The organism is Cupriavidus sp. 94F1 (assembly GCF_057798875.1).
This window is the reverse complement of record NZ_JBYOJT010000003.1, coordinates 526,529-584,199: the sequence shown is the minus strand read 5'-3', so window position 1 is coordinate 584,199 and position 57,671 is coordinate 526,529. Positions and strand designations below refer to the sequence as shown.

Genomic DNA, 57,671 nt, shown 5'->3' with positions numbered 1-57,671 from the left:
ATAGCGGTGGGCGTTTTCCACCAGATTCACCACGGCGCGCCGCAGTTCGGCCGGATAGGCCAGCAGCGGCGCCGCTTCGCCAGACAGGCGCACGTCCTGCCCGATTTCCTGGGCGTCGTCGACCACCGCCTGCAGCAGCGCCACCATGTCCACCCGCTGGCGCGGGCCGGTGCCGTCGTCGCGTTCGCGCAGGTAATACAGTGTGGCGTCAATCAGGCCATTCATCTCGGCCAGGTCCTGACGCAGGCGATAGCGCACGTCGTTGTCCTCGATGCGCTCGATACGCAGGCTCATGCGCGTCAGCGGCGTGCGCAGGTCATGCGACACCGCCGCCAGGAAGCGCGACTGCTGCGCCAGCTGGGTGCGGATGCGCTGCTGCATCAGGTTCAGCGCGTGCGTGGCGTCGCGCGCTTCGGCGGGGCCGGTGTCTTCGTCCAGCGGCGGTGCATGGACGTCCTGCGCCAGACGGTTGGCGCCGCTGGCCAGTTGCTGCACCGGCCGCGCCAGCAGGCGGGCGCCCACCCACGAAGCGATCAGGATGGCCGCAAGCTGGAAGATCAGGCCCAGGTGCGGCGGCCAGATGCCACGGATATGAAATCCCTTCGGCGGCCCGGGGGGACGGTCGAATGGCCGGCGTTCGCCGAACGCTTCGGGGCGCAGCGGCGGGCCATCGAAATCGAACGGTTCATTGCCGCGCATGCCGGCCGGCGCGCCAGGCGGCCGGTCGGGCATGAAAACCCCTTCGAGCGGATGCGCGGGCGTGCCGCTGGGCACCAGTTGGCCCGCCGCCTCGGCGTCGGACGCGGCGCGGCGCATGCGCTCCATGTAGCGTTCGGAACCCGGGCGCGGAAACACGCTCTCGATCACGGTCACGCCCAGCACATGCACGGCCAGCATGATCGCGGTCATCACGAAGAACAACCGCATGAACATGGAATTGAACCGGCGGCGTCTGGCCGGCCCGGCGGCGCGCGGTTCGGCGCGTATCGCCGAAGCACCGCCGCTGGTCGGCGGAATCGCAGCAGCCATGCCTTCAGTGCTCCACGTTGCCGGTGAACACGTATCCTTCGCCACGCACGGTGCGGATCAGCGACGAGTCGCGCGGGTCGTCGCGCAGTTTCTGGCGCAGCCGCGATACCAGCAGGTCGATGCTGCGGTCGAAGACGTCCAGGTCACGGCCGCGCGCATTGTTGATCAGCATCTCGCGGTCGAGCACGCGGTTCGGATTCTCGATGAACGTCAGCAGCAGGCGGAATTCGGCGTTGGACAGCGGCACCACGGTGTCTTCCACATCGACCAGCTGGCGCAGCGTGGCATTCAGGCGCCAGCAGCCGAAGCGCATCTCGTGCCCGCCCGGGGCAGGCGTCGGGCGGCGTACGTCGCCACGGCTGCGGCGCAGCACCGTGTGGATCCGCGCCACCAGCTCGCGCATCTCGAACGGCTTGGTCACGTAGTCGTCGGCCCCGACTTCCAGCCCCACCACGCGGTCGGCCAGTTCGGCACGCGCGGTCAGCATGATCACGGGCAGGTTGCTCTGCTCGCGGATCTCGCGGCACAGCGTCAGGCCGTTTTCACCCGGCAGCGACAGGTCCAGGATCACCAGGTCGTAGTCCTGCCGGCCCATCGCCGTGCGCATCGCCGCGCCGCCTTGCGCGCCCTCGGCCTCCATGCCGAACGTGGCCAGATATTCGGCCAGCATGGCGCGGATCTGGGGGTCGTCATCGACGATCAGCAGACGAATGGGCAGGTTGGGCGACAGGTCCATGGGGAAAAGTGAGGAATACGCGGGACATCCGATCGGCCAATGTACCAGCCGGGAGATCACAGGCGATGCCCGCTTTGTATCAATTTTGATACGTGCCGCGCACGACACTTAGGGCCGCGATGCGGGGGCCGGGCGGTGGTGGCGCAGCGCGTACGGGCCGGGGGAAAAATACGCCCCCGGTGCTGCCGCATCCGGGAGCGTTCAACAGGGAAGAAGCCGGGCTCGCATGCGCCCAGCCACACCGCAGCCGAAGGGCGGGCGCGGTGCGTCGCAGGAACGTCCGAGAGACGTTTCCACGCGCCGCCAATCGTAGTGAGCCCGACCCCGGCAGTCTTGTCGGCCTTGTATCAAGTCAGGCCGCGACGGGCTTGTTGAGCAGCGCCTTCAGGCCGGCGAGCCGGTCCTTCGGACTCATCGCCGGCGTGGTGTCCTGCGGTGCGGGGGCTTCCTCCAGCTTCATCTCGGCGATAAAGCGCGACGGCTCGACCGAATAGGTTTCGCGCGCCCGCTTGCGCTTCTTGCACCAGCTGATCTGCAGGGTGCGCTGCGCGCGCGTGATGCCCACATACATCAGCCGCCGCTCTTCCTCGATCTTCTCGTCGTCCAGGTCTTCGTCCTCGCGTGTGTGGGGCAGGATGCCCTCCTCCACGCCCACCAGGAACACGTGCGGATATTCCAGGCCTTTCGACGCGTGCAGGGTCGACAGCCGCACCGCGTCGGGATCTTCTTCGCGGCCTTCGAGCATGCTCATCAGCGCCACGGTCTGGGTCAGTTCGAGCAGGTTCTTGCCTTCGTCGCCGAAGCCGTCGGCCGTGTCGGCGCCCGTGGCCTCGGCCCCGGCTTCGCCTTCGGCCTCCGGACGCGTGCCCTTGCGCTTGAGCCAGTCCAGGAATTCCAGCGTATTGGTCCAGCGCGACTGCGCCTGCCGTTCGTCGAAGGTATCGTACAGATAGGCCTCGTAGTGGATACCTTCCATCAGGTCGTCCAGCACCACGGTGGCCGGGTCGCGGGCCGCGCGGTCGGCCAGGCGCACCATGGATTCGCAGAACGTGCGCAGCGGCTCCAGCTGGCGCGGCTGCAGCCTGGCCTCGATGCCGCCCATCATCGCCGCCTCGAACAGCGACACCTTGGCCTGGCCCGCAAACGTGCCCAGCACCTCGAGCGTGGTGTTGCCCACCCCACGGCGCGGCGTGGTAATGGCGCGAATGAACGCGGGGTCATCGTCCGGATTGGCAATCAGCCGCAGGTAGGCGCAGATGTCCTTGATCTCGGCTTTGTCGAAGAAGCTCTGGCCGCCCGACAGCACGTACGGAATGCGCTCGCGCCGCAGGATCTGCTCGAACAGGCGCGCCTGGTGGTTGCCGCGATACAGGATGGCGTAATCGCGAAACTGCGCGCGGCGCTCGAACTTGTGCGCGGACAGGCGGAACACCACCGACTCGGCCTCGTGCTCCTCGTCGTTCATCGGGTGGACGGCGATCGGATCGCCCATGCCGTGTTCCGACCACAGTTTCTTGTCGAACAGCTTCGGGTTGTTGGCGATGACCGCGTTGGCCGCTTCCAGGATGCGCACGGTCGAGCGGTAGTTCTGCTCCAGCTTGACCACCTTCAGGTCCGGAAAATCGGTCTGCAGCAGCCGCAGGTTGTCCAGCGTGGCGCCACGCCAGCCATAGATGGCCTGGTCGTCGTCGCCCACCGCCGTGAACGCCGGCGCGCGCAGGTGCGAGCCGCCGGCCAGCAGCTTCAGCAGCTGGTACTGGCACGCGTTGGTGTCCTGGTATTCGTCGACCAGGAAATAGCGCAGCCGGTTCTGCCACTTCAAACGCACGGCCTCGTCGCGCGCGAACAGTTCGGCGGGCAGGCGGATCAGGTCGTCGAAGTCCACCGCCTGGTACGCGTTCAGAGTGGCCACGTAGTTGCGATAGACCATCGCGGCCTGGTGCTCGTCGGCATTGGCCGCCTGCGCAAGCGCGGTCTCGGGGTCGACCATGCCGTTCTTCCACAGCGAGATGGTGCTCTGCACGCTGCGGATCAGCTTCTTGTCGGTGGTGCTCAGCTGCTCCTGGACCAGCCCGAAGCAGTCGTCCGAATCCATGATCGAAAATTGCGGCTTCAACCCGACATGCTCGGCTTCCATGCGCAAGATTTGCACGCCAAGCGAGTGAAACGTACAAACCGTCAGCTGCTTGAGTGGAATGCGCTTCCCTTCGCGCGTGGTCTTGCCTTCCATCAGCTTGCCGATGCGTTCCTGCATCTCTTTCGCCGCCTTGTTGGTGAACGTGACGGCGGCAATGTGACGCGGCTCGAACCCCTTGTCCTCGATCAGGTGGGCGATTTTCTGCGTGATCACGCGGGTCTTGCCCGATCCTGCGCCCGCCAGCACAAGGCAGGGGCCGTCCAGGTAGCGCACCGCTTCGGATTGCGCGGCATTGAGTCCGTGAGTCATGAGGCTGGGGAACGTGGCAGGCGGAATGGCTCATGGCGCACCTGGAGGGATGGCGCGCCGAAGGCGTCGATGTTAACACGCGCCGCAGGCGCGCACTGGCGTGTCGGGCGGCGTCCGACAAGAGGCGTTTCAGGCTGGTAACAATCGTAAAGCGGCGGATCCCGGGGCATGGAGCTTGCCTCTTATCTCACAGGACCGCACGGGTCTTGCGCGTGGCGCGACCGGTCCGGGACATATCAACAAATCGGAAACGATGATCTCGATGACAACAAAGGAGCCAATCATGAAGACGCTTCGCACCCTTTCGAAAGTTGCCCTGATCGGCGTGACGCTGGTGGGCTTTGCGGGCTGCGCGGACATGACCCCGAAGCAGCGTAATACCGCCATTGGCGCGGGCGCCGGTGCGCTCGGCGGTGCGGTCCTGACCGACGGCAGCGCGTTGGGTACGCTGGGCGGCGCGGCCGTGGGCGGCGTGGTCGGTAATGTGGTGACGAAGGACCGTCGCTAACCGGCCCGCCGTCGTTTCCAATCCCGGGGGCGGGGCCGCCGGCCGGCGTCAGGCACGCGTTTGACAAAGGCTGACCGGTCCCGTACATTCTCGCGCATCCGGCCGGGAGAGCGCGCATCGATTGCGCCGCCGAAGGGGAACCACCCGCAAACTCTCAGGCACCATGGACCGACCGGATCGGCATGCAACATGCACACGATGCATGCCGCACTCTGGAGAGCGACATCCGCCACTGCCCTGACGCCGTGGTGAGCATGTCCACCGAAGGGGCGCACGAAGTTCCGGCTTCGTAATCTCTCAGGTATCGAGGACAGAGGGGTCATCCGCCGCAGCGGATTGGATGCACATTGGTGCGCCCGATCGTTGCGGCGGATGACCCTTTTTTCGTTTTCGAACCGCCCCCGAGGATATCCATGACGCTCCAGGCCACGCCCCTCAACGCTATCCACCGCGCCCTCGGCGCCCGCATGGTCGACTTTGGCGGCTGGGACATGCCGGTCAACTACGGTTCGCAGATCGAGGAACACAATGCCGTGCGTGCCGATGCCGGCATGTTCGACGTGTCGCACATGTGCGTGGTCGACCTGCACGGGGCGGGCACACGCGCCTTCCTGCGCGGCCTGCTGGCCAACAACGTCGACAAGCTGCAGACGCCGGGCAAGGCGCTGTATTCGTGCATGCTCGACGAAAAAGGCGGCGTCATCGACGACCTGATCGTCTACTTCTTTGCCGAGGACCACTTCCGCCTGGTGGTGAACGCCAGCACGGCCCTTGGCGATATCGAATGGATCCAGTCGCGCAATGCGGCCACTGGCAGCGGCGTGACGATCACACCGCGCCGCGGCGATGTGGCACCGGCGGCCACCGGCAAGCTGGCCATCGTGGCCGTGCAGGGCCCCAACGCCCGCGCCAAGGTCTACCAGGCCTTTCCCTCCACCCAGCCGGCCGACGCGCTCAAGCCGTTCAACGCGCTGGTCGTGCAAGACCCGGAAATGGGCGAACTGATGGTCGCCCGCACCGGATACACGGGCGAAGACGGCTTCGAGCTGGTGGTACCGGCCGAGAACGTCGCCGGCATCTGGGAAAAGCTGATCGCCGCGGGCGTACGTCCGGCCGGCCTGGGCGCGCGCGACACGCTGCGCCTGGAAGCCGGCATGAACCTGTACGGCCAGGACATGGATATCAATACGTCGCCACTGGACGCCGGCCTGGCCTGGACGGTCGACCTGCAGAGCGAGCGCGACTTCATCGGCAAGCAGGCCCTGGTGGCAGGCGGCCAGAAACAGACGTTCGCGGGCCTGATCCTGCGCGACAAGGGCGGCGTGCTGCGTGCGCACCAGAAGGTCATCACGGCGGCAGGCGCCGGCGAAATCACCAGCGGCACGTTCAGCCCCAGCCTGCAGCAGTCGATCGCGTTCGCCCGCCTGCCGAAGGGCGTGGCGCCTGGCACCGACGTCCAGGTCGAGATTCGTGACCGCAAACTGACCGCGACTGTGGTTAAACTGCCGTTTGTGCGTAATGGCAAGGCACTCGTGAGCTGAGGCATCGCCCGGCTTCACATCAAACGGTCGCCCTTCCGCCCGTCCGATCGAGCCCAACCTGCTGCGGACCGGGTGAATGAAACAAGAAACAAACTGTATCCCGGAGAACCTCATGAACTTCCCCGCTGACCTGAAGTACACCGAGTCGCACGAATGGGTGCGCGTCGAAGCCGACGGCACGCTGACGATCGGCATTACCGACCACGCCCAGGACGCCTTGGGCGACATCGTCTTCCTGGAACTGCCCGAAGTGGGCAAGTCGGTGGGTGCCGGCGACGCCCTGGCCGTGGTGGAGTCCGTGAAGGCAGCTTCCGACATCTACGCCCCGGTGGCTGGCGAAGTGATCGCCGTCAACGACGCCGCTTCGGCAGCGCCCGAGTCGGTCAACGCCAACGCCTTTGACGCCTGGCTGTTCAAGCTGAAGCCGGCCAACGCCGACGACGTGAACGGCCTGATGAACGTCGACGCCTACAAGGCCAGCGTCGGCGCCTGATCGCGCTGACTGTTTGATGCCGCGCGCGGCGGACAGGCCGACCACCTGCCCGCCGCCCGCTCCCCGAGATTCCTTGCCATGAACGCCCCGCTTCCCATGAATGCCGCCGCCCAAGGTACACGGCCCACGCTGGCCGAACTGGAGGCGCGAGACGCCTTCGCCGCCCGCCACATCGGCCCCGACAGCGCCGAACAGCAACACATGCTCAAGGTGCTTGGCTTCGACAGCCGCGCCGCGCTGATCGACGCCGTGGTGCCCGCCGCCATCCGCCGCCGCGACGGCATGTCGCTGGGCGAGTTCACCGCCCCGCTGACCGAGGAAGCCGCGCTGGCCCGCCTGCGCGGCCTGGCCGGCAAGAACCGCGTACTGAAGAGCTTCATCGGACAGGGCTACTACAACACGCTCACACCGGGCGTGGTGCTGCGCAACATCTTCGAAAACCCGGCCTGGTACACCGCCTACACGCCGTACCAGCCGGAAATCTCGCAGGGCCGCCTGGAGGCGATGCTGAACTTCCAGCAGATGATCACGGACCTGACCGGCCTGGACATCGCCAATGCGTCGATGCTCGACGAAGGCACGGCCGCTGCCGAGGCCATGACCCTGCTGCAGCGCGTCCACAAGCATGTGTCGAACACGTTCTACGTGGCCGACGATGTGCTGCCGCAAACGCTGGAAGTGATCCGCACGCGCGCGCTGCCGCTGGGCATCGAGGTGAAGGTCGGCCCGGCTGCGGACGCCGCGCAGTCCCACGCCTTCGGCGTGCTGCTGCAGTATCCGGGCGTGAATGGCGATGTAGCCGACTACCGCGCCATTGCCGACGCCGTGCATGCGGCCGGCGGCCGGGTGGTGGCCGCCGCCGACCTGCTGGCGCTGACGCTGATCGCCGCGCCGGGCGACTGGGGCGCCGACGTGGCGGTGGGCAACTCGCAGCGATTTGGCGTGCCGCTCGGCTTTGGCGGTCCGCACGCGGGCTACATGGCCGTCAAGGATGAATTCAAGCGATCGATGCCGGGCCGCCTGGTCGGCGTCACGATCGACGCGCAGGGCAACAAGGCTTACCGCCTGGCGCTGCAGACGCGCGAGCAGCATATCCGCCGCGAGAAGGCCACCTCGAACATCTGCACCGCGCAGGTGCTGCTGGCCGTGATGGCGTCGATGTATGCGGTCTACCATGGCCCGCAGGGCCTGAAGCGCATCGCGCAACGTGTGCATCGCCTGACCGCCACGCTGGCCGCCGGTCTGAAGGCGCTGGGCCTGCCCCCGGTCAATGAGACGTTCTTCGACACGCTGACGCTGGAAACCGGCTTCAACACCGAGGCGTTCCACGCCACGGCCACGCAGCGGGGCATCAACCTGCGCCACGCCGGCGCGTCGCGCATCGGCATCTCGCTGGACGAAACCGCGTCGCGCGACGACGTGGTCACGCTGTGGGAGATCTTCGCGCACGGCAAGCCGGTGCCCGACTTCGACAAGATCGAGGCATCGGTCGGCGACGGCTTCCCGGGCAACGTGGCGCGCCAGAGCGCCTACCTGACGCATCCGGTGTTCAACACGCACCATGCCGAACACGAGATGCTGCGCTACCTGCGCTCGCTGGCCGACAAGGACCTGGCGCTGGACCGCACGATGATTCCGCTGGGCTCCTGCACGATGAAGCTCAACGCCACCAGCGAGATGATTCCGGTGACGTGGCCCGAGTTCAGCAACATCCACCCATTTGCCCCACTGGACCAGACGGTTGGCTATCGCGAGATGATCGACCAGCTGGAGGCCATGCTCTGCGCCGCCACCGGCTACGCCGCGGTCAGCCTGCAGCCGAACGCCGGCTCGCAGGGCGAATACGCCGGCCTGCTGATCATCCACGCGTACCACGCCAGCCGTGGCGAGAGCCATCGCGACATCTGCCTGATCCCGTCATCGGCCCACGGCACCAACCCCGCGTCGGCACAGATGGCCGGCATGAAGGTCGTGGTGGTGGCCTGCGACGACAACGGCAACGTCGACCTCGACGATCTGGCGAAGAAGGCCGAGCAGCACAGCAGGAACCTGGCCGCGATCATGATCACGTACCCGTCCACGCACGGCGTGTTCGAGCAGGGCGTGCAGCAGATCTGCGACATCGTGCACAAGCACGGCGGCCAGGTCTATGTCGATGGCGCCAACATGAACGCGATGGTGGGCGTGGCCGCGCCGGGCCAGTTCGGCGGCGACGTGTCGCACCTGAACCTGCACAAGACGTTCTGCATTCCGCACGGCGGCGGCGGCCCGGGCGTCGGTCCGGTAGCCGTGGGTGCGCATCTGGCCGACTTCCTGCCCAACCAGGACAGCGTCGGCTATCGTCGCGACGATAACGGCATCGGCGGCATCTCGGCCGCGCCGTTCGGCTCGGCCAGCATCCTGCCGATCTCGTGGATGTATATCGCGATGATGGGCTCGGCCGGCCTGACCGCCGCCACCGAGAACGCGATCCTGACCGCCAACTACGTGGCGCGCCGCCTGTCGCCGCACTTCCCGGTGCTGTACACGGGCCAGCATGGCCTGGTGGCGCACGAGTGCATCCTTGACCTGCGCCCGCTGCAGAAGACCACCGGCATCACCAACGAGGACGTGGCCAAGCGCCTGATGGACTACGGCTTCCACGCCCCGACCATGAGCTTCCCGGTGCCGGGCACGCTGATGATCGAGCCGACCGAGAGCGAATCGCTGCACGAACTCGACCGCTTCATCGACGCGATGATCGCCATCCGCGGCGAGATCGCGCGGGTGGAAGACGGCAGCTTCGACCGCGAGGACAACCCGCTCAAACACGCGCCGCACACCGCGGCCGTGGTGGTCGGCAACGAGTGGACGCACAAGTACACGCGCGAGGAAGCGGCCTACCCGCTGGCATCGCTGCGCACGCAGAAGTACTGGCCGCCGGTTGGCCGTGCCGACAACGTGTATGGCGATCGCAACCTGTTCTGCTCGTGCGTGCCGATGAGCGAGTACGCCGAAGAATGAGTGCCGGCCCGTCAGGCGGCGTCCGATACACGCGGATGCCGCCGACGGACTATGCTCAGGGAGCGGGCGCCGGTATCCGGCGCCGTCCTTGAGCGGAGGCCTCATTCATGTGGAATCTCAGCGCGCCCTGGTGGGAATTCGTCCTGCGCGGTCTGATCGTCTATGGCGCCATTCTGTTGCTGATGCGCATTTCGGGCCGGCGGCAGATCGGCCAGCTCACGCCGTTCGATCTTGTCCTGCTGCTGATCATCTCGAACGCGGTTCAGAACGCGATGAATGCCGGCGACAACTCGGTGCTGGCCGGGCTGATCCTGGCGGGCACGTTGTTTGGGACCGATGCGCTGCTCGGGTATGTCACGTGGCGTAGCCGGCCGCTGGAAATGCTGGTCGACGGCCGTCCGCAGATCGTGATCCACCAGGGCGAGGTCTACGAGGAAGTCATGCGCCGCGAACGCATCAGCACGCACGAGTTGCACAAGGTGTTGCGCCGCAATGGCTGCGCCCGCGTGGAAGACGTGCATTTCGCGATTCTGGAAACCGATGGCTCCATCAGCGTGAAGATGAAGGACCCGCCGCCTGCTTCCGGTCCCGCCGAACCCGGCGCACTATGGCGTCATCCGGCCCATACCGATCAGGACAAGCCGGCCTAGCGGCCTTACGGCCAACGGTTCCACGAACCGCGCCGGCAACCAATCTGGAGTTCAGCCGTGGCAGTCAGCGTCTTCGATCTGTTCAAGGTGGGCATCGGCCCGTCGAGCTCCCACACCGTGGGCCCGATGCGGGCGGCCCTGATGTTTGCGCATGGCCTGGAACGCGACGGCCTGCTGGCGCGGGTGGCCAGCGTGCGCGCGGAGCTTTACGGATCGCTCGGCGCCACGGGCAAGGGACACGGCACCGACAAGGGCGTGATCCTGGGGTTGATGGGCGAATCGCCCGACACGGTCGATCCGGAGACGATCGACGGCAAGCTGGCAGCGCTGCGCACCAGCAAGCAGCTGTCGCTGCTGGGCCGGCACACCGTGCCGTTCGTGGAACGCGAGCACATCGTGTTCTATCGGCGCGAAGCCATGGCCGAGCATCCCAATGGCATGAAGTTCCACGCCTATGATGCCGATGGCGCGTCGCTGCGCGAGGCCCGCTACCTGTCGGTGGGCGGCGGCTTCGTCGTCACCGCCGGCGCGCCCAATACGCAGGTGCTGGCCGCCGGCAAGCAGTTGCCGCACCCGTTCCGCACGGGACGCGCGATGCTCGACATGGCCCATGCCAGCGGCAAGTCGATTGCCCGGCTCATGCTCGAGAACGAACTGACATGGCGGCCGGAGAACGAGGTGACCGACGGTCTGCTGCATATCTGGGATGTGATGCAGCAATGCGTGGCGCGCGGGTGCCGCACGGACGGCGAACTGCCCGGCCCGTTCAAGGTCAAGCGCCGGGCGCCGGAGCTCTATCGGCACCTGACGTTGCGCGCCGAGCGCACGCTGTCTGACCCGCTGTCGGTCATGGACTGGGTCAACCTCTACGCCATCGCCGTCAACGAGGAGAACGCCGCCGGGGGTCGCGTGGTCACGGCGCCGACGAACGGCGCGGCCGGCATCATTCCCGCCGTACTGCATTACTACGACCGTTTCGTGCCTGGCGCCAACACGCAGGGTGTGGTCGACTTCCTGCTGACAGCCGGGGCCATCGGTCTGCTCTACAAGCTCAACGCGTCGATCTCGGGCGCCGAGGTGGGCTGCCAGGGCGAAGTCGGCGTGGCCTGTTCGATGGCGGCCGGGGCGCTGGCCGCCGTGCTCGGTGGCACGCCGGAGCAGGTGGAGAACGCGGCCGAGATCGGCATGGAGCACAACCTGGGCCTGACCTGCGATCCGGTGGGCGGGCTGGTGCAGATTCCGTGCATCGAGCGCAACGCCATGGCATCGGTCAAGGCCGTCAACGCGGCACGCATGGCCCTGCGCGGCGACGGCACGCATTATGTGTCACTGGACTCGGTCATCAAGACCATGCGCGAAACCGGGGCCGACATGAAGACCAAATACAAGGAAACCGCGCGCGGCGGCCTGGCGGTGAATATCGTCGAGTGCTGACGCATGTGGCATCCGTTGGCCGGCGCTGACCGGCGACGTATCATGGAAGCACTTCCGGTTTGCCACAACAATACCGCCATGCAGACCTTTCACCAGTTGTTCGACGAGGCTTCGTCCACGTTCACTTACCTGCTGATCGACGCCGACACGCGCGAGGCCGTGCTGATCGACCCCGTCGATCGCCAGTCCACGCGCGATCTTGCGCTGCTGGAGCAGACCGGCGCCAAACTGGCCTGGGTCGTGGAGACCCACGCGCACGCCGATCACATCACGTCAGCCGGCCATCTTGCCCAGTTGACGGGCGCCAGCACCGCCGCGCCGTCGGGCTGCGACATCAAGCCCGCGCTGAAGCAACTGATCGATGGGGATACGATTCCGTTCGGCCGCCAGGTGCTGCGCGCGATCCACACGCCCGGCCACACCGCCGGCAGCATGAGCTATCTCTGGGAGGAGCCGTCGCCCGAAGGCATGACGCGGCGCATCTTCACCGGCGACGCGTTGCTGATCGACGGCTGCGGTCGTACCGACTTCCAGTCGGGCGACGCCGGCACGCTGTTCGACAGCCTGACGCAGAAACTTTTCCGTCTGCCTGACGACACCCGCGTCTACCCCGCGCACGACTACAAGGGCCGGACCGAATCAACGATTGGCCACGAGCGCGCCACCAACAGCCGGGTAGCCGGCCGCACGCGCGAAGAGTTCATCGTGATGATGCGCAACCTGAACCTGCCGCGGCCCAAGCTGATCGACGTCGCCGTCCCGGCCAACAAGCAGCTGGGGCTGGCCAGCGGCCGCGACGGGGACAGCGTGCCGCACGGCATCTAGCGCGCCAGGGGGGCTTGCTGCGGGCTGGTCCAGGATCGGCCCAGCCCCGGCCTCGGCCTCGGCCTCAGCCCAGGCAATGCGTCAGGATTCCCACAATTCGCAGGTCCGGCGCACCGTGTCACGCAGGCTGTGCGCCTCGTCGTTCACCGTGCGCACCAGGCGTGCGTCGTTGTCGCGCGCCGCCGCCTGGGCGCGGATATTGGCCAGCGCCTGGAGCGACCCCAGCGCCTCGGCGTGAGGCTCCAGCGCGTCGCAGATCGACAGGATATGGTCCGCGATCGGCATCCGGGTGAGTTCGTTCGGATGCACGTATTCGCCTTCCAGTCCGAAGCGGCACGCCTGGAAGCGATTGAAGGTGTACACCAGGTAGTCGTCTTCCTGCGGCATGAATGGGCGCGACAACAGCAGGTAGCGCGCCAGCGCCTGGATATAGGCCGCGATGTCGCAGGCGCGCTGAACGGTCAGCGGGGTGTCCATCACGCGCACCTCGATCGTGCCGAACTCCGGCTTGGGACGGATATCCCAATAGAAGTCCTTCATGCTTTCGATCACCCCGGTGGCGCGCATCTTGTTGAAGTACGCCTCGAAGCCGTCCCACGTCAGCACATGCGGGGCACGGCCGCTCATCGGGAACGCCGCTACCGAATTCAGGCGCGCCGATGCAAAGCCCGTATCCACCCCCTGCACGTAAGGCGACGAAGCGGCCAGCGCGATAAAGTGCGGCACGTATCGCCCGATGGCATGGAGCAGGAACAGCGACTCATCGGGGGTCGGGCACCCGATGTGCACGTGCTGGCCAAACACCGTGAACTGCTTGGCCAGATAGCCATAAAGTTCGGAAATGTACTGGTAACGCGGCGAATTCGAGATCGTGCGTTCCGACCAGACCTGAAACGGATGCGTGCCGCCGCCACAGATGCCGAGGTTCAGGCCGCGCGACGCATTGACCATCAGGTCGCGCATCACGGTCAGTTCCTCCAGCGCCTGCGCATAGTCGTGGCAGATGCCGGTGCTGATCTCGATCATCGACGGGCTGATTTCCGGCTTGATGTCGCCGGCGTGCTGCGCGCCTTTCAGTGCGCGCAGCAGATCCGGGGCGAACGGCGCCAGGTCATAGTCGTGCCGGTTGACGAGCTGCAGTTCCAGCTCGACGCCGAAGGTCAACGCCTCGGAATGCTTGAACGGTTCGAGCGACATCAGCGCCCTCCTCCATGGTCACGCGTCTCGCCGGCGAAGCGCAGCGCCCATGCCGCGATGATCGGGGCAAGCAGCTGCTCGATCGCGAGCGCGCACAGGATGATCGATGCGAGCGGCGCCCCGGTGCCAGGGTACAGGCGGGCAACGTCGCTCATCAAAAGATAAGCCAGGCCGGACATCGGCGCCAGCGCAAGCCCCAGCGCTGCGCACTGGCGCAGGCTCAGGCCCGAGAACGAACCCAGGGACACGACGCCGGCCAGCTTGGCGACGTGACGGAAGAACACCAGCGCCACGGCCAGCGATCCGCCCACGACCCAGTCCCGGGCGGTCAGCGGCAGGCCCAGCGACACCACCATCACGATGATCAGCAGGCTGCCCGCGCTGCCAAAGTGCGTGGGCCAGACATGTGGCTGGCGGTCCTGGTGCTTGAATACCACCCCGGCTAGCATCAGCGTCAGCGGCATCGACAGCTTCAGCACCCGCGTCAGCGCCAGCGTGAACAACACCAGTCCCACCAGGACCAGGAAGCTGTAGTGATCGTCGGCCGACATGCGCGCGTAGATCGCATGCCCGAGCTTGCCCACCACCCACGCCAGCAGGCACGAGCCGACCAGCAGGTACAGCGGATGCAGCAGGGCCGCGCCCAGGTTGCCGTATTCGGAATGGAGCCAGCCCGTGGCGACTTGCACGATGGCCGCGGCGTAGATGGAATTGAGCGCCGACATCGCCATCAGGCGTTCAGTGACCTGCCCATCGGCACGCAGCTCGTTCTTGAGCTGCAGCACGATGGTGGGCGACGTGCTGACCGCGATACCGCCGGCCAGGATGGCCACGCCGGGCGAAGCCCCCATCCACTGCAGCACCGTGGACACCAGCCCCCAGGTCAGCAGGCTTTCCGCCGCGCTGGTGATCAGCAGCCACGGATTGGCGCGCAGCCAGGACAGCGACAGCCGGTGGCCGAGTTCGAACAGCGCCAGGGCCAGCGCCATGTCGATCAGCACCCGGGTCTGCGCGATCATGTTGTCATCGACAATGCTGCGGCCGAGCATGCCGGCGAACAGCCCGATCACCGCGTAACCGACGATACGCGGACAGCCCAGCCAGCGGCGGCAGACTTCCCCGGCCAGGCCCGCGCCAACCAGCGCAAGGCCCACCCAGAACAGTCCGCCTGGCGCCAGTGGCAGCGAGGGGAAAAGTTGGCTCAATCCGTTCATGCGCGACATGGTAACGGAAGGACACGTCAGTAAATGTAAGTGCTTGTCCGACACTTTCCCGAACATGCCGGCAACTTACGCCTTCTCCAAAGAAAAAACGCCATCATCTTCGATAGCGCTTTTGTAGCTCTTGCAAAATCAGAATCGTCTCTGGTGCGATGGGTCACATTTTTCGACCGGACATCAAACGCCCCAGAGTTTCCACTTCGGCCGTGTGGCCTTCAGTGCCGTTTCCACCTTGGCGAACAAACCACGGGTGGGGCCCTTTTCGGCATCGAGACCGCGTGCGCGCTCGAACCATCCCAACGCCGTTTCGCGCTGTCCCATGCCCAGCGCGGCCTGCACTGCGGCCAGCCAGGTCTGTGCGTCCCAGTCGTCGCGCGCGGCAAAGGCGATCTGGAAGTCGGTCAGCGCCTCCGGGTGGCGCTCCAGGTCCACCAGCAGCCGGGCGCGCTGCACGCGCGCCAGCGCTTGCTGCCGTGCGTCGCCCTCGCCCAGTTGCACCGCCTGTTCGAGCAACGGCATGGCGCGCTCGTTGTCGCCGAGGTCGCGCCAGATCTGGCCGAAGCGGCCCGATACCCAGGCATCTTCGATCAGCAGCGAGCGCCGTTGCAGGGCTTCGAGTTCGGCGATGGCATCCGCCTTGTCGTGCTCGTCCATCGACGCCATGCCGGTCTGCAGCAGCGCGCCGTAATGGGCACGCGCGTGGGCCATCGCGTGGGCGCCCTCGGTGCGGGCTTCCACGGGCAAGGCATCGAGCCGGGCATCCATATGCGCCAGCGCGGCACTGGCCGATTCGGTGGCTTCGCGCCCGCCGATCGCCGCCCAGGCCGCCACCAGACGACTAAAGGCCCAGCTCACGCCGGCCGGGTTGCGCTCCACCGGATAGCGGTTCAGCACCTCGCCGGCCATGTCCACGACCTGCTGGTGCTGGCCCGCCGCCGCGTAGGCGTCGAGCAGGTCGATCCAGTGGTCGATGAAATCGCTGGCCGCCACGCCCTTGCGGTGCAACGCCACCTTCTCGTCCAAATGCGCCGCATCGGCGGGCAGCGTACGGCCCAGCAGGCGGCACAGCAGCGAATAGAGATGGGGGTCGGCATTGCCGCCGTGCCCCTGGGCATCGCCCTCGCCGCTCTCGAAATACGACTCGAAGCACGACAGGCCCTTGCGGCACATGGCCTCCAGCGTCGGCTTGAGCGCCGCCTGCGAGGCGGGGACTTCATCGAGGAAACTGCCCAGTGCGGTCGCCGCATGGAAATACAGCGCGCCATCATCGGCATCCGCCGTCACGGCGAAACCGGTCCACGCAGGCTGCGCCGGGGCGTTGGCGCCGGCGGTCACATTGGCCTGGTGACGCCACGTCAGCGCACGGACCTGCGCGAGCGGGTCGGGCCGCTGGCGCAGATAGGTCTCCAGATCGTCGAGCGCCGCGGCGGGTTCAGAACCCAGCCGCAGCGGCGCCCGCAGGCGCCGGGCCTCGGGATGATCGGGCTGTTCGGCCAGCACGCGCTCGGCCTGGGCCGCAGCCAGCGCATCGCCTTGTGCAGGCGTCAGGTCGAGCAGTTCCGGGGAATCGAGCGCGATGCGCCCCAGGCAGATACGCAGCAGCGGCTCGCCCAGCAGTTCGGCGGCATCGCTGCGTGCCACGTAATCCTGGACCAGCGGCAGGATGTCGCTGGCGCCCAGATCGGGGGCCCGGTACAGCAGGTCGTGCCAGTACCGCCCGGCCAGCGCGAAGTCGTTCAGCCGGAACGCGACAAAGCCCGCATAGAAGTGCGCGGCCCATTCGCCGGTGGCCAGCCCATTGCGGCGCGCCGCCTCGTGCAGCCATGGCTGCGCCTCGGTGTCGCGCCCATCGCGCATCAGCAAGGTGCCATACATATGGACCAGCGCCCCGCGCGACGCCCAGCGGTGCATCGGCGCCAGCGGCAGTTCGGGCAGGCGCGCCATGGCTTCGTCCAGCGCAGCCAGCGCGGCTGCCACGTCGCCACGGTCGGACTGGATCTGCGCCCGCAACGCGGCATAATCCACCACCTCGGGGTGCGCCGCCCACAGCTGGTCGGCAACCTGCAACGCCTCGTCATGGCGCCCGGCATTGGCCAGCGCGATCGCGTGCTCGTAACGGACATCCTGCACGGTCCGCTCCTTCATCAGAATTCGGCAAAGGCGGAATTATGCGCCATTGCCGTGGCACGCTTGGGAGAGAACAGGGGCGGAAAGGGGTCTGATTTGGGTTGACGGGGGTGGGTCGACGACAAAACAGGCCTTCGAATCGCCATTTGAATGGCGGCTTGGCTTCATTTCAGGAAAGCCGTGCGCCGTTGATTCTTCCACTTGCGTCCACTAGGCCTGGCATGGCCGAGCCCCAAGCGTGGCATCAAAAGCAGACGCCTTTCAGGCGGCTGTCACCAGCATCCGTCGGCAACTCCAGCATGGCCTCGGGCTTGTTCATGATCAGGATTTTCTTGCCGAGCCACCATGGTCCGCCCACCTTGCTGAGCGGACCATCGTAGCGGTGGTAAAGACGCCCATGCTTGTCATAGACGAAAATCAGCCCTCTTCCCTGTCCCTGGAAAAAAAGACCTTCGATAACCAGCTCTCCCGCATTTCCATGAAATACTCGTGATTCGGGCTCCAGCATTTTTGGCCGTGGGGAATACCCAGACGACCAACGCCGAAAACCAGAAGGGGCCCCGTCACCAGAAGCAGCACGGGCCAGCTGCGCCTAATCCAGCGGTACATGCTTGATTGTCGAATCGATCCAGTGCACGTCGGAGAAGACGAAAAAGTCTCCTCCCTCGTCCCGCGCTTTTTGCCATCGTCGGAAATCGGCATTTCGCACCGGCACGAATTTTCCGTAGGTCAGCGCCCGCAATGGAACTGGCATCCCTACGTATGCGGCGATCTCGGCCTTCGACAAGCACCGATCACGACTCCATATGCCCAGGCCGAATGTGTTGTCCATGTGCCAGTCCGCAGCAAAGTCATATGTGTCGCGGCAGTAAAGGCCGAGCCGTTCTATCTCAAATACGTCGCGCCCGGACAAGGGCAATCGCGTGGTGTATCCCCTGACGCAGATTTTCAGCACACCCTTGTTGATCGCTCCAAAAAGGTCATCGAACGTATCGACGTAGGATCCGAATTCCTGAATATTTACTTGGCTCAGGCTGTCTGCGGTACTCGCTTTTTCAACTCCGTAACCAAGGCTCGTGCATTTCCCGGGCTTCCAGCCAGCGTCATCAAGCCGCTTTCGGAGCAACGCCCGACCGTTAGGCGAAGCCCAGTTCTGAACCAGTCGCTCGGCCGCAGGCCGCACCGATGGATATCGAAGCAACCAGTTCATTTTCACCAGGTTTTCCTCAAGCCGACTGGGTGGCACACCGGCAAAATCATCCCTTACCCTCTCTCCAGCCTCCATCACCCAAGCCGGCTTCGTTGCAAACCATCTGCGCATCAATGCAGCAGACACCCGCCAGCCCATCTTGTCCATGGCGCCGGGTATCTCGTCGAGATACATCTGGTCGACCTTCACAACCACGCCTTGACGGTTCTCCTTCGGGCTGAGATTGGACGTAGCGATGCTCATGATCGAATCCCCATTTCCGTTTGCGCGACCCATGAGAGGGTGCATTGCGCAGCAGGCTAGCGACGCCCGTACCCGGAGCACAATCGCCATACCCTTGAAATGGGTTGCGCCCGCCCCAAAACAAAAAACGCCACCACGGGCCTGGCCCGGGTGGCGTCAGTGCTACTGGTCGGCCATCGGCTAGCGCGGCCTACAGTGGCTCACAGGGGTTGGGAAAGGTTGCCCGGTACATGCAGAAACACATCTTCGCGGCGCCGTTCGGTCCTGCTGCGGCATAGAGGGACAGCCGGGTAGATTCGCCAATCCATAAGGCATCGTCTTTCCACGTCGGCCTGTTGTAAGTGAGGAAATCCCCATGCCAGTGATACAGCCAGCGCCCGTTCCGGTCGAACACCAAAATCCATCCAAAGCCAGTGCCGGGCGAATACAGTGCCGACGACAGCAGGCTTTCCACTTGTATCAAATAGTATTGACGATTGGGACTCCAGCATCGCTCGCCAAACAGGAGGCCGTAGGAGAAATTGGCGGCCATGAGAAAGAATGGGATGAGTGGAAGGAAATACCACCATTCCCGTTGTAAAATCCGGCGCAGCGAACGTTTGGCGGTCATAGGCCTAATAGCAAATGCGATTTAAATCGCCTTCGCCTGCATCGGTGGGCAAGCGCAGACTGGCCTCCGGCTTGTTGAGGATCAGCACTTCGTTGCCCGCCCAGAATGGACCGCCTTGCGTGGTAAGGTCTCCGTCCCATCGATGCACAAGGTTGCCGTACTTGTCATAGACGAGAACCCAGCCTTCCTCGTAGCCGAATTGAGAGGACATCGCAGACCACAAACTCTGTTTCCGGACCCTGAAATATTCGTGATTCGGACTCCAGCAGTCGTCGTCGAACAAGATGCCGCGCTTCACAGCATAGCTCACGCCCCCAATGAAAATGGCCAGAAGCATCCACCACAAGCGTCGCTTAGTCCAGTGGAACATGGTCGATATGCGGCTGTACCCACAATATGTCGGAGAAAACGTAAAAATCGCCGCCTTCGTTTCGGGCTTTCTGCCAGCGCCGGAAGTCCACGTTTTTCGTCGGAACGAACCCCGGAAATCTGGCGGCTCTCAATGCGGGCGGTGATCCGATATACGCGGCCATTTCTGCTTTCGACAAACACCGGTCTCGACTCCACACCCCCAAGCCGACCGCCATATCCGTGTACCAACTCGCGTTGAAGTCGTATGTATCACGGCAATAGATGCCTACCTTGTCGATCTCGAAAATGTCCCTGCCTGTTACCGGAGAGCGCATCGCCTGACCTTTGACAGCCAGCTTGAAGGTTCCCTTATTGACCGCTCCGAACAGGTCATTGAAGGTGTCGTTGTACGCGCCGAAAGGCTTGAGATTGACCTGGCATGTGGCATCCGCCATCACGGCGCTTCTCACGCCATACCCCAAGGTTGCATGTAACCCGGGGGCCCATCCGACGGCACGTAGCCGGTCCCGCAGCACAGCGAGGCCCCTGGGAGTATTCCAGCCCGTGCGCAACGCCTCGAATGCCGGAAGCACCGATTCGAAGCCCAGTAACCATTTTATGGTCACCAATCGACTTTCAACGCGAGACGCTGAAAGCACGGCCACATCGGTCCTTGTTCTTTCCTCCGCACCCATCACCCAAGCCGGCTTCGTTGCAAACCATCTGCGCATCAATGCAGCAGACACCCGCCAGCCCATCTTGTCCATGGCGCCGGTTATCTCGTCGAGATACATCTGGTCGACCTTTACAACCGCGCCTTGACGGTTGTCCTTCGGGCTGAGATTGGACGTAGCGATGCTCATGATCGAATCCCCATTTCCGTTTGCGCGACCCATGAGAGGGTGATTGGCTCGCGGTCACAGCCGCAAATGGTGGCCGTCTTGCCGTCTGCCCCCGTGCACCCTTCGCGTGGCCCGTCCGGTGTATCGATGCCCCATGCGAAGCCCGCCAGGGGCAGGCCTGTGCGCAAGTCCGTCAGGACAAAGTGCTCGTCGTAGTCTTCGGGGTTTCCTGCGGGATTGGCTCGTGCCGCAGCCGTCTCCACAGCGGGACCGGAATCGGGAAGAATCATCGAGCTGCGGCCATAGACGGCAATAATGCGAGCCGGCGACTTGCACTGGCACATCACGAGATCACCGCCCAGGGCTTCCCGCGCTCCGCCTGCCACGAAGTCCACCATCCTGTTGTGATATGGCGATCCGGGCGCCTCCACGATCACGCCAACGCTCTTGCACGCATCGCACCATGCCCGGTGTCCCAGCAGTGCGACCGGGCGACTCCGACCATCCGGGCCCTCGATCGTGTTGTCCTGCGCGCCTTCGATAACTTGACTGTTGCCGCCCGTATCGAGCGGATCGCCCATCACTGCCGTATAGAAGATCCCCATGCCGCCGCCCCCATGACGAAATGCCATCGCCCTCGACGGCATTGCGCAGCAGGCTAGCGACGCCCGTACCCGAAGCACAATCGCCATACCCTTGAAATGGGTTGCGCCCCGCCCCAAAACAAAAAACGCCACCACGGGCCTGGCCCGGGTGGCGTCAGTGCTACTGTCAGAACACCCCGTCCGTAGGAAAGCCGTCCGGTGTGCTGAGGTACTACAGGAAATGCATCAAAACTGTGGCAATTGGGGCGATTACTTGCCGCCGACCGTTTCCAGCACGGTCCACTTGCCGCCTTCGACCTTGTAGACGGTGATACCGCCGTCCTTCAGGTCGCCGCGTGCGTCGTAGGCCAGGGTCTTGGTCGTCACGCCCTGCATGTTCGTGGCGGCCAGCACCGGCAGGTAGCGCGCCGGATCAGCCGAGCCGGCCTTGATCATGGCGGTCATCATCGCGGTGGCACCGTCATAGGCGTACGGCGAGTACGTCTGGACCTTCGAGCCAAAACGCTTTTCGTACTTCTTTTCGTAGGCGGCGCCACCGGGCATCTGTTCCAGCGGCAGGCCGGCCAGCGACACCACGGTGCCTTCGGCTGCCGGGCCGGCCAGCTTCAGGAAGTTGTCGGTCTTGGACATCTCGCCCGACACGATCGGGGCCTTCATGCCCAGTTCCTTGACCTGCTTGGCCATCGGGGCCGACTGGGTCTCGGCGCCGCCATAGAAGATCACGTCCGGGTTGCTGCGCTTGATGTTGGTCAGCACGGCCTTGAAGTCCACGGCCTTGTCGTTCGTGAATTCGCGGCGCACGATCTTGCCGCCGGCGGCCTTGGCGGCCTTTTCGAACTCGTCGGCCAGGCCCTGGCCGTACGCGGTGCGGTCGTCGACGATGGCGATGTTCTTCGCGCCCAGCTTCTTCACCACGAAGGCGCCGATCACCGAACCCTGCTGGGTGTCGGACGTCATCATGCGGAACGTGGTCTTGAAGCCCTGCTTGGTGTATTCAGGCGCCGTGGCCATGGCGATCTGCGGAATGCCGGCGCGGTTGTAGACCATCGACGCCGGGATGCTGGTGCCCGAGTTGAAGTGCCCAAGCATGCCCTGGATGCCGGCGTCCACCAGCTTCTGCGCCACCACCGAACCGGTCTTCGGGTCGGCCTGGTCGTCTTCGGAGATCAGGACGAACTTGACATCCTTGCCGCCGATCTTCGGCTTGGTGGCGTTCATGTCGTCGATGGCCAGGACGATGCCGTTCTGCATGTCCTTGCCGTACTGTGCCTGGCCGCCGGTCAGCGGGCCGGCGTAGCCCAGCTTGATTTCCTGTGCCTGGGCGAAAGCGGCCGAGGCGGCGGTCAGGCCTGCAACGGCCATGGCAACGGTCATGGCCGTCTTGCGGAATGTCGAGCTCATCAGTTCTCCTTGGGTCCCATAGGGTGCCATATGGTGCCGGTGTCGGCATATTTGCGGATCGGCGTTGGCAGCACCGTTCCGTTCCTGGGTTGCGCGGCAGGGTCGGGATCGCCGGCCCCCGCCACGCGCTTTGCTGACAATCCGCCTGGCCCCTGGCCTCAGCCGATCGTCATCAGACTTGCATTGCCGCCCGCCGCCGCCGTATTGACGGACAGCGAACGCTCGATCAACAAACGCTCCAGGGCGATATTCGGTTCACCCTGGGCCAGGCCCTGCACGCTGACGATCGGGCCGGGGCGCGTGGCCACCTGCTCGCAGACCGTGCGCAGCTGGTCGGAATCGCCGTGGTGCAGCACCGCGTCGAAGGCGATATCGGTGCCCAGCCAGTCGGAAACCACGCGGACGCGCGATTGTACTGCGGCAGGCAGGCGCGCCAACAGGGTCTTTGCGACGGGTGTGTCAGTCCACAACGCTTGGGAGCCCACGGCCAGCACGGCCGCCAGTTGCAGCGCCAGATCCGATTCCTGCTGGGCCAGGCACAGCACGCGTTCGCGCGGCAGCAGCGAGTACGTATTGCGCTCGCCCGTGGGGCCCGGCAGCGTCACAGACAGGCCCGAGGCCGAAGCGGCGGCAAAGCGCCCGCATGCCTGCGCCACGTCCGGCAGGCTGGCCGTTGCCCAGGCCTGCAGGGCGGCCAGCGCGGTGTTTTCCGGCGCGGCCGGCGTGGCGCCGCCCATGTCGGACGTGCGCACGCCACGTACCACGGCGTCCTGCGGGCACACCGACAGCAGGCGATGCAGGTACAGCGGGCCGCCGGCCTTCGGCCCGGTGCCCGACAGGCCTTCGCCGCCAAACGGCTGCACGCCCACCACGGCGCCCACGATATTGCGGTTCACATACAGGTTGCCCACGTGCGCGCGGTCAACGATATGCGCGATGGTTTCGTCGATCCGCGTATGGATGCCCAGCGTCAGGCCATAGCCGGTGTCGTTGATCTGGCCGATCATCGTGTCCAGCGCGGCGCGCGGGTAGCGCACCACGTGCAGCACCGGGCCGAACACCTCGCGCTTCAGTTCCGCGATCGAATCGAGTTCGATCAGCGTCGGCGGCACGAACGTGCCGTTGCGGCAGGCGGCCGAACCGGCGTCGGCCTGGTGTACGCGGCGGCCCTTGGCGCGCATGGCCTCGATATGGCGCACGATATTGCCGCGCGCTTCCTCGTCGATCACCGGGCCCACGTCGGTCGACAGGCGATCGGGGTTGCCCAGCGTCAGTTCCCCCATCGCGCCCTTGAGCATTTCCAGGATGCGGTCGGCCACGTCTTCCTGCAGGCACAGCACACGCAGCGCCGAGCAACGCTGGCCGGCGGAATCGAACGCCGAGTTCACGACGTCGCCCACCACCTGTTCGGCCAGCGCCGACGAGTCGACGATCATCGCGTTCTGGCCGCCGGTTTCGGCAATCAGCGGGATCGGACGGCCCGCCGCGTCCAGGCGCCCTGCCACGTTACGCTGCAGCAGGCGCGCCACTTCGGTCGAACCGGTGAACATCACGCCCTTCACGCGGGCGTCGCCCACCAGCGCGGCGCCCACCGTTTCGCCACGGCCCGGCAGCAGTTGCACGGCGCCCGCCGGCACACCGGCATCGCGCAGCAGGCGCACGGCGGCGGCGGCGATCAGCGGCGTCTGTTCCGCCGGCTTGGCCAGCACCGGGTTGCCGGCGGCCAGGGCCGCGGCCACCTGGCCGGTGAAGATCGCCAGCGGGAAGTTCCACGGGCTGATGCAGACCACCGGGCCCAGCGGACGGTGCGTGTCGTTCGAGAACGTCTCGCGCACCTGCACCGCGTAGTAGCGGAGGAAGTCCACGGCTTCGCGCACTTCGGCGATGGCGTTCGAGAACGTCTTGCCGGCCTCGCGCATGATGATGCCCATCAGCGACTGCATCTGGGCTTCCATCAGGTCGGCGGCACGTTCCAGCGCGGCGGCACGCACTTCCGGCGGCGTCGCCTGCCAGATCGGCGCCGCATTGACGGCGGCTGTCAGCGCGGCTTCGATCTCGGCCGGCGTGGCTTCGCTCACGTGACCCACCACGTCGCGGTGGTCGGCCGGGTTCAGCACGGGCTCGGACTTCGCGCCGGCGCGGTCCACCTCGGCGCCCAGCAGCGGATCGGCGCGCAGCACCTCGCTGGCGCCCGCCAGCAGCGCCGACGACAGCGACGCCAGGCGATGCTCGTTCGACAGGTCGATCCCGGCCGAATTGGCGCGTGCCTTGCCGTACAACGCGCGCGGCTGTGGAATGCGCGGGTGCGGCAGGCCCAGCGTGCCTTCGGCCTTGTGCATCTGCTCGACCACGGCCACCGGGTCGGCCACCAGTTCGTCGAGCGGAATCGATTCGTCGGCGATACGGTTCACGAACGACGTGTTGGCGCCGTTTTCCAGCAGCCGGCGCACCAGGTACGCCAGCAGCGTCTCGTGCGTACCCACCGGGGCGTAGATGCGGCACGGCCGGCCGAACTTGCCGTCGGCCTTGGCGCCCACCACCTGGTCGTACAGCGGCTCTCCCATGCCATGCAGGCACTGGAACTCATACTGGCCGGGATAGTAGTTCTGCCCGGCGATCTGGTAGATGGCCGACAGCGTGTGCGCGTTGTGCGTGGCGAACTGCGGATAGATCGCGTCCGGCACCGACAGCAGCTTGCGCGCGCAGGCCACGTACGACACATCGGTATAGACCTTGCGCGTGTAGACCGGATAGCCCTCCAGGCCATCCACCTGGCCGCGCTTGATTTCGCTGTCCCAGTAGGCGCCCTTGACCAGACGGATCATCAGGCGATGGCGGCTGCGGCGGGCCAGGTCGATCAGGTAGTCGATCACGAACGGGCAACGCTTCTGGTAGCCCTGCACCACGAAGCCGATGCCGTTCCAGCCGGCCAGCTCGGGCTCGAAGCACAGGCGTTCGAGCAGGTCGAGCGAGATTTCCAGGCGGTCCGCTTCCTCGGCGTCGATGTTGATGCCGATGTCGTACTGGCGGGCCAGCATCGTCAGGCTCTTCAGGCGGCCGTACAGTTCGGTGATCACGCGCTCGTGCTGGGCGCGGCTGTAGCGCGGGTGCAGCGCCGACAGCTTGATCGAGATCCCCGGGCCTTCATAGATGCCCCGGCCGCGCGACGCCTGGCCGATGGCGTGGATGGCCTGCTCGTACGAGGCCAGGTACCGCTGGGCATCGGCCTCGGTCATGGCCGCTTCGCCAAGCATGTCGTACGAATAGCGGAAGCCTTCGGCTTCGTACTTGCGCGCGTTGGCCAGTGCCTCGGAGATGGTCTCGCCGGTCACGAACTGCTCGCCCATCAGCCGCATGGCCATGTCCACGCCCTTGCGGATCAGCGGCTCGCCGCCCTTGCCGATGATGCGCGTCAGCGCCTTCGACAGGCCGGCTTCGGTATGGGTGGCCACCAGGCGGCCGGTCAGCAGCAGGCCCCAGGTGGCCGCGTTGACGAACAGCGACGGGCTCTGGCCCAGGTGCGACTGCCAGTTGGCACCGCTGATCTTGTCGCGGATCAGCGCGTCGCGCGTGGCCTTGTCGGGAATACGCAGCAAGGCCTCGGCCAGGCACATCAGCGCCACGCCTTCCTGCGACGACAGCGAGAATTCCTGGATCAGGCCCTGCACCAGGCCTTCGCGGCCGGTGCCTACCTTCTGCTCGCGCAGCTTTTGCGCCAGCGCCTTGGCCATCTTGATGGCGGCGTCTGCCTGCGCCTGCGGCAGGCGGGCCTGCTCCAGCAGCACCGGCACGCATTCGGTTTCAGGCCTGCGGTAAGCCGAGGTAATGGCGGCGCGCAGCACCGACTGCGGCTGGATGCTCTGGGCGAATTCCAGAAACGGCTGAGGCATGGCGTCGCCCTGTGCGGTATCGGCGGCGTCGGCAGCCTCGCCATCGGCCAGCGCGGCCGAACCGGCCTCGTGGGGCAGATGGCCGCGCTCCACCTGTTCCAGATACGTGAAGATCGCCTGCTTGATCAGCCAGTGCGGGGTGCGGTCGATCGATTGGGCAACACGTTTCAGGCGTTCGCGCGATGCATCGTCAAGCTTGACGCCAAGGGTGGTGGTGGCCATGCGGGCAGTTCTCCAGCGGATCTTGGTAAGACGGTTGGCAGTCCTGGCGACACACGCGCACGCGTACTGGCCAGACTACGGGGCTGGCGCGATCTTACTCTCGGAGATTTACTAGGTGCAACCTAGTGCAACCACTTAGTTCCACCGCCACAAGAAGGTTGCACTGGCGCAACATTTTCCGCGGGGACGGCGGGCTTCAGATTCGCAATGGATCGATTTCCAACTGCCAGCGCACGCCCTTCACCCGCGCGCCGACTTCTTCAAAAGTTGACACCCACTCACTTACAAAGCGCTGCAGGACGGGGCGCGAGCCCGCTTCCACCAGCATCTGGGCGCGTTCCTTGTTGAACAGCCGGACCATCGACATCGGCACCGGGTCGTGCAGTTGCACCTCGGGTGCCATCGAACAGGTGTCGGCCTGTTCGCGCGCCGCCTGCAGGAACGCCAGGGCCCGCTCCAGCTGACCGTGTTCGGCGGTAATCAATACCTGGTAGGCAAACGGGGGCAACCCGGCCTGCCGCCGCTCGCGCAACTGGCTGGCCGCGAATCCATCATAGTCATGGCGCGCCAGCGCCTGCAATGCGGGGGCATCGGGGTAACGCGTCTGGATCATGACTTCGCCGCCCAGCCCTGCCCTGCCCGCCCGGCCAGACACCTGCATCAGCGACGCAAACAGATGCTCGGCCGCGCGAAAGTCGTGGCTGAACATCGCGGCATCCGGGTGGACGATACCGACCAGCGTCACGCGCTGGAAGTCATGCCCTTTGGCCACCATCTGCGTGCCCACCAGGATATCGACCTCGCCTGCATGCACCTCGTCGAACATCGCCTGGGCACTGCCCTTGCGGCGTGTGGAATCGGCGTCGATCCGGGCGATACGCGCCTGGGGAAAGCGCGCGGCCAGGGCTTCCTCGATCCGCTGCGTGCCGCGTCCGAGTGGCGCAATATCGACGTTGCCGCAGTCCAGACAATGGTGCGGCACCGGCGATTCCAGGCCGCAGTGGTGGCAACGCAGGCGCCGCTCGGGACGATGCAGCACCAGGTACGCGGAACAGCGCGGACAACCGGACAGCCAGCCACAACTGTCGCAAGCCAGCACGGGCGCATAGCCGCGCCGGTTCAGGAACAGCAGGCTTTGCTGGCCACGGTCCAGCCGCTGCTGGATGGCATCGAGCAGCGGCACCGACAGCCCTTCGTACAGCGCACGCTGCCGTTGCCGCTCGTGATTGAGGTCGATCAGCCGCACGGCTGGCAGCGCCGCATCGGCCTGGGCGCGCTCGCGCAACACCAGCTTGCGATACGCGCCCTGCTCCGCCCGGTACCAGGTCTCCATCGAAGGCGTGGCCGACCCCAGCACCACGGGGATGCCAAGCTGGTTGGCGCGCCACACGGCCAGGTCGCGCGCCGAGTACCGCAGGCCTTCCTGCTGCTTATAGGAAGTATCGTGCTCCTCATCGACCACGATCAGGCTCAGGTGCGGCATCGACGCCATCACCGCCATGCGGGTGCCCAGGACGATGCGTGCCTCGCCGCGATGGGCCGCCAGCCATTGCAGGCTGCGCTCCTGGTCGGCCAATCCGCTGTGCAGTACCGTCAGCGGCAGATGGGGAAAGCGTTCGGCGATGCGCGATTGCAGCTGCGGCGTGAGATTGATCTCAGGCACCAGCATCAGCACCTGGGCCGAGGGATCGGCTGCAAGCCGCTGGGCCATGGCATGGAGATAGACCTCGGTCTTGCCGCTTCCCGTTACGCCGTGCAGCAGAAAAGCCGCGTAGGCTTGCGCCGCCGCGATGGCGTCCACCGCCTGCTGCTGCTCGGCGTGCAGGGTGGGCGCCACGGATGGCGCGCGGGTCGTATCCGTTTCCAGCACGGGCCGGTCGGCATGCATGCATTCGACCCAGCCGGCCGCGGCCCATTCGTCCAGACGTGCCGGCGCCGCCGTGCACAGTTCGCGGGCGTCAGCCAGGCGCACCCAGTCCTGCGTATCGATCAGCGCATCGGCCAGCGCGCGGACGGTGCGCGCGCGCGCCGGGGCGGCCACGCGCAGCGTTTCGGCCTGGCCGGGGCGTACCCGGTACTGCGTGGTGCGTGCGCGCTGCCCCAGGCGGTCCCAGGTTTCGGACTCCCGGAGCGACGGCGGGAGCGCAGGCAGCATCACTTCACCGAGCCTGCGATGGTAGTAGCGTGCGGCGAAGCGGGCCAAGGCGATCCATTCGGCGCTCAACGGCGGCATCCAGTCGTTTCGTTGCACGATGGGGCGCAGCTTGTCTTCGGGCACGTCGGAATGATCCACACGCGCGACGGCCACACCGACCGCCTGGCGCCGGCCAAATGGCACCACCACGAGTTGGCCGGGCATCACGCCATCGTCGGCCAGATAGTCGAAGCAGTCGTCGGCCGGGGTATCCAGTGCGACACGGACGATGGGACTCAAGGTCGGCTGTGGGGCAGACGCCACGGACTCGGCGCCGGCAGCGGCTTCCGGCATACCCGGGGTCATGCGCAACCCCCTGCATGGTGCAGCCCGTTTGCGCTGATCTTGTGCATGCGCATGAGGTCAGGGAGGGAGACGAATGTCTGTGTGCGGCGCAACATCAACTTAAAGTAAAACTTCAAATGTGACCCTAAGTCGATGATCCACGGATGGTTTTCCATCCTCCCAATCGGCCCTGTGGATAACTTTGTTGAAAAGTCGCACCGACTACCCGGCAAGGCGCTTGGCACAAGGCTTTCATCGCCCTTGCAACCACCTTTGCAGAACATTCAAATCCTTATGAATCAAGGACTTGCAAAGACCCCCCAACTGAGTTAAGGGGTTACCCGCTCGTGCAGTGCCGCAAACCTATCGGTGTGCATAAGTCAAGCCTTGACAGCAAGCCCCTGGCACCTTTTTGGCGAAATATCGCTAAATAGTTTACTTGACAGGACGCGCGCTGCGCCTGCCACGGCACCGCGCGGCCGATACCCATCACATCGTTGCGTCGCGAGGTAACCGCCCGGTCAGGAGACAGGTGCAACCGTTGCGCCGCGTAGCTTGCGGCTGTGACTGTGCACTTCATCCACGAGCACCGAAACGTTTTCGGGCGGTGTGAACTGCGAAATGCCATGTCCCAGGTTGAACACATGGCCGTCGCTGCCGCCACCCGCCGCGTAGCTGTCGAGCACGCCGCGCACCTGTTCCCGGATTGCCGCTTCCGACGCAAACAGTACGGTGGGGTCGATGTTGCCCTGGAGGGCAACCTTGTCCGCCGTGCGACGGCGCGCCTGGGTCAGGTTGACCGTCCAGTCCAGGCCGATCGCATCGGGCTCGATCGCCGCGATCTGCTCCAGCCAGATGCCGCCGCCCTTCGTGAACACGATGACCGGAATCTGCTGGCCGTCGTGCTCGCGCTTCAGACCCTGCAGCACACGCCGCATATAGGCCAGCGAGAACGTCTGGTACATGCCGTCGGCGAGCGCGCCGCCCCAGGTATCGAACACCATCACGGCCTGTGCGCCGGCTTCGATCTGGGCGTTCAGGTAGGCGGAAACGGCTTGCGCGTTGATTTCGAGGATCCGATGCATCAGATCCGGCCGGCCGTACATCATGGCCTTGACGGTGCGGAAGTCGTCCGAACCGCCGCCCTCCACCATATAGCAGGCCAGGGTCCACGGGCTGCCCGAGAAGCCGATCAGCGGCACGCGCTGGGCGCCGTCCTGCACCAGGGCACGACGAATTTCGCTGACCGCGTCGAATACGTACTGCAGCGACGACATATCGGGCACGGCCAACTTGGCCACGTCGGCTTCGGTGCGCAGCGGATGGGCGAAGCGCGGGCCTTCCCCCTGGGCAAACGACAGGCCCAGACCCATGGCGTCGGGCACGGTCAGGATGTCCGAGAACAGGATCGCGGCATCGAGCGGATAACGATCCAGCGGCTGCAGCGTGACTTCCGTGGCATATGCCGGGTTCTTCGCCAGCCCCAGGAAGCTGCCGGCGCGAGCGCGCGTGGCGTTGTACTCGGGCAGATAGCGGCCCGCCTGACGCATCAGCCAGAGCGGCGTGTATTCGGTGGGTTGCCGGCGCAGCGCGCGCAGGAAGGTGTCGTTCTGCAGTACGGTCATGGTCATCCTCGTAAGACCGCCATTCTACGGGAACGCCGCCCCGAGCTGCCGCCCCCGAGGCTGACGGCCGTCATATCCGCGCCAGCTTCCGGCCCCGTCTGTCAGATTTCGTCGAAGGCGGCGACAAAGGCCTGGGCCGCGCGCCGCATCCATTCGCGCGCACGCGGGGCGTCGGGCTGGAGCCGGGCGAACCCGTGCGTCATGCCGCTGGCCTCGATCGTGACCACGGGCGCATCGTGGCGCACCAGGAAATCGGCGTACGCCAGGCCATCGTCGCGCAGCACATCGTTGGACGCCACGATGACCACGCTGGCCGGCGGCACATGGCGCGGCGGCGTGGCCATCAGGTGAATGCGCGGGTCCGCTTGCGCGGCGCCAAGCGCCAGGGCATCGGCGCCGATGTACTGGGTCCAGAACCATGCCATTTCATCGCGCGTCAGGCCGGGGCCATCGGCAAAGGCGCGGTAGCTTTCGGTGGTCAGCACGGGTGCGGCGACCGGGTAGATCAGCAACTGGGCGTTGACCACATGGCGGCCGGCAGCGTCGTTGAGATGGCGGGCCGCAACCGCGGCCAGGTGGCCTCCGGCGCTGTCCCCGGCAACGGCCAGGAACTCGGGCGCGAAGCCCAGGCGCTCGCGTGCATCGGCAAGCCACTGGACCGCTGCGATGGCATCGTCGCAAGGCTGGGGAAATGCCTGTTCCGGCGCCAGGCGATAGTCGACGCTGGCCACTGCGCAGCCCGTATCGGCGGCCAGCAATGCAGCCACCGTGTGGTGTGTGTCAGGCGAGCCGACGACCCAGCCACCCCCGTGAAAATAAACGATCAGGCGTGGGCGGTCGGCATCGATGGGCCGGAACAGCCGCACGGGCAGCACGGCGCCATCCACTGGCAGGCCGATCTCGGTGATTGCCAGCCCATCGGGGTCCGGCAGCTGCGAGCGTGCGGCCACATCCTCGAAACGCGCACGGCGCTCGACGGGGCTCTCGGCAACGGGTTGGCCGGCATACACTTCCGCCATCTGGCGGTAATAGGCTTGCAGCTGGGGGTCGATGGCCATGGTGAGGAATCTAGCGGAATCACGAACGTCCGCCAGTGTAGCGGCAGCGACGCACGTGCCGAGGGTCTCGTTGACAGCGTCTGAAGGTGCACTTGCAACCGTTTCGAATCGTAACGCTCCAAGCGCCAGCGAACACAATTTTCAAGGTTGCATTTCGGACACCCCACTAATGCGGGGAGTGTATTAAGCGCCGACCGAAAAAACGTAATGCATTCAGTACACTACGCTCACAATGTCTTAACATTTCTGGCTAAAGAAATTGCCAGCCGGTGTCGTGAAAACGCTTTCAAATAGGAATAAAAGTGTCCAAAACGCCGGATTTTTACCAGCCGGGCTTTCATCTTCTTGCAAAAGGATACATTTTGTTACTGCCATGCCCAGCAGTTTCCCCCACAATGCATTGACAGACCTGAGCTTGGTGTGAGGCACCCCCGCCGCTAAAGCCTTGAAAAATAAGGGGTGTGGAAGAAAGCCTGAGCAGTTCCCCGATTTATCCGGACCAGCCGAGCAACGTCGACTGATCCGGACACCAGGAAGACCTGTAGCGCGCGGCTTGAGGTTCCGATGATTGGAAACTCGCCGATGATGCGGACAAGACGTTCCGCTGCGCTTGTAAGTGAAACCTGGACCGAACCCGTTCCTTCGAATTGACCCCTCGAAGGGATTTTCCCGTCCGCGCGGAGCCTCCCCGGCCCGCGCGCTTTTTTTTTGTGGTCCAGGCAACGAAATATAGCGTCCGGAAGAAAAAAAGGCAGCCGATTGGCTGCCTTTTTCATTTGCCACGCCGAAAAAACAACAGCGTGGCGACTACAGTGCCTTGCTTACTTCTTACGACGCAGTCGGGCGATAGCAGCCAGTTGCGCTGCGGCCACGGCCAGCTCGCTTTGGGCGCGAGCCAGGTCGAGATCGCTGCTCTGGTTCTGCATCAGTTCCTCTGCGGCGCGCTTGGCTTCCTGCGCCTTGGCTTCGTCCAGGTCGCTGCCGCGGATGGCGGTGTCGGCCAGAACAGTCACGTGCTGAGGCTGCACTTCGAGAATACCGCCAGCGACAAACACGAATTCCTCGCTGCCGTCTTCCTTCTCGATGCGCACCGCACCCGGCTGGATGCGGGTGATCAGCGGCGTGTGGCCCGGCAGAATACCGAGCTCACCCGTCTCGCCCGGCAGCGCCACGAACTTCGCCTGACCGGAGAAGATCGACGATTCCGCGCTGACGACGTCTACAAGAATGGTTGCCATATAAGATCCTTTCTCCAGAAAGCGTTGGCTTCCCGCAAATCAGGAAGCACGATCTTCGCCTTCGCGCCGGCCGCGGCCGCGTGCCGGAGCACGGCAGCCACGCCTGGCGCCAAGACGAAAGACGCCGCTTACTGAAGCTTCTTGGCCTTCTCGAAGGCTTCGTCGATCGAACCGACCATGTAGAAGGCCTGTTCCGGCAGGTGATCGCACTCGCCATCCACCAGCATCTTGAAACCACGGATGGTTTCCTTCAGCGGCACGTACTTGCCCGGCGAACCCGTGAACACTTCGGCCACGTGGAACGGCTGCGACAGGAAACGCTGGATCTTACGAGCGCGCGACACGGCCAGCTTGTCTTCCGGCGACAGTTCGTCCATGCCCAGAATCGCGATGATGTCTCGCAGTTCCTTGTAACGCTGCAGGGTCTGCTGGACGCGGCGGGCCACTTCGTAGTGCTCCGTACCCACGACTTGCGGGTCCAGCTGGCGCGAGGTCGAGTCGAGCGGGTCGACGGCGGGGTAGATACCCAGCGCGGCGATGTCACGCGACAGCACGACGGTCGAGTCCAGGTGCAGGAAGGTCGTAGCCGGCGACGGGTCGGTCAAATCATCGGCAGGCACGTACACCGCCTGGATCGACGTGATCGAGCCAGTCTTGGTCGACGTGATACGTTCCTGCAGCTTGCCCATTTCTTCAGCCAGCGTCGGCTGATAGCCCACGGCGGAAGGCATACGGCCCAGCAGTGCCGACACTTCCGTACCGGCCAGCGTGTAGCGGTAGATGTTGTCGACGAAGAACAGGATGTCGCGGCCTTCGTCGCGGAAACGCTCGGCCATCGTCAGGCCGGTCAGCGCCACGCGCAGACGGTTGCCCGGCGGCTCGTTCATCTGGCCGAACACCATGGCCACCTTGTCGAGCACGTTCGAGTCCTTCATTTCGTGGTAGAAGTCGTTCCCTTCACGGGTACGCTCGCCCACGCCGGCAAACACCGACAGACCGCTGTGCTGCTTGGCGATGTTGTTGATGAGCTCCATCATGTTCACGGTCTTGCCGACGCCGGCGCCACCGAACAGGCCCACCTTGCCGCCCTTTGCGAACGGGCACACCAGGTCGATCACCTTGATGCCGGTTTCCAGCAGGTCAACCGACGGCGACAGTTCGTCGAACTTCGGTGCCTTCTGGTGAATCGCGCGCTTTTCATCAGCGGCGATCGGGCCGGCTTCGTCGATCGGGCGACCCAGCACGTCCATGATGCGGCCCAGCGTACCGTGGCCAACCGGCACGGAGATGGGGGCGCCGGTGCTCTTCACCGACATGCCACGGCGCAGGCCGTCCGACGAGCCCAGGGCGATGGTACGCACCACGCCGTCACCGAGCTGCTGCTGCACTTCGAAGGTCAGACCCTTCTCGGCGAACGACTTGTCGTTGCCCTCTTCGAGCACGAGTGCGTCGTACACCTTCGGCATTGCGTCGCGCGGGAACTCGATGTCCACCACGGCGCCAATGCACTGCACAATATTTCCGATACTCATTTCGTATCTCCGATAGCTTGAATTCTTGACGCCTTAGACCGCAGCTGCGCCGCTGACGATTTCCGACAGTTCCTTCGTGATCGCGGCCTGGCGGGTCTTGTTGTAGACCAGCTGCAGTTCGCCAATCACGTTCTTGGCGTTGTCGGAAGCCGCCTTCATGGCCACCATGCGCGCGGATTGCTCCGACGCCATGTTTTCGGCCACGGCCTGGTACACCAGCGCCTCGACGTAGCGGACGAGCAGCTCTTCCACAACCGTCTGGGCGTCGGGCTCGTAGATGTAATCCCACGAGTAGGCGCGCTTTTCATCTTCGGTCTGGCTCAGCTTGTCTGCGGCCAGCGGCAGCAGTTGCTCGACCATCGGCTCCTGCTTCATCGTGTTGATGAACCGGGTATAAGCCAGGTACACCGCGTCGACTTCGCCGTTGGTAAAGGCATCCAGCTGGACCTTGATCGCGCCGATCAGCTTTTCCAGATGCGGGGTGTCACCGAGATGCACCACGTTCGAGACCACCTTGGCGCCGATGCGACCGAGGAACTGCATGCCCTTGGTACCGATGGCGGTCGCTTGCACGTCCACGCCGCGGTTCTGCAGGGTCTTCAGTTCATTGGTCACGGCTCGCAGCACGTTCGTATTCATGCCGCCGCACAGGCCCTTGTCGGTCGTCACCACGATCATGCCGACGCGCTTGACATCGCGCGACACCATGAAGGGGTGCTTGAACTCGGGGTTGGCGGTGGCCAGGTGCGCTGCGATATTGCGCACTTTTTCAGCATACGGACGGGCATTGCGCATCCGTTCCTGCGCCTTGCGCATCTTGGATGCGGCGACCATTTCCATCGCCTTGGTGATCTTTCGCGTGTTCTGCACGCTCTTGATCTTGGTTCGAATCTCTTTCGTTCCGGCCATATCTTTCCTCTCCATTCGTGCCGCGCCGCATGCCTTGCGGCAGCCACGGCGCGGTCCGTGGAATCACGCGGTTAGAACGCGGCGGACTTCCTGAAATCCTCGATCGCGGCACGCAGGGCGGCTTCGTCGTCCTTCGACAGATCCTTGGTATCTTCGATGCGGTTGACGAGGTCGGCGAACTTGGTCTTCAGATGATCGTGCAGGCCCTTTTCAAACGGCAGGATGTCCTTCACGTCGACGTTGTCGAGGAAGCCATTGTTCGCGGCATACAGCGACGCGGCCAGTTGCCACACCTGCAGCGGCTGGTACTGCGGCTGCTTCAGCAGTTCCGTCACGCGGCGGCCGCGCTCCAGCTGCTTGCGGGTGGCATCGTCCAGGTCCGAGGCAAACTGCGCGAACGCAGCCAGTTCACGGTACTGGGCCAGGTCGGTACGGATACCGCCGGACAGCTTCTTGATGACCTTCGTCTGGGCAGCACCACCGACGCGCGACACCGAAATACCGGCGTTGATAGCGGGGCGGATACCGGCGTTGAACAGGTCGGTTTCCAGGAAGATCTGACCGTCGGTGATCGAGATCACGTTGGTCGGCACGAAAGCGGACACGTCGCCGGCCTGCGTTTCGATCACGGGCAGCGCGGTCAGCGAACCGGTCTTGCCGGTGACGGCGCCGTTCGTGAACTTGGCCACGTAGTCTTCGTTCACGCGGGCTGCACGCTCCAGCAGACGCGAGTGCAGGTAGAACACGTCACCCGGGTAGGCTTCACGGCCCGGCGGGCGGCGCAGCAGCAGCGACACCTGGCGGTAGGCCCAGGCTTGCTTGGTCAGGTCGTCATAAACGATCAGCGCGTCTTCGCCGCGGTCGCGGAAGTACTCGCCCATCGTGCAGCCGGCGTAGGCAGCCAGGTACTGCATGGCGGCCGAGTCCGAAGCCGATGCGGCCACGACGATCGTGTATTCCATGGCGCCGTGCTCTTCGAGCTTGCGCACCACGTTCGAGATCGTCGAAGCCTTCTGGCCGATTGCCACGTACACGCAGAAGACGCCCTTGCCCTTCTGGTTGATGATGGCGTCGACGGCCACGGCGGTCTTGCCGGTCTGGCGGTCGCCAATGATCAGCTCGCGCTGGCCACGGCCGATCGGCACCATTGCGTCGATCGACTTCAGGCCGGTCTGGACCGGCTGGCTCACCGACTGACGTGCGATCACGCCCGGTGCCACCTTCTCGATCACGTCCGTTTCCTTGGCGTTGATCGGGCCCTTGCCGTCGATCGGCTGACCCAGCGTGTTGACCACGCGGCCCAGCAGTTCCTTGCCAACCGGCACTTCCAGAATGCGGCCGGTGCACTTGACCGTATCGCCTTCCGAAATGTGTTCGTAATCGCCCAGCACCACGGCACCCACCGAGTCACGCTCGAGGTTCAGTGCCAGGCCAAACGTGTTACCCGGGAATTCCAGCATCTCGCCCTGCATCACGCCGGACAGGCCATGCACGCGGCAGATACCATCGGTCACGGAAATCACCGTGCCGGTGTTGCGCACTTCAGCGTCGGCGCCAAGACCCGAGATGCGGGACTTGATCAGCTCGCTGATTTCTGAGGGGTTCAGTTGCATCACAATGCTCCTAATTCTTCAATCCGTCGGCCGTTGCGGTCAGGCGGTCAGCGTGGCTTGCATGGCAGCCAGGCGCGCGCGCACGGAGGTGTCGAGCACTTCGTCGCCGACCTTGACGCTCACGCCGCCAATCAGCGACGGGTCCACCGCCACCTTTGCGTACAGCTTGCGACCGAACTTGCGTTCGAGTGCGGCGACCAGTTCCTTCGTCTGCGAATCGTCCAGCGGGAATGCGCTGGTGATCTCGACGTCGGACGAACCCTCGCGGGCATTCTTGAGCGCATGGAACTGTTCGGCGACTTCCGGCAGCACCGTCAGGCGGTTGTTCTCCACCAGCAGGTTGACGAAGCGACGGGCTTCATCGTTCACCGGGCTCTTCAGCACCGAAAGGAACAGTTCCTGGAGCTTTTCGCCCGGGACGTTCGGATCGGTGGCGAGCGCCTGCATGTCGGGGTTGGCGGCAACCTGCCCCATCTCCGACACCAGTTCAGACCATGCACCCAGGTTGCCTGCACCGGCTTCGCTCGCGACGCGGAACAGCGCCTCAGCGTAGGGACGGGCAATGGTTGCGGTTTCAGCCATGATTAGAGCTCAGCCTTGAGTTGATTGAGCAGGTCTGCATGCACCTGCGCGTTCACTTCACGCTTGAGGATCTGCTCTGCACCCTTCACGGCAAGCACGGCGACCTGGTCGCGCAGCGTTTCGCGGGCGCGGGTCACTTGCTGCTCTGCCTCGGCCTTGGCCTGGGCGATGATGCGTGCGGCTTCTGCCTGGGCGTTCTGCTTGATCTCGTCAGCGGCGGCCTGGGCGCGCTTTTCAGCGTCGGCCACGCGTTGTGCGCCTTCGGTGCGGGCTTCGGCCATGGCCTGGTCCACACGCTTGTTGGCGAGTTCAAGCTCCGCCTTGCCCTTTTCGGCAGCGGCGAGGCCATCGGCGATCTTCTTTGCGCGTTCGTCGAGCGCCTTCACCAGCGGCGGCCAAATGAATTTGGCAACAACCCACCACAGGATGAAGAACACGACCATCTGCGCAAAAAACGTTGCGTTCAGATTCATGGTGTGTTCCTTTCGGTAATCAAACTACAGATAAATGCACAAGGGCGGCCAGGCCATCGGACTGAGGCCTACGCCGCCCGTCAGCATCATGCAGACCGAAAAGACTTACTGAATGACCGACAGCAGCGGGTTGGCGAAGGCGAACAGCATTGCAACACCCACACCGATCAGGAATGCAGCGTCGATCAGGCCAGCCAGCAGGAACATCTTGGTCTGCAGCGGGTTCATCAGCTCGGGCTGACGTGCGCAGGCTTCGATGTACTTGCCACCCATCAGGGCGATACCCAGGCAGGCGCCGATAGCGCCCAGACCGATGATGATGCCGATACCGATTGCGGTCAGACCCTGGATGTTGGCGAGATATGCTTGCATGATGACTCCTTTAATTTAGAGAGACTTAGAACCAAAAAACCAAAAAACGAAGAACCGGAAAATCAGTGGTGATCGTGAGCCTGGCCGATGTACACCAGCGTCAGCATCATGAAAATGAATGCCTGGAGCAGCACGATCAGAATGTGGAAGATGGCCCATACGGTGCCGGCAACCACGTGCCCGATGAAGCCCAGTGCCGACAGGTCGGCGCTGAACGTCCAGATGGAGCCCAGCAGCGCGATCAGCAGGAACACCAGTTCGCCGGCGTACATGTTGCCGAACAACCGCATGCCCAGCGACACGGCCTTGGCCAGGAATTCAATGATGTTCAGGATCAGGTTGAACGGGGCCAGGTACCACTTGGCGCCGAACGGGGCCGAGAACAGCTCGTGCATGAAGCCGCCCGCGCCCTTGATCTTGAAGCTGTAGTAGATCATCAGCACCAGAACCGAGCACGACATGCCCAGCGTGCCGTTCAGGTCGGCAGTGGCCACCGCGCGGTGGTGCGGAAGGTGGATGTGGAAGATGCCCAGCACGTTGTTCAGGCCGGTGACCCAGTCCACGGGGATCAGGTCGATCGCATTCATCATGGTGATCCAGCAGAACACCATCAGCGCCAGCGGAGCGATCCACGAGCGGTCGCCGTGGATGATGCCCTTGGCCTGGTCGTCGACCATCTCGACGATCATTTCGACGAAGGCCTGGAAGCGGCCCGGCACGCCGGCCGTGACGCGGCGCGCGGCCATGTACAGGAACAGCACGGCGATGGCGCCGCACAGCACCGACCAGAACACGGTGTCGTAGTTGAGGACACTGAAATCGACGACGGAATGCTGCTTGCCGCCGACCGAATTAAAGTTCTGCAGGTGTTCGGCGATATAGCCTGAGGGTGTGAGCGTGTGCCCAGCGCCTTGAGTAGCTTCAGCTGACATGTCGAAACGATCGGTATATTGCGAAATCTTTGTTTCCGGCAACCGCTTTGGCGGCCGCCCGGCATGCGTCTTGCTTCGGCCTTCGGTCACATGACCGGTCACCGCCTGGGCAAGCCCGCGCTATTGTTCTGGGCAAAACCTTACTCACGCAGCACTTCACGGTTGTGACGCCCTGCGCGTAAAACCACTTGATATTCCGGATGGGTGCCTCATCTGAGACCGAATCCCACGCCGTGGCCCTGCATCATGCATTGCCAAGGGCGACGGGATTCGCGTATCTCCGCTTAGCGGATCGCGAGCGCCACCCAATAAGTCTTGAGCGCCAACAGGAACGTGACCAGCATCGGCACCCAGCGCAGATCCCGGTACAGCACGATCACCAGCACCAGCAGTGCCATCGTGCCGAAGACCTTGATCGCCTCGCCGGCCACCAGGCCGCCGACCGACGGCTGCTTGCGCGACATATACAGACGCAGCGCAAAGAAGCCGCTGGGCACGAAACACGCCATGCCGCCGAAGAAGGCCGACCAGCCCGACGGTGCATGCTCATGCGCGAACACCGCCCAGGCAACCGCGGACAACAGCGTCACGACGACCTGCGCCAGCACGACCTTGCCCGGTGTCATGCGCGACGGACGCAACGCGCGCTCGCCAAGCAGCTTCACCGCTTCGGCACGCGACAGCGGATCGACAGCTTCCTCTTCGCGCGCGGCGCTATCATCCCAGTCATCGCGCCAGCCATCGTCTCGATGATTGTCGCGGGATGCCGTACCGGCTTGCGATTTTTCCTGCTGACGGTCTCGTACCACCACCTGCCTAGCCTCGTTCCAGGCCGGAACTTTTTGGGTCCGGCCAGAATTCAAACCGCACGATTCTATTAGCAATCGCCGACACGCGTCAATCTGCTTTCAGTTAGCTTGCAGGGAATTTCGCACAACGGTTGCTATCACGCGTTCATGATGGATGGTGCGAAATTGCGTGCCAATGATGCGTAACGTAATTGGATTGCGCGCGCCAATGCGCGCATGATGGCTGTTCGGCCATCGTTGGCAGCCGTTAGGGCGTGCATTCCGAAAGGTCATCGCCTGGGGGCCGTGCGGTTATCGCGCAGATTCATGCCGCGACACGGTGCATGGGCGGCGGGCTGTCGCGCGATGCCGACAGCCCGGCAATTTCATCGGTAAAACGATTGCCGTAACCCCGGTAAACGTATACGGCGCCCGTCTCCGATGGCGTCGGCCGGTATCAGGCGCTGGCCGCCGGTTCGCGCAGGCGGACCAACACGCCATCGAGCGCGTCGTTGCTGGTGAAGTGGATGGTCAACTGTCCCTTGCCGCGTGCGCCGAGCTTGATCTGCACCGCCAGCCCGAGCGTGTCAGACAGCTCCTCTTCGAGCCGCGCCACATCGCGTGTACCGTTGCCCTGCTTCTGCTTGAGCGACTTCAGGTCGAACGGCTTCAGCGTCGAGGCGACGAGCTTCTCGGTTTCGCGTACCGACAGCCGCTTGTTCACGATCTGGTTGGCCAGCGTGATCTGGTTGGCCCCGTCCACGGCCAGCAGCGCGCGCGCGTGGCCCATGTCGAGATCGCCGGCCATCAGCATGGTCTGCACCGGCGACGCCAGGTTCAGCAGACGCAGCAGGTTCGAAACCGCGCTGCGCGAGCGGCCCACCGACTCCGCGGCCTGTTCGTGCGTGAAACTGAATTCGCGGATCAGGCGCATGATGCCCTGCGCCTCTTCCAGCGGGTTGAGGTCTTCGCGCTGGATGTTCTCGATCAGCGCCATCGCGGCGGCCGCCTGGTCGGGCACGTCCTTGACCAGCACCGGCACCTTGTCGAGCCCGGCCAGCTTCGACGCGCGGAAGCGGCGTTCGCCGGCGATGATCTCGTACCGGTCGGGTTCGGCCACGCGGCGCACCAGGATCGGCTGCATCAGGCCCTGCGCGCGGATGCTTGCCGCCAGCTCCTGCAGCGCGCCTTCGTCCATGCGGGTGCGCGGCTGGTACTTGCCCGGCTGGAGCTGATTGACGCCCAGTACCGACGGCGCGCCTTCCTGCTTCGCGGTTTCGACAATCTCGGCGGGCCCGCCGAGCAGTGCTTCCAGTCCCCGGCCCAGACCCTTCTTTTTAGCGGTCACCATGCTCGCCACCCTTCCCTGTCTGTCTGTTCGTGCCGCTCAACCGAGCTGGCGTACGCGCGCAATCATCTCCGCGCCGAAATCGAGATACGCTTTGGCGCCCTTCGAGGACGCATCGAATGCCACGCCCGGCATGCCATATGACGGCGCCTCGGCCAGCCGCACATTGCGCGGAATCACGGTCTTGAATACCTTTTCCGCGAAGTGGGCCTCCAGCTGCGCCGACACCTGCTGCTGCAGCGTCACGCGCGGGTCGAACATCACCCGCAGCAGGCCGATCACCTTGAGTTCGCGATTCAGGTTGGCATGCACCTGCTTGATCGTGTTGACCAGATCGGACAACCCCTCCAGCGCGAAATATTCGCACTGCATCGGCACGATCACGCCATGCGCGGCACACAGGCCGTTCAACGTCAGCAGCGACAGCGACGGCGGACAGTCGATCAGCACGAAGTCATACTGGTCGTCCACTTCGGCCAGCGCCTGCTTGAGGCGTCGCTCGCGCTGGTCCAGCTCCACCAGCTCCACTTCGGCACCGGCCAGTTCGCGGTTGGCCGGCAGCACGTCGTAGCGGCCCGACTCGGACCGACGGGTTGCCTGCGGCACCGATGCCAGGCCGACTAGCACCTGGTACACACTGTGTTCCAGCGACTGCTTGTCGATACCGGAGCCCATCGAGGCATTGCCCTGGGGGTCCAGGTCGACCAGCAGCACGCGCTGCTCCTGCGCGGCCAGACCGGCGGCCAGATTCACCGTAGTGGTGGTCTTGCCGACGCCGCCCTTCTGGTTTGCGATCACAAATACCTTGGCCATATGCGCTTGCAGCTCCCTGTGCGTGTCTTCGTATTCATGCGACGAATAACACTTACCAAATTCTAAAACAGCGAATTCAACGCCGCGATAGCACTACGAGATGCCGTTCCGCATCGAGTTCTGGAACGACCAGTTTCGGCACCGCTTCCACCTGCCATGTCTGCATCAGGCCGGCGGCTTCCATCCGGTCGATCTCGGCCTGGGGATAAACCCCTTTCATGGCGAGCAGCTTGCCGCCTGGGGCCACCAAGTGGCCGGACAGGTTCACAAAGTCCGTCAGCTCGGCAAACGCGCGCGACGTAATGACGGCATAGCCATCGGCATCCTCGATCTTCTCGACCGGGCCCCAGTGCGCCGCGGCATTGGTCAGGTGCAGTTGCGCGCGGCACTGCGTCAGGAATGCGGTCTTCTTCTGAACGATATCGACCATCAGCACCGACACATCGGGGCAGGTAATGGCCAGCGGCATGCCAGGCATGCCGCCACCCGAGCCCACGTCGAGCACCCTGCCCCGCGCAGCATCGGGTACGGCCGCGCTGCGCGCGGCCTCGGCCAGCGCAGGCACCGCTGCCAGCGAATCGAGCAAGTGGTGGGTCAGCATCTCGTCGGGATGACGGATGGCGGTGAGGTTGTAGACGCTGTTCCACTTGCGGAGCAGGGTCAGGTATGCGAACAGCGTCTCGATCTGGGCGGGCGCCAGTGCGAGGCCGATGGCGCCAAGCCCGGCTTCCAGGCGCTGACGCTGGGCGGCCTCGTCGATCACGGTGTATCGGAAGCCTCCCACTCAGGCAGCCTCCTGACCGTTGCCGGCCTTCCCGTTCGTCTGCCCCGTACGGCCCATGCCCTTCTTCTTCAGATGGACCAGCAGCAGCGAGATCGCCGCCGGCGTGACGCCCGAGATCCGCGATGCCTGGCCCAGCGTTTCGGGACGGTGTTGATTCAGCTTCTGGCTGACCTCGAAACCCAGGCCGCGAACTTCGGTGTAGTCGAAATCGAGGGGCAGCTTGGTCGCCTCGTTGGCGCCCAGCTTGTCCACCTCGGCCGCCTGGCGAGCGATGTAGCCGTGGTATTTGATGCCGATCTCGATTTGCTCGCGGATCTGCTCGGCCAGCATGGCATCGTCGGCAAGCGGCGCTTCCGGCGCGTAGCGGCCGTCCTGCAAGGCAACCAGTGCCTCGTAACGGACTTCCGGACGACGCAGCAGATCGGCCAGCGAGTATTCGCGCTCGATCGCCTTGCCGAGCAGCGGTACGGCGTCAGCTTCGGGCAGCAGCGTCGGATTGACCCACGTGGACTTCAATCGCTCTGTTTCACGTGAAACAGCGTCACGCTTGCGGTTGAATGCATCCCAACGTACATCGTCCACGACGCCCAGTTCGCGGCCGACTTCGGTCAGGCGCATGTCGGCGTTGTCCTCGCGCAGGCTCAGGCGGAATTCGGCGCGGCTTGTGAACATCCGGTACGGCTCGGTCACGCCACGCGTGATCAGGTCGTCGACGAGCACCCCCAGGTAGGCCTGGTCCCGGCGCGGTGTCCAGGCATCGCGCTCGCGCACGAAGCATCCCGCATTGATACCGGCCAGCAGGCCTTGTGCTGCAGCCTCTTCATAGCCGGTCGTGCCGTTGATCTGGCCGGCGAAGAACAGCCCCTGGATGGCCTTGCTCTCCAGCGATGCCTTGAGGCCGCGCGGGTCGAAGTAGTCGTACTCGATGGCATAGCCCGGGCGCAGGATATGCGCGTTCTCCATACCCCGGATCGAATGCACGAGGTCCAGCTGCACGTCGAATGGCAGGCTGGTGGAGATACCGTTCGGGTAGAACTCGTTGGTGGTCAACCCTTCCGGTTCAAGGAAAATCTGATGGCTTTCCTTGCCCGAGAAGCGGTGAATCTTGTCCTCGATGCTGGGGCAGTAGCGCGGCCCTACTCCTTCGATGACGCCGGTGTACATCGGCGAGCGATCGAGACCCCCGCGAATAATGTCGTGGGTGCGGCTGTTGGTGTGGGTAATCCAGCACGGCAGCTGCTGGGGATGCTGCTCCGGGCGCCCCAGGAATGAGAAGACCGGCACCGGGTCCAGATCGCCGGGCTGCTCTTCCATGACGGAAAAATCGATGGTCCGACCATCGATGCGCGGCGGCGTCCCGGTCTTCAGCCGTCCCTGCGGCAGCTTCAATTCCTTCAGACGTGCCGATAGCGACACGGCGGCGGGGTCGCCCGCACGACCGCCGGTGTAGTTGTCCAGGCCCACGTGGATCTTGCCGTCGAGGAACGTCCCCGCCGTCAGCACCACGGCCCGCGCCCGGAAGTCGATGCCCGCCTGGGTACGCGCCCCCACTACCCGATCGCCCTCCACCATCAGGTCATCGACGGCCTGCTGGAACAGCATCAGGTTGGGTTGATTCTCCAGGCGCGTGCGGATCGCCTTGCGGTACAGCACCCGGTCGGCCTGGGCTCGCGTGGCGCGCACGGCCGGGCCCTTGCTGGAGTTGAGGATGCGGAACTGGATACCGGCCTCGTCCGTGGCGGCGGCCATCGCACCGCCCATGGCGTCCACTTCCTTGACCAGGTGTCCCTTGCCGATGCCGCCGATCGACGGATTGCAGCTCATCTGGCCCAACGTCTCGATGTTGTGAGAGAGCAGCAGTGTCTGGCAGCCCATGCGCGCCGCGGCGAGGGCAGCTTCGGTGCCGGCGTGACCACCGCCGACGACAATGACGTCGAATTCTTTCGGGTAAAGCATGGGACACCTCCTCCGGGAGGCTAGGCGGAAAATTCGGGATGTCGAATTATAGCGGCATTCGTTTGACGGACTCTGCCCTCGGCGATGTTTCACGTGAAACATGGCGCCGAAGATACCCAGGGAACGCGCGGGTGTGTTCCATGTGAAACACCCGGCCGCTCTGTGGGCAACGCTGGACAAAAAAGAAAAGGCCCCGCTTGCACGGGGCCCTTTCCTATCGACTGTGTTTCACGTGAAACATCGTCAGATCCGGCTGCGGATATACATCGCGATGCGCTCCGCCAGCGATGCCAGATCGCGCTGCAAGATCGCGAATCCTTCGTTCGGCGCCTTGGTCGCCTCGTCCATATACAGCGGGCGACGGATCTCGATCTGCAGGCTGTTGCGCCGCTCGGCCGGGCGACCGATTTGCGCGATCAGTTGCACCCCCTTGTAAGGGTCGTTGCGCGCCACCGTGTAGCCCATGGACTTCAGCTCCCGCTCCACCAGATCGACGATGCCGGGCTCGCAGGTCGTACCATCGCGGTCGCCCAGCACAAAGTCCGCCAACGGATGCGGGCTATCGATCTTGAGCCGCTCGTAGGCGTTGTTCGGCATCGAATGCAGGTTCAGATGCCAGAGTGCGCCGAATTGCCGATACGCGGTCTCCACTGCCTCGGCCAGTGCGCCGTGGTACGGGCGGTAGTAGCGTGCGATCCGGTTCTGTACCTCTGCCACCGACAGCTGGCGGTCGTAGATCGGCGTGGCCGCGTCGAGCTTCCGCCAGATCAGGCCATAGCCCAGGCGCGTCTTCTCGCCCGGCGACAGCGGCGTGGGCCACGGCGCATCCAGCAGTTCCGGGTCCAGGTCCTCCAGCATGCGGTTGGGATCGATATAGACGCGCGGGAAGGTGGCGCCGATCAGCGTGCCGCCGACTTTGGGTATGGCCGACCACAGCGTATCGATATGGGTATCCTCGCCGCCACGCAGCCGCGCCAGGGGCACGGCAGCCTGGAAATCGGCCGGATAGTAGACGCCGCTGTGCGGCGAATCACAGACCAGCGGCAGTGGCAGCCCTTCCGGCAAGGCCAGCGTATAGGGGCCGCCCGGCGCATCGCCCTGTACCGCGCGGTACGGTGTATCGAACGTCGTCATGGCTCAGTCCAGCTTGATGTTGGCAGCCTTGGCCACGCGGGCGTAGCGCGCCATGGCCTGCTGAATCTGGGCCTTGAACTGGTCCGGCGTGGTCGGCACCAGCGTGCCGCCCGATTCCTCGATCTTGCGCTTGAACTCGGGGTTCAGCATCGCCTTGTGGATGGCGGCATTGAGCTTGTCGATGATGGGCTGGGGCGTACCCGCCGGGGCGACGATGCCGAACCAGCCACCGTCACCCATATCCTTATAGCCAAGCTCGCCGTACGTCGGCACGTTCGGCAGTTGCGGGGACCGCTGCGCCCCCAGCAGGGCCAGTGCGCGCAGCCGGCCCGCCTTCACGTGCGGCAACGTAGTCGACAGGTTGTCGGTAATCGCATTCACCTGCCCTGCCAGCGCATCGTTCAGCGCCAGGCCGGCCCCCTTGTACGGCACGTGCAGCAGATCGATCTTGGCCAGCATCATGAAATTCTCGATGTTGGCGTGCCCGAGCGAGCCGGCGCCGGGCGACGCGAAGGTGTACTTGCCCGGGTTGGCCTTCGCCAGCGCAACAAACTCCTGCATGGTCTTGGCCGGTACGCTTGGATGCACGGCAAAGACACTGGGAACGGCCGCTACGTTGGTGACGGGCGCAAAGTCCTTGATCGGGTCGTACCCCAGCTTCGGGTATACCGCCGGGTTGGACCCATGGGTGCTGACCGTGGCCATGCCGATCGTGTACCCGTCCGGCGCCGAACGGGCCACCTGTTCCATGCCGATCGAGCCGCCTGCCCCACCCTTGTTATCCACCACGATCGTCTGGCCCAGCTCGCGGCCAGCGTACTCGGCAACCAGGCGCGCCGACAGGTCGGTGGTGCCACCTGCGGCGAACGGCACGACCAGACGGATCGGCTTGTTCGGGTAGTTCGATTGTGCTGCCACCGGCATCGCCATACCGCCAAAAGCGGCGCCGATGGCTGTGGACAACATTGTGGAAAACATCAGGCGGCGGCGCATGGCGCGGACAGGCAGGGCTCGATTCATGGTGTGAAACTCCTCGTTTTATCGTTCTCGAATCCGGGGACCGAGCTGGGGAGTTTCGGCAGTTTACCGGCCCTGCACAAACGACTATATTGCACGCTTCCATTACCAAAGCTCATGCTCACGTCGTCATGCGTATACGCTCACCTTCGATGTCCGAGCTACATGCATTCGTGACGGCTGCCAGGCTGGGCAGCTTCACCCGTGCCGCGGAAACGCTGTGCGTCACGCAAGGCGCCATCAGTCGCGCCATCTCCCGGTTGGAATCGCATTTCGGCCAGCCGCTGATCCATCGCAACGCCCACAAGCTCACGCTGACTGACGCGGGGCGCCAATACTTGGACGCCATCTCGGCCCCGCTGGCCGCGATCGAAACCGCCAGTGGGGCGATGCTGGGGGAAGATCGCCAGCATCACCTGACGCTGTCCGCGGTACCCACACTGGCCAGCGTATGGCTGGTCCCTCGCCTGCCTGACTTCCACCGCAAGCATCCCGATATCCGGCTCGACTTCGTGCCCTACCGACGTGACGAAGACTTCACCGGCGCAAAGCCCGATGCGGCGATCCTGACCGGAGAAGCCAGCCACTGGCCCAACCTGCAGGTCGACTATGTGATCGGACGCGAAATGGTGCCGGTCTGCCACCCCGCCCGGGCCCATGCGCGGCAGGCTGCCAATCTGTGGAAAACTCCGTCGGACCTGATGGGCGAACCACTGCTTTTCCACACAACTGCCCCCAGGAACTGGGAGAACTGGCTGCGTGCCACGGGCGTACCCAACGCTGCGCCCGCGCTTGCCCGTGGTTTTGATCAGGTGTCGATCCTGCTGGAGGCCGTGAAGGCAGACATGGGGGTGGCCGTTTTGCAGCGATGCCTTGTCAGGGATGCGTTGCAGGCCGGTCAGGTGGTAGCGCCGTTCGATCTGCCGGTCACGTTGAACCGGGGGTATTTCCTCTGCGCGCCACGTGAAAAAAGCGACCATCGGGCCCTGGCGGTCTTCCGCGAATGGCTGCTTTCGGCGGCCGCGGCCGATATCGTCGAACTGGTCCGCCAGTAGTTATCCACACTGTGGATAGTTTTGTGAACAACATCGGCTGCGTGAATAAAAACCGCGCGTAAATTGGCGACGTTATTTTCCAAACCGATGTATACGTACCGTGAACGTCCGCGGCTCGTCCACGAGGTGCCTTTACGCCGCCTTCTTGGCCAGCCCCAGATACGTCTCGATGACCTTCGGATTGCTGGCCAGCGCGGCGGCCTCGCCCTCCATGGCCATATCGCCAGTCTCGACCACGTAGCCGTAGTCGGCCACCTGCAGCGCCGCACGCGCGTTCTGCTCGATCAGCAGCGTCGCCACGCCGGTCTGGCGCAGGTTGCTGATGATGTGGAAGATTTCCTTCACGATCAGCGGTGCCAGGCCCAGGCTGGGTTCGTCCAGCATCAGCAGCTGCGGCTTGGCCATCAGCGCCCGGCCCACCGCCAGCATCTGGCGCTCGCCGCCTGACAGCGTGCGGGCCTCCTGCCTGGCACGCTCCCTGAGGCGCGGGAACAGGTCGTAGACCACATCCATCTGATCCAGATAGTGGCGCTCGCCGGCACGCTTGCGGCGGAAGGCACCGAGCTGCAGGTTGTCTTCGACAGTCATCGTCGAAAACAGCTCGCGCTTCTCGGGCACCAGGCACATGCCGCGCGCCACCCGCCCCTCCACCGGAATGCCGGCCATGTCGTGGCCCAGGTAACGGACCGTGCCGCTGGACGACCCGCTGACCGGCAGCGCGCCCATGATCGCGTTGAGCATGGTCGATTTGCCGGCGCCGTTCGGGCCGATCACCGTGACGATCTTGCCGGCCTGCACCTGCAGATTGGCGCCATGCACGGCCTCCACCTTGCCGTAGCGCACATGCAGGTCCTTCACCTCCAGAATCAGACTCATCTCATTTCCTCACTCGACGCCGCCGAGATAGGCTTCCAGCACGGCCGGATTCTTCTGCACCGCTTCCGGTACCCCTTCGGCAATGCGCGTGCCGAACTCCATCACCACCAGCCGATCTGTCAGGTTCATCACAAAGTCCATGTCATGCTCCACCAGCAGCACGCTCATGCCCTCGCCCTTCAGCTTGCGTAGCAGTTCCGCCAACGCCTGCTTTTCCTTGTAGCGCAGGCCCGCCGCAGGCTCGTCGAGCAGCAGCAGCGCGGGGTCGCAGCAGAGCGCGCGCGCGATTTCCAGAATGCGCTGCTGGCCCAGCGCCAGGCTGCCAGCCTCCATGTACATGCAGTCCGCCAGGCCCACACGCTCCAGCTGGCGCCGGGCCTCGAACAGCAGCTTCTGTTCCTCCGCGCGGTTCATGCGCAGGATTGCCGCCGATACGCCGCCCTGTGCGCGGAAATCGCCGCGCAGGTGCGCCCCGATGGCCACGTTCTCCAGCACGGTCATCGTCGGCAGCAGATGCACGTGCTGGAAGGTGCGGCCCACGCCCCGCTTGACGATCTCGCGCGACGGCAGGCCCGAGATCACCTCGCCGCGATAGCGCACCTCGCCGCGCGTGAGCGGCAGCACGCCGGTTACCAGGTTGAAGGTCGTGGACTTGCCCGCGCCGTTCGGGCCAATCAGCCCGACGATCTCGCCGGCACGCACCTGGAAGCTCACGTCGTTCACCGCTACCAGGCCGCCGAACTGCTTGCGCGCCGCGCGCACGTCGAGGATCAGCTCGCCGGCCTCGGGTTTCTGCCGTACCGCCAGTGCCTCGGCCTGATCCGGCGCGACCACGGGCGGCCCCGATGGCATCAGCCTGCGCAGGAACGGCCAGATGCCATCGCGCGCGTACTGCAGCAGCAGCACCAGCAGCACGCCAAAGACGATGATCTCGAAGTTGCCGGTGCTGCCAAGCAGCCTCGGCAGCAGGCCCTGCAGCACGTCCTTGAGGATGGTCAGAATGCCGGCGCCGAGCACGGCGCCCCAGACGTGCCCCACGCCGCCCACCACAGCCATGAACAGGTATTCGATGCCGTAGTTGAGCCCGAACGGCGTCGGGTTCACGGCACGCTGCAGGTGCGCGTACAGGAAGCCCGACACGCACCCGAGGATCGCCGCCACGACGAAGATCACCACCTTCATCCACGCGGTATTCACGCCCATCGCCTCGGCCATCGTGCCGCCGCCCTTCAGCGCGCGGATCGCCCGGCCCGGCCGCGAATTGAGCAGGTTCTGCATGGCCACCACGGCCAGCAGCACCACGGCCCAGATCAGGTAGAACATCGACCGGCCCGACTGCAGCTCGATACCCAGGAACGACAGCACCGGAATGCCGTTCAGGCCATCGTACTTGCCCAGGAATTCAAGGTTGCCGAACAGGAAGAACAGCGACAGGCCCCAGGCAATCGTCGCCAGCGGCAGGTAGTGGCCCGACATCCGCATCGTAATCAGGCCAATCACATAGGCCGACGCCATCGTGATGACCAGCCCGACGACCAGTCCCAGCCATGGCGACAGCCCGAACTGCGTGGTCAGGTACGCCGTGCTGTAGGCGCCCAGCCCCACGAATGCGGCCTGGCCAAACGACGTCATGCCGCCCACGCCCGTCAGCAGCACCAGGCCGATCGCCACGATGCTGTAGAGCCCGATGTAGTTACCCAGCGTGATCCAGAACTCCGGTGTCGGCAGCACGGGCAGCAGCGCCAGCACGACGGCAAAGCCCAGCGCCAGCACGCGGTTGCGCGTGGCCCCGCGCAGGTGGCCGTCCCGTCGCGATTGCGGCTGGCCCTGCGAATTCCCATTCTGCGGCTCCACGCTTTTCTCCAGCGGCTTGTCGGTCAGCATCGTCATGGCTTACTCCTCTTCCTCGACATGCTTGCTGGTCAGCGAACGCCACAGCAGCACCGGAATGATCAGCGTGAAGACGATGACCTCCTTGAACGCGCTGGCCCAGAACGACGAATACGATTCGAGCAGCCCCACCAGCAGCGCGCCGAGCGCCGCCACCGGATAGCTGGCCAACCCGCCGACGATGGCGCCAACGAACCCCTTGAGCCCCACCAGGAAGCCCGATTCGTAGTAGATCGTCGTCAGCGGCGCGATCAGGATGCCGCACAATGCGCCCATCGCGGCGGCCAGCGTGAACGACAGGCGCCCGGCCTGCGTCGTGCCGATACCCACCAGCCGCGCGCCCAGGCGGTTCACGGCGGTGGCGCGCAGTGCCTTGCCCTGCAGCGTGCGCTCGAAATAGAAATACAGCGCCGCAATCAGCACGCCGGACACCGCCACGACCCACATGCTCTGCCCCGACACGCTGAGGCTGCCCACATCGAAGCGCGCATCGGAAAACGGATTCGTACGGGAGCCTTCGGCACCGAACATCACCAGCCCCAATCCCACCAGCGCGAAATGCACGCCGACCGACACGATCAGCAGCACCAGCGTGCTGGCCTCGGCCAGCGGCTGATAGGCCAGGCGATAGAGCATCGGGCCCAGCGGGATCACGATCAGCAGCGTCAGCGCGATCTGCACCAGCATCGGCAGCGGCATGCCGCCGTACTGCTGCACCAGGACATGCACGGCGCCCGGGAACAGCAGGTACTTGCCGGCCAGGACGAGGATGCGGCGCGGCGCGGTCAGCCGCAGCTCGGGGCTGCGCAGCACCGCCACCCCGTCGTAGAGGAATGTCAGCACGCCCATGGCCAGCAGCAGCCACGTTGTCTGCGGCGCGTGGCCCGCCTGCATCGCGGCCAGCGTCAGCGCGCCGTAGGCCACGAACTCGCCCTGGGGGATGAAGATGACGCGCGTCACCGAGAACACCAGCACCAGTGCCAGTGCCAGCAGCGCGTAGATCGCGCCGGAGGTGATGCCGTCCTGCGCCAGAATGGCCGCAATCGATAGGTCCATTGTCTGCCCGTGTTATGTGCGCGCGTGGTGGGCGCCAGCGCCGGAAAACCTGCCTGCCAGCCGCTACCGCAGCCTCAGCTTAGAGATTCCACCACGCAATGCCTAGAGGGTGGCGGGAATCCACGGCGGCAAAAAAAGGGCGCATGGTCTGCCATGCGCCCTGCGTTGCTACGCTGCCCAGCGTGTGACCCCTGCCAGCCGGTCGGTTTGTGCCGGCTTACTTCTGCAGCTTCCACTTGCCATCGACGATCTGCACCATCACGCGCGCGCGCTGGTCCATGCCGAGGTGGTCGGTGGGGCTCATGTTGATGATGCCGTGCGATACCGGCAGGTTCTTCGTCTGCTCCAGTGCATCGCGCAGCGCCTTGCGGAATTCCTTCGTGCCGGGCTGGCCCTTCTTGAGCGCCTCGGGAATCGCGTTCTGCAGCAGCAGGCCTGCATCCCAGGCGTGGCCGCCGAAGGTGGATACCTGTCCGCCGAACGCCTTCTCGTATGCGGTCTTGTAGGTCATGGCCGGCTTCTTCACCGGATTGGTGTCGGGCAGCTGTTCGGCCACCAGCAGCGGGCCGGCCGGCAGGAATGTGCCTTCGCAATCCTTGCCGCATACGCGCAGGAAGTCGGGGTTGGCCACACCGTGCGTCTGGTAGATCTTGCCCTTGTAGCCGCGCTCCTTGAGCGCCTTGGCCGGCAGCGCGGCCGGCGTACCCGAACCGGCGATCAGCACGGCGTCCGGATTGGCGCCCATCATCTTCAGCACCTGGCCCGTCACCGAATTGTCGGTACGCGCAAAACGCTCGTTGGCCACCACCTTGATCTTGCGCATTTCCGCCACCTTGGCGAATTCCTGCGCCCAGCTGTCGCCATAGGCGTCAGCGAAGCCGATGAATGCCACCGTCTTCACGTTGTTGCTGGTCATGTGCTCGGCCAGGGCGGTTGCCATGTGCGAGTCGTTCTGCGGCGTCTTGAAGACCCAGGCGCGCTTGCTGTCCATCGGCTCGATGATGCGGGCCGAGGCGGCCATCGAGATCATCGGCGTCTCGCTTTCGGCCGCCACATCCACCATGGCCAGCGAATTGGGCGTGACGGTGGAACCCACCACCACATCGACCTTGTCTTCGCTGATCAGCTTGCGCGTGTTCTTGACCGCCGTGGTCGTGTCGGTGGCATCGTCAAGCACGATGTACTCGATCTTCTTGCCGGCGATTTCCTTGGGCAGCAGCGTGAAGGTGTTTTTCTCGGGGATGCCGAGCGAGGCGGCCGGCCCGGTCGCCGAAACCGTGACCCCCACCTTTACCTGGGCGCTGACCGCGCCCGAGAACAGACTGGCGGCGGCAAGTGCCAGCAGGCTGGCGCGCTTGAACGTCATGGCTTGTCTCCTTCGATTCCAAAAACGGAAAAAGGCACCCGCCGGCTTCCGGCCGACGGATGCCTTCAGTTTTTTTGTGGCCCACTCTGGCAGGCTCTTTGGCGGATGCAACGCTGGCATCCGATCTCAGCCGGGAACATCGAAGTTCGTCCCGTTTTTTTCCCGTCCTGCGCCATTACCCCCGGATTGCGCAGTTGCATTTCCCGACCGCGCGGTCGGGAATGCGAATCGAGTCTAACACAGCGATGTGATACGAAAAGGCCGGATTAACCCGCAGCGGCGCAGGCGCAACAGTCACGGGTTTTCATTGCCCGACGGGGCTTCCAGCCCGGTGCGGACACTTGCTGCGGCCTAACGCAGGAACGCGTCGTAGGCGGTCTTCAGGATCAGCGCGCTGACCACCGCGATGAACACCTTGCGCACGAAGCGGCTGCCGTGCCGCAATGCCAGCTTGCTGCCCACCTGGCTGCCGGCCACGTTGGCCAGGGCCATCACGATGCCGAGCTGCCACCAGACATGGCCCTTCGCCGACAGCAGCAGCAGCGCCGCCAGGTTGGTGGCCAGGTTGACGATCTTGGCCGACGCCGACGCGTGCAGGAAGTCGTAACCAAACACGCGCACGAACACGATCATCAGGAAGCTGCCCGTGCCGGGGCCGAACACACCGTCGTAGAACCCGATCGCCGCGCCGGCCAGCAGCGCCGCCAGCCGTTCGCGGCCGCCCGACAGCACCGGCGCGTGCTCGGTGCCCAGGTCCTTCTTCACCACCGTATAGACCAGCAGGATCAGCAGCACGAAAGGCAGCGCCTTGCGTAGCGGATCGGCCGGGATCATCGTCAGCGTCCACGCACCGGCCATCGAGAAGACGAAGGCTGCCAGCGTCGCGGGCGCGGTGGCGCCCCAGTAGATCCGCACCTTGCGTGCAAAGCGGAAGGCAGCGTTGGACGTCCCGGCCAGCGACGCCACCTTGGTCGTGCCGATCAACGTCGCCGGCGACATGTTGGGATAGGTCGAGAACAGCGCCGGCACCTGCACGAGGCCGCCCCCGCCCGCCACAGCGTCGATCATGCCGGCCAGAAAAGCGGCGGCGGCCAGAAACACAAACTCCATGGTTGAACAGTCCGAACGGTCGAAAAAGCAGTGAAAGAAATCGAGGGATAGAAAGAATCGAAGCAGGCGGCAACGCGTCGCGTCGCCCGGGCGGGAAAACGGCCCCGCTGCGGGTCAGCCCAGCCGTTTCGGGGTGGGAACCAGGCTGCGCAGCCATAGGCCATCGGCATCGCGCTGAAAGCCCCGCGGCGGCCGCGCGGCGTCGGCCACCAGCCCGGGCGCCAGCCGGATATGGCGGATGCCATGGGCACGGCACCAGTCGGCCAGCAGCTGGCACGTCGCCTCGAGCCAGCCCGCCGCATCGGCGCCCGGCGGCCACCATTCGGCCACCATCGCCACGCGCCCGCCCAGCGACAGGCTGTGAACCAGCGTGACAGGCGTCAGGCAGGCCAGCGCGGTATCGGCTTCACCGGGTTCGCGCACCGCGTTGGTGCCGACGCCTAGCACGCAGATGCCGTGGCCGCCCTGCTCCAGCAAGGCGTCTAGAGACAGCCGCCGGGCGCGCGCTTCGGGCACCGGCAGCGGTGCGCGCGCGTTCAGCCAGGCCTCGATGACGGGACCATCGGCGCTGCCGCCAACGCGTATCTGATACTGCACTTTCTGGAAACCGGGGGATTCGGAAGGGGTGGACATGGCGCGGCCGAAGAAGCTGCCGGCATTGTCGCATGGGGGCTGGCGGGCGGTCATGCCGAAGATGCATCGGCCGCACATTCACGCCGGCGCGTGCCGCAGGCGGCGGTTTCCGGAAGCCAGAAATGAAAAAGGCGTTGCCGGGGATCACCCAGCAACGCCTCTTTATCGTATTGGCTGCTGCTACCCGACACCGGGTGCGCGCCTGTCGTCTCCTCGCTTCCGCCTCCAATTAACCTGCGAAAACCGTATATGCAATGTAACGAACCGGTGCGTATGAAACAAGTCAGCAATAACCCTAGCCCCAAAATCGGGCATGTCGCCCGATCTCCACTCGGGGTGGCCGGCTAGTGCTTGTCCGATTTTCGGCCAGTCAGCGCGATCAGCTCGCCCATGATGCCGCGTCGGAACGTCAGCACGCAGATCACGAAGATCACGCCGGTCACCATCGTCACCGACTCGCCCAGCGCGTTGAACCAGCCGATGCCGGTCAGGTTGGCCAGGAACGTGCCGATGTCGCCGAGCTTGTTTTCCAGCGCCACCACCACGAAAGCGCCGACGATCGGCCCAGACAGCGTCCCGAGGCCACCCACCAGCGTCATCAGGATCACCGAGCCCGACATCGACCAGTGCACGTCGGTCAGCGTGCCGAAGCCCAGCACCAGCGCCTTGATCGAACCGGCCAGGCCGGACAGCGCCGCCGAGATGACGAAGGCCAGCAGCTTGAAGCGGTCGACGTCGTAGCCCAGCGAGATCGCACGCGGCTCGTTCTCACGAATCGCCTTCAGGATCTGGCCGAACGGCGAGTGCACCGTACGCACGATCAGCGCGAAGGCAGCCACGATGATGACCAGCGCAACGTAGTACAGCGTCATGTCGTCGGCCAGCGGCAACACGCCGAACAGCTTGCCGCGCGGAATGCCCTGCAGGCCGTCCTCGCCGCCCGTGAACGGCGCCTGCAGGCAGAAGAAGAACAGCATCTGCGCCAACGCGAGCGTGATCATCGAGAAATAGATGCCCTGGCGCCGGATGGCCAGCGAACCCACCACGTAGCCGATCGCCGCGCCGGACAGCGTGCCGAACAGCAGGCCCAACTCCGGCGTCACGCCCCATACCTTCATCGCATGGCCGGCCGCGTAGCCCGCGCCGCCGAAGAACGCCGCATGGCCGAACGACAGCAGACCCGTAAAGCCGATCAGCAGGTTGAATGCGCACGCGAACAGCGCGAAGCACAGCACCTTGAGCACGAACACCGGGTAGGCGCCGGCCAGCGGCGCCACGATCAGGCCCAGCAGCAGCAGGCCGTAGAGCACCTTCTTCTGCAATCCCGTCCCTTCCTTGAAGCCCTTGGCCTCGACGGCCACAGCCGTTTGTCCAGTCGGTCCGCTCATCACTTTTCCCTCCCGAACAGCCCGGCCGGGCGCAGCAGCAGCACGATCACCATGATGAAGAACACCACGGTTGACGATGCTTCCGGGTAGAACACCTTGGTCAGTCCCTCGATCACGCCGAGCCCCAGGCCCGTGATGATCGACCCCATGATCGAACCCATGCCGCCGATCACCACCACGGCAAACACGATGATGATCAGGTTCTGGCCCATCAGCGGCGACACCTGGATCACCGGCGCCGCCAGCACGCCGGCAAACGCCGCCAGCGCCACACCGAAGCCGTAGGTCAGCGTCACCATCAGCGGCACGTTGACGCCGAAGGCTTCCACCATCTTCGGGTTTTCGGTGCCGGCGCGCAGGTACGCGCCAAGCTTGGTCTTTTCGATCGTGAACCACGTGGCCAGGCACACCACCACCGACGCGGCCACTACCCAGGCACGATAGTTCGGCAGGATCATGAAGCCCAGGTCCGTGGCGCCCTGCAGCGCGTCGGGCGGCGAATACGGCAGGCCCGACACGCCGTAGATCGAACGGAAGATACCCTCGATGATCAGCGTGATGCCCAGCGTGAGCAGCAGCCCGTAGATGTGATCGAGCTTGTAGATCCAGCGCAGCATCGTCTTCTCGATGATGACGCCCAGCAGGCCCACCACGAGCGGCGACAGCACCAGCATCACCCAGTAGTTCAGGCCGGCGTATTCCATGCCGGCCCACGCCAGCACGGCACCGAGCATGAACAGCGCGCCGTGCGCGAAGTTGATCACGTTGAGCAGGCCGAAGATCACAGCCAGACCCAGGCTCAGCATCGCGTAGAAAGCGCCATTGACCAGGCCCAGCAGCAGCTGGGACAGCATGGCGGGTAGCGGAATTCCGAAAATATCCATGGGCGTCGATTGCCTATCTGTTTCTCCCCTCTCCCACGTGTGGGAGAGGGGTCGGGGGAGAGGGTTCAGCGGTTCAAATCGAGACCTGTGTCGTCAGAATCGCGGGGGGGGGGCCCCCCCCCCCCCCCCCCCCCCCCCCCCCCCGGCCGGCAAGCAAAACAAAAAAAAACAACAGAG

General features: G+C 64.8%; 48 protein-coding genes and 2 riboswitches (1 of these 50 cut by a window edge). Of the genes, 8 read left to right on the top strand and 40 right to left on the bottom strand.

Annotated features, from left to right (window positions below; genetic code table 11):
- From AC3FJ6_RS10385 to AC3FJ6_RS10375, 3 genes are all read right to left on the bottom strand, one after another.
- Positions 1-1,029, bottom strand: the 5' portion of a protein-coding gene (locus AC3FJ6_RS10385) for an ATP-binding protein (protein ID WP_488771769.1). Its footprint begins 270 nt before the window's first position; the window shows 1,029 of its 1,299 coding nt (coding positions 1-1,029); its start codon is at positions 1,027-1,029; its stop codon lies beyond the left edge, outside the window.
- A gap of 4 nt (positions 1,030-1,033) precedes the next feature.
- Positions 1,034-1,765, bottom strand: a complete 732-nt coding sequence (locus tag AC3FJ6_RS10380) for a response regulator (RefSeq protein WP_488771768.1) — start codon at positions 1,763-1,765, stop codon at positions 1,034-1,036.
- A gap of 352 nt (positions 1,766-2,117) precedes the next feature.
- Positions 2,118-4,211, bottom strand: a complete 2,094-nt coding sequence (locus AC3FJ6_RS10375) for a UvrD-helicase domain-containing protein (protein ID WP_488771767.1) — start codon at positions 4,209-4,211, stop codon at positions 2,118-2,120.
- Positions 4,212-4,494: 283 nt separating this feature from the next.
- On the opposite strand from AC3FJ6_RS10375, the gene AC3FJ6_RS10370 reads away from it, so the two are divergent.
- From AC3FJ6_RS10370 to AC3FJ6_RS10340, 7 genes are all read left to right on the top strand, one after another.
- On the top strand, positions 4,495-4,719 hold the full coding sequence (locus AC3FJ6_RS10370) for a YMGG-like glycine zipper-containing protein (RefSeq protein WP_066736784.1): 225 nt from the start codon (positions 4,495-4,497) through the stop codon (positions 4,717-4,719).
- A gap of 93 nt (positions 4,720-4,812) precedes the next feature.
- Positions 4,813-4,900: riboswitch (glycine riboswitch) on the top strand.
- 21 nt (positions 4,901-4,921) lie between these two features.
- Positions 4,922-5,043, top strand: a riboswitch (glycine riboswitch).
- A gap of 89 nt (positions 5,044-5,132) precedes the next feature.
- Positions 5,133-6,260 (top strand): glycine cleavage system aminomethyltransferase GcvT, encoded by a 1,128-nt coding sequence (gene gcvT / locus AC3FJ6_RS10365; RefSeq protein ID WP_488771766.1) that lies wholly within the window; start codon positions 5,133-5,135, stop codon positions 6,258-6,260.
- 112 nt (positions 6,261-6,372) lie between these two features.
- Entirely contained in the window at positions 6,373-6,753 is a 381-nt protein-coding gene (gene gcvH / locus AC3FJ6_RS10360) for a glycine cleavage system protein GcvH (RefSeq protein WP_153946352.1), read from the top strand.
- Between the two features lie 78 nt (positions 6,754-6,831).
- Positions 6,832-9,756, top strand: a complete 2,925-nt coding sequence (gene gcvP / locus AC3FJ6_RS10355) for an aminomethyl-transferring glycine dehydrogenase (RefSeq protein WP_488771765.1) — start codon at positions 6,832-6,834, stop codon at positions 9,754-9,756.
- 107 nt (positions 9,757-9,863) lie between these two features.
- Positions 9,864-10,406 (top strand): DUF421 domain-containing protein, encoded by a 543-nt coding sequence (locus AC3FJ6_RS10350; RefSeq protein WP_488771764.1) that lies wholly within the window; start codon positions 9,864-9,866, stop codon positions 10,404-10,406.
- Positions 10,407-10,463: 57 nt separating this feature from the next.
- Positions 10,464-11,840 carry an L-serine ammonia-lyase gene (locus AC3FJ6_RS10345; protein WP_488771763.1) on the top strand — a complete coding sequence of 459 codons (1,377 nt, stop codon included), beginning with the start codon at positions 10,464-10,466 and terminating at the stop codon, positions 11,838-11,840.
- 78 nt (positions 11,841-11,918) lie between these two features.
- A complete protein-coding gene (locus AC3FJ6_RS10340) occupies positions 11,919-12,665 on the top strand; it encodes an MBL fold metallo-hydrolase (RefSeq protein ID WP_488771867.1) in 747 nt (248 codons plus the stop codon).
- 81 nt (positions 12,666-12,746) lie between these two features.
- On the opposite strand, the gene AC3FJ6_RS10335 is transcribed toward AC3FJ6_RS10340, so the two are convergent.
- The 29 genes from AC3FJ6_RS10335 to AC3FJ6_RS10195 form a co-directional block, all read right to left on the bottom strand.
- Positions 12,747-13,862, bottom strand: coding sequence for a YbdK family carboxylate-amine ligase (locus tag AC3FJ6_RS10335; protein ID WP_092602245.1), 1,116 nt, complete (start codon positions 13,860-13,862; stop codon positions 12,747-12,749).
- On the bottom strand, positions 13,862-15,076 hold the full coding sequence (locus AC3FJ6_RS10330) for a cation:proton antiporter (RefSeq protein ID WP_488771762.1): 1,215 nt from the start codon (positions 15,074-15,076) through the stop codon (positions 13,862-13,864). Before AC3FJ6_RS10330 ends, AC3FJ6_RS10335 begins: the two co-directional genes overlap by 1 nt.
- Positions 15,077-15,259: 183 nt before the next feature.
- Positions 15,260-17,227 (bottom strand): hypothetical protein, encoded by a 1,968-nt coding sequence (locus AC3FJ6_RS10325; RefSeq protein WP_488771761.1) that lies wholly within the window; start codon positions 17,225-17,227, stop codon positions 15,260-15,262.
- A gap of 226 nt (positions 17,228-17,453) precedes the next feature.
- A complete protein-coding gene (locus AC3FJ6_RS10320) occupies positions 17,454-17,717 on the bottom strand; it encodes a hypothetical protein (RefSeq protein WP_488771760.1) in 264 nt (87 codons plus the stop codon).
- 84 nt (positions 17,718-17,801) lie between these two features.
- A complete protein-coding gene (locus tag AC3FJ6_RS10315; RefSeq protein WP_488771759.1) occupies positions 17,802-18,662 on the bottom strand; it encodes a DUF6402 family protein in 861 nt (286 codons plus the stop codon).
- Between the two features lie 190 nt (positions 18,663-18,852).
- Positions 18,853-19,272, bottom strand: coding sequence for a hypothetical protein (locus AC3FJ6_RS10310; RefSeq protein WP_488771757.1), 420 nt, complete (start codon positions 19,270-19,272; stop codon positions 18,853-18,855).
- 4 nt (positions 19,273-19,276) lie between these two features.
- Entirely contained in the window at positions 19,277-19,642 is a 366-nt protein-coding gene (locus tag AC3FJ6_RS10305; RefSeq protein WP_488771756.1) for a hypothetical protein, read from the bottom strand.
- Positions 19,626-20,486: a DUF6402 family protein gene (locus AC3FJ6_RS10300; RefSeq protein WP_488771755.1), complete on the bottom strand. Its 861-nt coding sequence runs from the start codon at positions 20,484-20,486 to the stop codon at positions 19,626-19,628. The genes AC3FJ6_RS10305 and AC3FJ6_RS10300 overlap by 17 nt, the downstream gene beginning before the upstream one ends.
- Positions 20,483-21,097: a PAAR domain-containing protein gene (locus tag AC3FJ6_RS10295; protein ID WP_488771754.1), complete on the bottom strand. Its 615-nt coding sequence runs from the start codon at positions 21,095-21,097 to the stop codon at positions 20,483-20,485. Before AC3FJ6_RS10295 ends, AC3FJ6_RS10300 begins: the two co-directional genes overlap by 4 nt.
- A 222-nt stretch (positions 21,098-21,319) precedes the next feature.
- Positions 21,320-22,471, bottom strand: coding sequence for a branched-chain amino acid ABC transporter substrate-binding protein (locus AC3FJ6_RS10290; RefSeq protein ID WP_092602235.1), 1,152 nt, complete (start codon positions 22,469-22,471; stop codon positions 21,320-21,322).
- 158 nt (positions 22,472-22,629) lie between these two features.
- The gene (putA, locus tag AC3FJ6_RS10285; RefSeq protein ID WP_488771753.1) at positions 22,630-26,583 is read right to left on the bottom strand and encodes a trifunctional transcriptional regulator/proline dehydrogenase/L-glutamate gamma-semialdehyde dehydrogenase; all 3,954 of its coding nucleotides are present in this window, start codon (positions 26,581-26,583) and stop codon (positions 22,630-22,632) included.
- A 196-nt stretch (positions 26,584-26,779) separates the two neighbouring features.
- On the bottom strand, positions 26,780-29,071 hold the full coding sequence (locus tag AC3FJ6_RS10280) for a primosomal protein N' (RefSeq protein WP_488771866.1): 2,292 nt from the start codon (positions 29,069-29,071) through the stop codon (positions 26,780-26,782).
- A 512-nt stretch (positions 29,072-29,583) separates the two neighbouring features.
- On the bottom strand, positions 29,584-30,687 hold the full coding sequence (gene hemE / locus AC3FJ6_RS10275) for a uroporphyrinogen decarboxylase (protein WP_488771752.1): 1,104 nt from the start codon (positions 30,685-30,687) through the stop codon (positions 29,584-29,586).
- Between the two features lie 101 nt (positions 30,688-30,788).
- Positions 30,789-31,745 (bottom strand): alpha/beta hydrolase, encoded by a 957-nt coding sequence (locus AC3FJ6_RS10270; protein WP_488771751.1) that lies wholly within the window; start codon positions 31,743-31,745, stop codon positions 30,789-30,791.
- 821 nt (positions 31,746-32,566) lie between these two features.
- A complete protein-coding gene (locus AC3FJ6_RS10265; RefSeq protein WP_029051299.1) occupies positions 32,567-32,983 on the bottom strand; it encodes a F0F1 ATP synthase subunit epsilon in 417 nt (138 codons plus the stop codon).
- 128 nt (positions 32,984-33,111) lie between these two features.
- Complete coding sequence (atpD, locus tag AC3FJ6_RS10260) at positions 33,112-34,515, bottom strand: F0F1 ATP synthase subunit beta (protein ID WP_029051300.1); 1,404 nt, start codon at positions 34,513-34,515, stop codon at positions 33,112-33,114.
- Positions 34,516-34,548: 33 nt separating this feature from the next.
- Positions 34,549-35,424 carry a F0F1 ATP synthase subunit gamma gene (gene atpG, locus AC3FJ6_RS10255; protein ID WP_400393397.1) on the bottom strand — a complete coding sequence of 292 codons (876 nt, stop codon included), beginning with the start codon at positions 35,422-35,424 and terminating at the stop codon, positions 34,549-34,551.
- A 71-nt stretch (positions 35,425-35,495) separates the two neighbouring features.
- Positions 35,496-37,037, bottom strand: a complete 1,542-nt coding sequence (gene atpA, locus AC3FJ6_RS10250) for a F0F1 ATP synthase subunit alpha (RefSeq protein WP_029051302.1) — start codon at positions 37,035-37,037, stop codon at positions 35,496-35,498.
- Positions 37,038-37,076: 39 nt separating this feature from the next.
- Positions 37,077-37,619, bottom strand: a complete 543-nt coding sequence (locus AC3FJ6_RS10245; RefSeq protein ID WP_153946336.1) for a F0F1 ATP synthase subunit delta — start codon at positions 37,617-37,619, stop codon at positions 37,077-37,079.
- Between the two features lie 2 nt (positions 37,620-37,621).
- Positions 37,622-38,092 (bottom strand): F0F1 ATP synthase subunit B, encoded by a 471-nt coding sequence (locus AC3FJ6_RS10240; RefSeq protein WP_029051304.1) that lies wholly within the window; start codon positions 38,090-38,092, stop codon positions 37,622-37,624.
- A gap of 105 nt (positions 38,093-38,197) precedes the next feature.
- Positions 38,198-38,464, bottom strand: coding sequence for a F0F1 ATP synthase subunit C (gene atpE / locus AC3FJ6_RS10235; protein WP_008650162.1), 267 nt, complete (start codon positions 38,462-38,464; stop codon positions 38,198-38,200).
- 62 nt (positions 38,465-38,526) lie between these two features.
- Complete coding sequence (gene atpB, locus AC3FJ6_RS10230) at positions 38,527-39,396, bottom strand: F0F1 ATP synthase subunit A (protein WP_400393394.1); 870 nt, start codon at positions 39,394-39,396, stop codon at positions 38,527-38,529.
- Positions 39,397-39,680: 284 nt separating this feature from the next.
- Positions 39,681-40,208: an ATP synthase subunit I gene (locus tag AC3FJ6_RS10225; protein WP_488771750.1), complete on the bottom strand. Its 528-nt coding sequence runs from the start codon at positions 40,206-40,208 to the stop codon at positions 39,681-39,683.
- Between the two features lie 433 nt (positions 40,209-40,641).
- Positions 40,642-41,535 (bottom strand): ParB/RepB/Spo0J family partition protein, encoded by an 894-nt coding sequence (locus AC3FJ6_RS10220; RefSeq protein ID WP_153946333.1) that lies wholly within the window; start codon positions 41,533-41,535, stop codon positions 40,642-40,644.
- A gap of 36 nt (positions 41,536-41,571) precedes the next feature.
- Entirely contained in the window at positions 41,572-42,345 is a 774-nt protein-coding gene (locus AC3FJ6_RS10215) for a ParA family protein (RefSeq protein WP_153946332.1), read from the bottom strand.
- Between the two features lie 76 nt (positions 42,346-42,421).
- On the bottom strand, positions 42,422-43,129 hold the full coding sequence (rsmG, locus tag AC3FJ6_RS10210) for a 16S rRNA (guanine(527)-N(7))-methyltransferase RsmG (protein ID WP_488771749.1): 708 nt from the start codon (positions 43,127-43,129) through the stop codon (positions 42,422-42,424).
- Positions 43,130-45,085: a tRNA uridine-5-carboxymethylaminomethyl(34) synthesis enzyme MnmG gene (gene mnmG, locus AC3FJ6_RS10205; RefSeq protein WP_488771748.1), complete on the bottom strand. Its 1,956-nt coding sequence runs from the start codon at positions 45,083-45,085 to the stop codon at positions 43,130-43,132.
- A 243-nt stretch (positions 45,086-45,328) separates the two neighbouring features.
- On the bottom strand, positions 45,329-46,219 hold the full coding sequence (locus AC3FJ6_RS10200) for an N-formylglutamate amidohydrolase (protein WP_488771747.1): 891 nt from the start codon (positions 46,217-46,219) through the stop codon (positions 45,329-45,331).
- A 3-nt stretch (positions 46,220-46,222) separates the two neighbouring features.
- Positions 46,223-47,239 (bottom strand): Bug family tripartite tricarboxylate transporter substrate binding protein, encoded by a 1,017-nt coding sequence (locus tag AC3FJ6_RS10195; RefSeq protein ID WP_488771746.1) that lies wholly within the window; start codon positions 47,237-47,239, stop codon positions 46,223-46,225.
- A 128-nt stretch (positions 47,240-47,367) separates the two neighbouring features.
- Here AC3FJ6_RS10195 and AC3FJ6_RS10190 point away from each other — a divergent pair, with 128 nt between their 5' ends.
- Positions 47,368-48,291 carry a LysR substrate-binding domain-containing protein gene (locus AC3FJ6_RS10190; RefSeq protein ID WP_488771865.1) on the top strand — a complete coding sequence of 308 codons (924 nt, stop codon included), beginning with the start codon at positions 47,368-47,370 and terminating at the stop codon, positions 48,289-48,291.
- A 132-nt stretch (positions 48,292-48,423) separates the two neighbouring features.
- Here the strand turns inward: AC3FJ6_RS10190 and AC3FJ6_RS10185 are convergent, their stop codons facing one another.
- From AC3FJ6_RS10185 to AC3FJ6_RS10150, 8 genes are all read right to left on the bottom strand, one after another.
- Positions 48,424-49,167: an ABC transporter ATP-binding protein gene (locus tag AC3FJ6_RS10185; protein WP_488771745.1), complete on the bottom strand. Its 744-nt coding sequence runs from the start codon at positions 49,165-49,167 to the stop codon at positions 48,424-48,426.
- A 9-nt stretch (positions 49,168-49,176) separates the two neighbouring features.
- A complete protein-coding gene (locus tag AC3FJ6_RS10180; protein WP_488771744.1) occupies positions 49,177-51,057 on the bottom strand; it encodes a branched-chain amino acid ABC transporter ATP-binding protein/permease in 1,881 nt (626 codons plus the stop codon).
- Between the two features lie 3 nt (positions 51,058-51,060).
- Positions 51,061-52,113, bottom strand: a complete 1,053-nt coding sequence (locus AC3FJ6_RS10175) for a branched-chain amino acid ABC transporter permease (protein WP_488771743.1) — start codon at positions 52,111-52,113, stop codon at positions 51,061-51,063.
- Positions 52,114-52,330: 217 nt separating this feature from the next.
- The gene (locus tag AC3FJ6_RS10170) at positions 52,331-53,479 is read right to left on the bottom strand and encodes an ABC transporter substrate-binding protein (RefSeq protein WP_488771742.1); all 1,149 of its coding nucleotides are present in this window, start codon (positions 53,477-53,479) and stop codon (positions 52,331-52,333) included.
- 351 nt (positions 53,480-53,830) lie between these two features.
- Complete coding sequence (locus AC3FJ6_RS10165; protein ID WP_488771741.1) at positions 53,831-54,589, bottom strand: sulfite exporter TauE/SafE family protein; 759 nt, start codon at positions 54,587-54,589, stop codon at positions 53,831-53,833.
- A gap of 114 nt (positions 54,590-54,703) precedes the next feature.
- A complete protein-coding gene (locus AC3FJ6_RS10160) occupies positions 54,704-55,276 on the bottom strand; it encodes a hypothetical protein (RefSeq protein WP_488771740.1) in 573 nt (190 codons plus the stop codon).
- 290 nt (positions 55,277-55,566) lie between these two features.
- A complete protein-coding gene (locus AC3FJ6_RS10155; RefSeq protein ID WP_400391432.1) occupies positions 55,567-56,610 on the bottom strand; it encodes a branched-chain amino acid ABC transporter permease in 1,044 nt (347 codons plus the stop codon).
- Positions 56,610-57,494 carry a branched-chain amino acid ABC transporter permease gene (locus AC3FJ6_RS10150; protein WP_153946321.1) on the bottom strand — a complete coding sequence of 295 codons (885 nt, stop codon included), beginning with the start codon at positions 57,492-57,494 and terminating at the stop codon, positions 56,610-56,612. The genes AC3FJ6_RS10155 and AC3FJ6_RS10150 overlap by 1 nt, the downstream gene beginning before the upstream one ends.
- Positions 57,495-57,671: the final 177 nt, after the last annotated feature.

What these genes read in the sequence shown, in the direction of transcription:
- AC3FJ6_RS10220 (WP_153946333.1), bottom strand. Translation starts at nt 41,535, where the DNA reads ATGGTGACCGCTAAAAAGAAGGGTCTGGGCCGGGGACTGGAAGCACTG.
- atpA (WP_029051302.1), bottom strand. Translation starts at nt 37,037, where the DNA reads ATGCAACTGAACCCCTCAGAAATCAGCGAGCTGATCAAGTCCCGCATC.
- AC3FJ6_RS10335 (WP_092602245.1), bottom strand. Translation starts at nt 13,862, where the DNA reads ATGTCGCTCGAACCGTTCAAGCATTCCGAGGCGTTGACCTTCGGCGTC.
- AC3FJ6_RS10305 (WP_488771756.1), bottom strand. Translation starts at nt 19,642, where the DNA reads ATGTTCCACTGGACTAAGCGACGCTTGTGGTGGATGCTTCTGGCCATT.
- AC3FJ6_RS10265 (WP_029051299.1), bottom strand. Translation starts at nt 32,983, where the DNA reads ATGGCAACCATTCTTGTAGACGTCGTCAGCGCGGAATCGTCGATCTTC.
- AC3FJ6_RS10175 (WP_488771743.1), bottom strand. Translation starts at nt 52,113, where the DNA reads ATGGACCTATCGATTGCGGCCATTCTGGCGCAGGACGGCATCACCTCC.
- AC3FJ6_RS10270 (WP_488771751.1), bottom strand. Translation starts at nt 31,745, where the DNA reads ATGGCCATCGACCCCCAGCTGCAAGCCTATTACCGCCAGATGGCGGAA.
- gcvP (WP_488771765.1), top strand. Translation starts at nt 6,832, where the DNA reads ATGAACGCCCCGCTTCCCATGAATGCCGCCGCCCAAGGTACACGGCCC.
- atpG (WP_400393397.1), bottom strand. Translation starts at nt 35,424, where the DNA reads ATGGCCGGAACGAAAGAGATTCGAACCAAGATCAAGAGCGTGCAGAAC.
- AC3FJ6_RS10315 (WP_488771759.1), bottom strand. Translation starts at nt 18,662, where the DNA reads ATGAGCATCGCTACGTCCAATCTCAGCCCGAAGGAGAACCGTCAAGGC.
- AC3FJ6_RS10180 (WP_488771744.1), bottom strand. Translation starts at nt 51,057, where the DNA reads ATGACGATGCTGACCGACAAGCCGCTGGAGAAAAGCGTGGAGCCGCAG.
- AC3FJ6_RS10340 (WP_488771867.1), top strand. Translation starts at nt 11,919, where the DNA reads ATGCAGACCTTTCACCAGTTGTTCGACGAGGCTTCGTCCACGTTCACT.
- AC3FJ6_RS10165 (WP_488771741.1), bottom strand. Translation starts at nt 54,589, where the DNA reads ATGGAGTTTGTGTTTCTGGCCGCCGCCGCTTTTCTGGCCGGCATGATC.
- AC3FJ6_RS10215 (WP_153946332.1), bottom strand. Translation starts at nt 42,345, where the DNA reads ATGGCCAAGGTATTTGTGATCGCAAACCAGAAGGGCGGCGTCGGCAAG.
- atpE (WP_008650162.1), bottom strand. Translation starts at nt 38,464, where the DNA reads ATGCAAGCATATCTCGCCAACATCCAGGGTCTGACCGCAATCGGTATC.
- AC3FJ6_RS10310 (WP_488771757.1), bottom strand. Translation starts at nt 19,272, where the DNA reads ATGACCGCCAAACGTTCGCTGCGCCGGATTTTACAACGGGAATGGTGG.
- hemE (WP_488771752.1), bottom strand. Translation starts at nt 30,687, where the DNA reads ATGACCGTACTGCAGAACGACACCTTCCTGCGCGCGCTGCGCCGGCAA.
- AC3FJ6_RS10380 (WP_488771768.1), bottom strand. Translation starts at nt 1,765, where the DNA reads ATGGACCTGTCGCCCAACCTGCCCATTCGTCTGCTGATCGTCGATGAC.
- AC3FJ6_RS10190 (WP_488771865.1), top strand. Translation starts at nt 47,368, where the DNA reads ATGCGTATACGCTCACCTTCGATGTCCGAGCTACATGCATTCGTGACG.
- AC3FJ6_RS10160 (WP_488771740.1), bottom strand. Translation starts at nt 55,276, where the DNA reads ATGACCGCCCGCCAGCCCCCATGCGACAATGCCGGCAGCTTCTTCGGC.
- AC3FJ6_RS10350 (WP_488771764.1), top strand. Translation starts at nt 9,864, where the DNA reads ATGTGGAATCTCAGCGCGCCCTGGTGGGAATTCGTCCTGCGCGGTCTG.
- AC3FJ6_RS10240 (WP_029051304.1), bottom strand. Translation starts at nt 38,092, where the DNA reads ATGAATCTGAACGCAACGTTTTTTGCGCAGATGGTCGTGTTCTTCATC.
- AC3FJ6_RS10325 (WP_488771761.1), bottom strand. Translation starts at nt 17,227, where the DNA reads ATGAAGGAGCGGACCGTGCAGGATGTCCGTTACGAGCACGCGATCGCG.
- AC3FJ6_RS10370 (WP_066736784.1), top strand. Translation starts at nt 4,495, where the DNA reads ATGAAGACGCTTCGCACCCTTTCGAAAGTTGCCCTGATCGGCGTGACG.
- putA (WP_488771753.1), bottom strand. Translation starts at nt 26,583, where the DNA reads ATGGCCACCACCACCCTTGGCGTCAAGCTTGACGATGCATCGCGCGAA.
- AC3FJ6_RS10375 (WP_488771767.1), bottom strand. Translation starts at nt 4,211, where the DNA reads ATGACTCACGGACTCAATGCCGCGCAATCCGAAGCGGTGCGCTACCTG.
- gcvH (WP_153946352.1), top strand. Translation starts at nt 6,373, where the DNA reads ATGAACTTCCCCGCTGACCTGAAGTACACCGAGTCGCACGAATGGGTG.
- AC3FJ6_RS10150 (WP_153946321.1), bottom strand. Translation starts at nt 57,494, where the DNA reads ATGGATATTTTCGGAATTCCGCTACCCGCCATGCTGTCCCAGCTGCTG.
- AC3FJ6_RS10155 (WP_400391432.1), bottom strand. Translation starts at nt 56,610, where the DNA reads ATGAGCGGACCGACTGGACAAACGGCTGTGGCCGTCGAGGCCAAGGGC.
- AC3FJ6_RS10170 (WP_488771742.1), bottom strand. Translation starts at nt 53,479, where the DNA reads ATGACGTTCAAGCGCGCCAGCCTGCTGGCACTTGCCGCCGCCAGTCTG.
- AC3FJ6_RS10300 (WP_488771755.1), bottom strand. Translation starts at nt 20,486, where the DNA reads ATGAGCATCGCTACGTCCAATCTCAGCCCGAAGGACAACCGTCAAGGC.
- atpD (WP_029051300.1), bottom strand. Translation starts at nt 34,515, where the DNA reads ATGAGTATCGGAAATATTGTGCAGTGCATTGGCGCCGTGGTGGACATC.
- AC3FJ6_RS10195 (WP_488771746.1), bottom strand. Translation starts at nt 47,239, where the DNA reads ATGAATCGAGCCCTGCCTGTCCGCGCCATGCGCCGCCGCCTGATGTTT.
- AC3FJ6_RS10320 (WP_488771760.1), bottom strand. Translation starts at nt 17,717, where the DNA reads ATGCTGGAGCCCGAATCACGAGTATTTCATGGAAATGCGGGAGAGCTG.
- AC3FJ6_RS10200 (WP_488771747.1), bottom strand. Translation starts at nt 46,219, where the DNA reads ATGACGACGTTCGATACACCGTACCGCGCGGTACAGGGCGATGCGCCG.
- AC3FJ6_RS10330 (WP_488771762.1), bottom strand. Translation starts at nt 15,076, where the DNA reads ATGAACGGATTGAGCCAACTTTTCCCCTCGCTGCCACTGGCGCCAGGC.
- mnmG (WP_488771748.1), bottom strand. Translation starts at nt 45,085, where the DNA reads ATGCTTTACCCGAAAGAATTCGACGTCATTGTCGTCGGCGGTGGTCAC.
- AC3FJ6_RS10185 (WP_488771745.1), bottom strand. Translation starts at nt 49,167, where the DNA reads ATGAGTCTGATTCTGGAGGTGAAGGACCTGCATGTGCGCTACGGCAAG.
- gcvT (WP_488771766.1), top strand. Translation starts at nt 5,133, where the DNA reads ATGACGCTCCAGGCCACGCCCCTCAACGCTATCCACCGCGCCCTCGGC.
- AC3FJ6_RS10290 (WP_092602235.1), bottom strand. Translation starts at nt 22,471, where the DNA reads ATGAGCTCGACATTCCGCAAGACGGCCATGACCGTTGCCATGGCCGTT.
- atpB (WP_400393394.1), bottom strand. Translation starts at nt 39,396, where the DNA reads ATGTCAGCTGAAGCTACTCAAGGCGCTGGGCACACGCTCACACCCTCA.
- AC3FJ6_RS10245 (WP_153946336.1), bottom strand. Translation starts at nt 37,619, where the DNA reads ATGGCTGAAACCGCAACCATTGCCCGTCCCTACGCTGAGGCGCTGTTC.
- AC3FJ6_RS10280 (WP_488771866.1), bottom strand. Translation starts at nt 29,071, where the DNA reads ATGCCGGAAGCCGCTGCCGGCGCCGAGTCCGTGGCGTCTGCCCCACAG.
- AC3FJ6_RS10295 (WP_488771754.1), bottom strand. Translation starts at nt 21,097, where the DNA reads ATGGCATTTCGTCATGGGGGCGGCGGCATGGGGATCTTCTATACGGCA.